This is a genomic window from Citrobacter sp. Cf118 (genome assembly GCF_030334095.1).
GTDB lineage: Bacteria > Pseudomonadota > Gammaproteobacteria > Enterobacterales > Enterobacteriaceae > Citrobacter > Citrobacter freundii.
In genome coordinates this window covers 234695-291927 of sequence record NZ_JAOWES010000083.1, presented here as the reverse complement: position 1 = coordinate 291927, position 57233 = coordinate 234695, and the positions used below count along the sequence as shown (strand labels likewise).

At 52.3% G+C, this 57233-nt stretch carries 57 protein-coding genes and 1 tRNA gene (2 of these 58 running past the window's edge); 18 read left to right on the top strand and 40 right to left on the bottom strand.

Translation table 11 applies throughout. The annotated features are described in order from the left end of the window. Nucleotides 1-467, top strand: the 3' portion of a protein-coding gene (gene yfbR / locus OGX67_RS11865) for a 5'-deoxynucleotidase (protein ID WP_003839353.1). The gene continues 133 nt to the left of window position 1, outside the view; 467 of the gene's 600 nt are visible here — the last part of the coding sequence; its start codon lies off the left edge, out of view; its stop codon occupies nt 465-467. A 101-nt stretch (nt 468-568) separates the two neighbouring features. On the opposite strand, the gene OGX67_RS11860 is transcribed toward yfbR, so the two are convergent. The 4 genes from OGX67_RS11860 to yfbV form a co-directional block, all read right to left on the bottom strand. Further along, a complete protein-coding gene (locus OGX67_RS11860; RefSeq protein WP_003028084.1) occupies nt 569-2401 on the bottom strand; it encodes an SLC13 family permease in 1833 nt (610 codons plus the stop codon). Between the two features lie 77 nt (nt 2402-2478). Continuing rightward, on the bottom strand, nt 2479-3156 hold the full coding sequence (locus OGX67_RS11855) for a sugar phosphatase (protein ID WP_085951580.1): 678 nt from the start codon (nt 3154-3156) through the stop codon (nt 2479-2481). Beyond that, nucleotides 3149-3643: a YfbU family protein gene (locus tag OGX67_RS11850; RefSeq protein WP_003028086.1), complete on the bottom strand. Its 495-nt coding sequence runs from the start codon at nt 3641-3643 to the stop codon at nt 3149-3151. The genes OGX67_RS11855 and OGX67_RS11850 overlap by 8 nt, the downstream gene beginning before the upstream one ends. Before the next feature lie 83 nt (nt 3644-3726). Continuing rightward, complete coding sequence (gene yfbV / locus OGX67_RS11845) at nt 3727-4182, bottom strand: terminus macrodomain insulation protein YfbV (protein ID WP_003028087.1); 456 nt, start codon at nt 4180-4182, stop codon at nt 3727-3729. 339 nt (nt 4183-4521) lie between these two features. Here yfbV and ackA point away from each other — a divergent pair, with 339 nt between their 5' ends. From ackA to yfcC, 3 genes are all read left to right on the top strand, one after another. Further along, complete coding sequence (gene ackA, locus OGX67_RS11840) at nt 4522-5724, top strand: acetate kinase (RefSeq protein WP_003028092.1); 1203 nt, start codon at nt 4522-4524, stop codon at nt 5722-5724. Between the two features lie 76 nt (nt 5725-5800). After that, nucleotides 5801-7945 carry a phosphate acetyltransferase gene (gene pta / locus OGX67_RS11835; RefSeq protein WP_003028094.1) on the top strand — a complete coding sequence of 715 codons (2145 nt, stop codon included), beginning with the start codon at nt 5801-5803 and terminating at the stop codon, nt 7943-7945. Between the two features lie 199 nt (nt 7946-8144). After that, on the top strand, nt 8145-9665 hold the full coding sequence (gene yfcC / locus OGX67_RS11830) for a putative basic amino acid antiporter YfcC (protein ID WP_016150704.1): 1521 nt from the start codon (nt 8145-8147) through the stop codon (nt 9663-9665). Between the two features lie 56 nt (nt 9666-9721). Here the strand turns inward: yfcC and yfcD are convergent, their stop codons facing one another. Genes yfcD through yfcF form a run of 3 tightly spaced genes read right to left on the bottom strand, consistent with a single transcriptional unit; the run spans nt 9722 to nt 11584 of the window. After that, nucleotides 9722-10276: an NUDIX hydrolase YfcD gene (yfcD, locus tag OGX67_RS11825; RefSeq protein WP_200082774.1), complete on the bottom strand. Its 555-nt coding sequence runs from the start codon at nt 10274-10276 to the stop codon at nt 9722-9724. Nucleotides 10277-10332: 56 nt separating this feature from the next. Then, the gene (gene yfcE / locus OGX67_RS11820) at nt 10333-10884 is read right to left on the bottom strand and encodes a phosphodiesterase (RefSeq protein WP_046670104.1); all 552 of its coding nucleotides are present in this window, start codon (nt 10882-10884) and stop codon (nt 10333-10335) included. A 55-nt stretch (nt 10885-10939) separates the two neighbouring features. Next, nucleotides 10940-11584 (bottom strand): glutathione transferase, encoded by a 645-nt coding sequence (yfcF, locus tag OGX67_RS11815; RefSeq protein ID WP_003839339.1) that lies wholly within the window; start codon nt 11582-11584, stop codon nt 10940-10942. A 134-nt stretch (nt 11585-11718) separates the two neighbouring features. On the opposite strand from yfcF, the gene yfcG reads away from it, so the two are divergent. The 4 genes from yfcG to OGX67_RS11795 all read left to right on the top strand — a co-directional run bounded on the left by yfcG (nt 11719) and on the right by OGX67_RS11795 (nt 14272). Further along, nucleotides 11719-12354: a GSH-dependent disulfide bond oxidoreductase gene (gene yfcG, locus OGX67_RS11810; protein WP_003845076.1), complete on the top strand. Its 636-nt coding sequence runs from the start codon at nt 11719-11721 to the stop codon at nt 12352-12354. Nucleotides 12355-12408: 54 nt separating this feature from the next. Further along, nucleotides 12409-12771, top strand: a complete 363-nt coding sequence (folX, locus tag OGX67_RS11805; RefSeq protein ID WP_003028107.1) for a dihydroneopterin triphosphate 2'-epimerase — start codon at nt 12409-12411, stop codon at nt 12769-12771. Nucleotides 12772-12791: 20 nt separating this feature from the next. After that, nucleotides 12792-13685 carry a TIGR01777 family oxidoreductase gene (locus tag OGX67_RS11800; protein ID WP_257651515.1) on the top strand — a complete coding sequence of 298 codons (894 nt, stop codon included), beginning with the start codon at nt 12792-12794 and terminating at the stop codon, nt 13683-13685. Between the two features lie 71 nt (nt 13686-13756). After that, on the top strand, nt 13757-14272 hold the full coding sequence (locus tag OGX67_RS11795) for a GNAT family N-acetyltransferase (RefSeq protein WP_016150708.1): 516 nt from the start codon (nt 13757-13759) through the stop codon (nt 14270-14272). Nucleotides 14273-14305: 33 nt separating this feature from the next. On the opposite strand, the gene hisP is transcribed toward OGX67_RS11795, so the two are convergent. From hisP to pdxB, 15 genes are all read right to left on the bottom strand, one after another. After that, entirely contained in the window at nt 14306-15079 is a 774-nt protein-coding gene (gene hisP, locus OGX67_RS11790; protein ID WP_003028114.1) for a histidine ABC transporter ATP-binding protein HisP, read from the bottom strand. Between the two features lie 13 nt (nt 15080-15092). After that, nucleotides 15093-15800: a histidine ABC transporter permease HisM gene (gene hisM / locus OGX67_RS11785; RefSeq protein ID WP_003028116.1), complete on the bottom strand. Its 708-nt coding sequence runs from the start codon at nt 15798-15800 to the stop codon at nt 15093-15095. Further along, nucleotides 15797-16483, bottom strand: coding sequence for a histidine ABC transporter permease HisQ (locus OGX67_RS11780; protein WP_003028118.1), 687 nt, complete (start codon nt 16481-16483; stop codon nt 15797-15799). The genes hisM and OGX67_RS11780 overlap by 4 nt, the downstream gene beginning before the upstream one ends. 185 nt (nt 16484-16668) lie before the next feature. After that, nucleotides 16669-17451 carry a histidine ABC transporter substrate-binding protein HisJ gene (gene hisJ, locus OGX67_RS11775; RefSeq protein ID WP_003028120.1) on the bottom strand — a complete coding sequence of 261 codons (783 nt, stop codon included), beginning with the start codon at nt 17449-17451 and terminating at the stop codon, nt 16669-16671. Nucleotides 17452-17698: 247 nt separating this feature from the next. Continuing rightward, nucleotides 17699-18481: a lysine/arginine/ornithine ABC transporter substrate-binding protein ArgT gene (gene argT, locus OGX67_RS11770; protein ID WP_257651516.1), complete on the bottom strand. Its 783-nt coding sequence runs from the start codon at nt 18479-18481 to the stop codon at nt 17699-17701. A gap of 287 nt (nt 18482-18768) precedes the next feature. Next, nucleotides 18769-19338 (bottom strand): UbiX family flavin prenyltransferase, encoded by a 570-nt coding sequence (locus OGX67_RS11765; protein ID WP_003028125.1) that lies wholly within the window; start codon nt 19336-19338, stop codon nt 18769-18771. Between the two features lie 96 nt (nt 19339-19434). Then, entirely contained in the window at nt 19435-20952 is a 1518-nt protein-coding gene (purF, locus tag OGX67_RS11760; RefSeq protein ID WP_003028127.1) for an amidophosphoribosyltransferase, read from the bottom strand. A gap of 33 nt (nt 20953-20985) precedes the next feature. After that, nucleotides 20986-21474 (bottom strand): colicin V production protein, encoded by a 489-nt coding sequence (gene cvpA / locus OGX67_RS11755; protein WP_003028129.1) that lies wholly within the window; start codon nt 21472-21474, stop codon nt 20986-20988. Nucleotides 21475-21694: 220 nt separating this feature from the next. Beyond that, the gene (dedD, locus tag OGX67_RS11750) at nt 21695-22357 is read right to left on the bottom strand and encodes a cell division protein DedD (RefSeq protein WP_257651517.1); all 663 of its coding nucleotides are present in this window, start codon (nt 22355-22357) and stop codon (nt 21695-21697) included. Continuing rightward, a complete protein-coding gene (folC, locus tag OGX67_RS11745; protein ID WP_177711644.1) occupies nt 22347-23615 on the bottom strand; it encodes a bifunctional tetrahydrofolate synthase/dihydrofolate synthase in 1269 nt (422 codons plus the stop codon). Before folC ends, dedD begins: the two co-directional genes overlap by 11 nt. Before the next feature lie 192 nt (nt 23616-23807). Then, complete coding sequence (accD, locus tag OGX67_RS11740; RefSeq protein WP_003839317.1) at nt 23808-24722, bottom strand: acetyl-CoA carboxylase, carboxyltransferase subunit beta; 915 nt, start codon at nt 24720-24722, stop codon at nt 23808-23810. Nucleotides 24723-24871: 149 nt separating this feature from the next. After that, nucleotides 24872-25531 carry a DedA family protein gene (locus tag OGX67_RS11735; protein WP_003028140.1) on the bottom strand — a complete coding sequence of 220 codons (660 nt, stop codon included), beginning with the start codon at nt 25529-25531 and terminating at the stop codon, nt 24872-24874. Between the two features lie 24 nt (nt 25532-25555). Then, nucleotides 25556-26368: a tRNA pseudouridine(38-40) synthase TruA gene (truA, locus tag OGX67_RS11730; RefSeq protein WP_032949702.1), complete on the bottom strand. Its 813-nt coding sequence runs from the start codon at nt 26366-26368 to the stop codon at nt 25556-25558. Continuing rightward, complete coding sequence (locus OGX67_RS11725; protein ID WP_003028144.1) at nt 26368-27381, bottom strand: aspartate-semialdehyde dehydrogenase; 1014 nt, start codon at nt 27379-27381, stop codon at nt 26368-26370. The genes truA and OGX67_RS11725 overlap by 1 nt, the downstream gene beginning before the upstream one ends. 68 nt (nt 27382-27449) lie before the next feature. Then, complete coding sequence (gene pdxB, locus OGX67_RS11720; RefSeq protein WP_257651518.1) at nt 27450-28586, bottom strand: 4-phosphoerythronate dehydrogenase PdxB; 1137 nt, start codon at nt 28584-28586, stop codon at nt 27450-27452. 108 nt (nt 28587-28694) lie between these two features. Between pdxB and flk the strand changes: the two genes are divergently transcribed. Further along, entirely contained in the window at nt 28695-29696 is a 1002-nt protein-coding gene (gene flk / locus OGX67_RS11715; RefSeq protein ID WP_257651568.1) for a flagella biosynthesis regulator Flk, read from the top strand. On the opposite strand, the gene OGX67_RS11710 is transcribed toward flk, so the two are convergent. After that, the gene (locus OGX67_RS11710) at nt 29693-30871 is read right to left on the bottom strand and encodes an MFS transporter (RefSeq protein ID WP_257651519.1); all 1179 of its coding nucleotides are present in this window, start codon (nt 30869-30871) and stop codon (nt 29693-29695) included. The genes flk and OGX67_RS11710 overlap by 4 nt on opposite strands. A 179-nt stretch (nt 30872-31050) precedes the next feature. Further along, complete coding sequence (locus OGX67_RS11705; RefSeq protein ID WP_257651520.1) at nt 31051-31425, bottom strand: hypothetical protein; 375 nt, start codon at nt 31423-31425, stop codon at nt 31051-31053. Nucleotides 31426-31596: 171 nt separating this feature from the next. Here OGX67_RS11705 and OGX67_RS11700 point away from each other — a divergent pair, with 171 nt between their 5' ends. The 3 genes from OGX67_RS11700 to OGX67_RS11690 all read left to right on the top strand — a co-directional run bounded on the left by OGX67_RS11700 (nt 31597) and on the right by OGX67_RS11690 (nt 32887). Beyond that, a complete protein-coding gene (locus OGX67_RS11700; protein ID WP_257651521.1) occupies nt 31597-31854 on the top strand; it encodes a helix-turn-helix domain-containing protein in 258 nt (85 codons plus the stop codon). Between the two features lie 146 nt (nt 31855-32000). Then, a complete protein-coding gene (locus tag OGX67_RS11695) occupies nt 32001-32369 on the top strand; it encodes a hypothetical protein (protein ID WP_257651522.1) in 369 nt (122 codons plus the stop codon). Continuing rightward, nucleotides 32369-32887, top strand: a complete 519-nt coding sequence (locus tag OGX67_RS11690) for a YqhG/Tai3 family protein (protein WP_071697015.1) — start codon at nt 32369-32371, stop codon at nt 32885-32887. The genes OGX67_RS11695 and OGX67_RS11690 overlap by 1 nt, the downstream gene beginning before the upstream one ends. Before the next feature lie 49 nt (nt 32888-32936). On the opposite strand, the gene fabB is transcribed toward OGX67_RS11690, so the two are convergent. After that, nucleotides 32937-34151, bottom strand: coding sequence for a beta-ketoacyl-ACP synthase I (gene fabB, locus OGX67_RS11685; protein ID WP_003834815.1), 1215 nt, complete (start codon nt 34149-34151; stop codon nt 32937-32939). Between the two features lie 159 nt (nt 34152-34310). Here fabB and mnmC point away from each other — a divergent pair, with 159 nt between their 5' ends. Next, nucleotides 34311-36311 carry a bifunctional tRNA (5-methylaminomethyl-2-thiouridine)(34)-methyltransferase MnmC2/FAD-dependent 5-carboxymethylaminomethyl-2-thiouridine(34) oxidoreductase MnmC1 gene (gene mnmC, locus OGX67_RS11680; RefSeq protein WP_257651523.1) on the top strand — a complete coding sequence of 667 codons (2001 nt, stop codon included), beginning with the start codon at nt 34311-34313 and terminating at the stop codon, nt 36309-36311. Nucleotides 36312-36425: 114 nt separating this feature from the next. Here the strand turns inward: mnmC and OGX67_RS11675 are convergent, their stop codons facing one another. Genes OGX67_RS11675 through prmB form a run of 6 tightly spaced genes read right to left on the bottom strand, consistent with a single transcriptional unit; the run spans nt 36426 to nt 40976 of the window. Then, the gene (locus OGX67_RS11675) at nt 36426-36701 is read right to left on the bottom strand and encodes a YfcL family protein (RefSeq protein WP_003028163.1); all 276 of its coding nucleotides are present in this window, start codon (nt 36699-36701) and stop codon (nt 36426-36428) included. A 32-nt stretch (nt 36702-36733) separates the two neighbouring features. Further along, nucleotides 36734-37282 carry an elongation factor P hydroxylase gene (locus tag OGX67_RS11670; RefSeq protein WP_003834819.1) on the bottom strand — a complete coding sequence of 183 codons (549 nt, stop codon included), beginning with the start codon at nt 37280-37282 and terminating at the stop codon, nt 36734-36736. Beyond that, nucleotides 37282-38091, bottom strand: coding sequence for a sulfite exporter TauE/SafE family protein (locus OGX67_RS11665; protein WP_003028167.1), 810 nt, complete (start codon nt 38089-38091; stop codon nt 37282-37284). Before OGX67_RS11665 ends, OGX67_RS11670 begins: the two co-directional genes overlap by 1 nt. After that, entirely contained in the window at nt 38091-38915 is an 825-nt protein-coding gene (mepA, locus tag OGX67_RS11660; protein ID WP_003028168.1) for a penicillin-insensitive murein endopeptidase, read from the bottom strand. The genes OGX67_RS11665 and mepA overlap by 1 nt, the downstream gene beginning before the upstream one ends. A gap of 3 nt (nt 38916-38918) precedes the next feature. Further along, on the bottom strand, nt 38919-40004 hold the full coding sequence (gene aroC, locus OGX67_RS11655; protein WP_048217300.1) for a chorismate synthase: 1086 nt from the start codon (nt 40002-40004) through the stop codon (nt 38919-38921). Nucleotides 40005-40043: 39 nt separating this feature from the next. Beyond that, a complete protein-coding gene (prmB, locus tag OGX67_RS11650) occupies nt 40044-40976 on the bottom strand; it encodes a 50S ribosomal protein L3 N(5)-glutamine methyltransferase (protein WP_003028173.1) in 933 nt (310 codons plus the stop codon). 166 nt (nt 40977-41142) lie between these two features. On the opposite strand from prmB, the gene smrB reads away from it, so the two are divergent. Beyond that, a complete protein-coding gene (smrB, locus tag OGX67_RS11645) occupies nt 41143-41694 on the top strand; it encodes an endonuclease SmrB (RefSeq protein ID WP_003839296.1) in 552 nt (183 codons plus the stop codon). An 80-nt stretch (nt 41695-41774) separates the two neighbouring features. Here smrB and sixA read toward each other — a convergent pair whose 3' ends face one another. The 4 genes from sixA to OGX67_RS11625 all read right to left on the bottom strand — a co-directional run bounded on the left by sixA (nt 41775) and on the right by OGX67_RS11625 (nt 46386). Further along, nucleotides 41775-42260, bottom strand: coding sequence for a phosphohistidine phosphatase SixA (sixA, locus tag OGX67_RS11640; protein WP_003028179.1), 486 nt, complete (start codon nt 42258-42260; stop codon nt 41775-41777). Between the two features lie 208 nt (nt 42261-42468). After that, the gene (gene fadJ / locus OGX67_RS11635; protein WP_257651524.1) at nt 42469-44616 is read right to left on the bottom strand and encodes a fatty acid oxidation complex subunit alpha FadJ; all 2148 of its coding nucleotides are present in this window, start codon (nt 44614-44616) and stop codon (nt 42469-42471) included. Continuing rightward, nucleotides 44616-45926, bottom strand: a complete 1311-nt coding sequence (gene fadI, locus OGX67_RS11630) for an acetyl-CoA C-acyltransferase FadI (protein WP_003028183.1) — start codon at nt 45924-45926, stop codon at nt 44616-44618. Before fadI ends, fadJ begins: the two co-directional genes overlap by 1 nt. Before the next feature lie 175 nt (nt 45927-46101). Beyond that, nucleotides 46102-46386 carry a YfcZ/YiiS family protein gene (locus OGX67_RS11625; protein WP_003028186.1) on the bottom strand — a complete coding sequence of 95 codons (285 nt, stop codon included), beginning with the start codon at nt 46384-46386 and terminating at the stop codon, nt 46102-46104. 371 nt (nt 46387-46757) lie between these two features. Here OGX67_RS11625 and fadL point away from each other — a divergent pair, with 371 nt between their 5' ends. Continuing rightward, nucleotides 46758-48089, top strand: a complete 1332-nt coding sequence (gene fadL / locus OGX67_RS11620) for a long-chain fatty acid transporter FadL (RefSeq protein ID WP_032941151.1) — start codon at nt 46758-46760, stop codon at nt 48087-48089. Between the two features lie 59 nt (nt 48090-48148). On the opposite strand, the gene mlaA is transcribed toward fadL, so the two are convergent. Then, a complete protein-coding gene (gene mlaA / locus OGX67_RS11615) occupies nt 48149-48904 on the bottom strand; it encodes a phospholipid-binding lipoprotein MlaA (RefSeq protein WP_003028190.1) in 756 nt (251 codons plus the stop codon). Nucleotides 48905-49192: 288 nt separating this feature from the next. On the opposite strand from mlaA, the gene OGX67_RS11610 reads away from it, so the two are divergent. Further along, the gene (locus tag OGX67_RS11610) at nt 49193-50134 is read left to right on the top strand and encodes a formate/nitrite transporter family protein (RefSeq protein WP_003028193.1); all 942 of its coding nucleotides are present in this window, start codon (nt 49193-49195) and stop codon (nt 50132-50134) included. Nucleotides 50135-50209: 75 nt separating this feature from the next. Continuing rightward, a tRNA-Arg gene (locus OGX67_RS11605) sits at nt 50210-50281 on the top strand. A gap of 51 nt (nt 50282-50332) precedes the next feature. On the opposite strand, the gene OGX67_RS11600 is transcribed toward OGX67_RS11605, so the two are convergent. Both OGX67_RS11600 and OGX67_RS11595 read right to left on the bottom strand, forming a co-directional pair. Beyond that, the gene (locus OGX67_RS11600) at nt 50333-50962 is read right to left on the bottom strand and encodes an ECs1377 family protein (protein ID WP_071696939.1); all 630 of its coding nucleotides are present in this window, start codon (nt 50960-50962) and stop codon (nt 50333-50335) included. A 174-nt stretch (nt 50963-51136) separates the two neighbouring features. Continuing rightward, entirely contained in the window at nt 51137-53035 is a 1899-nt protein-coding gene (locus OGX67_RS11595; RefSeq protein WP_257651525.1) for a methyl-accepting chemotaxis protein, read from the bottom strand. Between the two features lie 361 nt (nt 53036-53396). Here OGX67_RS11595 and OGX67_RS11590 point away from each other — a divergent pair, with 361 nt between their 5' ends. After that, nucleotides 53397-53936 carry a DUF2058 domain-containing protein gene (locus tag OGX67_RS11590; RefSeq protein WP_003839289.1) on the top strand — a complete coding sequence of 180 codons (540 nt, stop codon included), beginning with the start codon at nt 53397-53399 and terminating at the stop codon, nt 53934-53936. Between the two features lie 105 nt (nt 53937-54041). On the opposite strand, the gene pgtA is transcribed toward OGX67_RS11590, so the two are convergent. Both pgtA and pgtB read right to left on the bottom strand, forming a co-directional pair. Then, nucleotides 54042-55289, bottom strand: a complete 1248-nt coding sequence (gene pgtA / locus OGX67_RS11585) for a two-component system response regulator PgtA (protein WP_204583392.1) — start codon at nt 55287-55289, stop codon at nt 54042-54044. Then, on the bottom strand, nt 55279-57233 hold the 3' portion of the coding sequence (gene pgtB, locus OGX67_RS11580) for a two-component system sensor histidine kinase PgtB (RefSeq protein WP_257651569.1). It continues 40 nt past the right edge of the window; 1955 of the gene's 1995 nt are visible here — the last part of the coding sequence; its start codon lies beyond the right edge, outside the window; it ends in the stop codon at nt 55279-55281. The genes pgtA and pgtB overlap by 11 nt, the downstream gene beginning before the upstream one ends.

Below are 57233 nucleotides of genomic sequence, written 5' to 3'. Positions count from 1 at the left end.
CCGCGATCAAAAACCGTAAATTTGGTGGTCAGGTAAATGCTGAGCGTATTGCCCTGCTGGCGATGTATCACGATGCGTCAGAGGTGTTAACCGGCGATCTTCCTACCCCAGTGAAATATTTCAACTCGCAGATTGCTCAGGAATATAAAGCGATAGAGAAAATTGCCCAGCAAAAACTGGTCGATATGGTTCCCGATGAGTTACGCGATATTTTTGCACCGCTCATTGATGAACATGCCTCAAGTGAAGAAGAAAGATCGATTGTTAAACAGGCCGATGCCCTGTGCGCGTATCTGAAGTGCCTGGAAGAACTCTCCGCCGGTAACAACGAATTTCTGCTGGCGAAAACACGTCTGGAAAAAACGCTGGAGTCACGACGCAGCGAAGAGATGGACTACTTTATGGACGTGTTTGTCCCAAGCTTTCACCTTTCATTAGATGAAATCAGCCAGGATTCACCGCTTTAAACGATTTTGCCGGATGGCGTCTAACGCCTTATCCGGCCTTCAGATAACGTGATATCCGTAGGCCTGATAAGCGCAGCGCCATCAGACGTTTACTGCGGCGGTCAAAACGGGAACAGCATCGGGATCATCACCACGCACACTGCCATGACAATCACCGTAAACGGTACGCCAATCTTCACGAAGTCGCTAAAGCTGTAGTTACCCGGCCCGAGCACCAGTGTGTTTACCGGTGAAGACACTGGCGTCATAAAGGCTGCGGAAGCCGCCATCGCAATCACCATCGCAAACGGATACGGCGAAACGCCCATCGACTTTGCCGCCGCCAGCGCAATCGGCGCCATCAGTACCGCCGTCGCGGTGTTAGAGATAAATAACCCAATGGTCGCGCACAGCACGAACAGGCAGCCCAGCATCATATACGGGCCGTACCCACCACCAACGTCCATTAGCCCTTTCACCACCAGATCGACGCCGCCCGTTTTCTGTAACGCCAGCGCAAAAGGCATCATCCCGACAATCAAAATAATGCTTGGCCAGTGAATGGCTTTGTAGGCGCTTTCGGCATCGATGCAGCGGAATTTTCCCATCAGCAAACAAGCGATAATCGCGGCAACCGTATTAGGGATTTCATCGGTAAGCATTAACGCGACCATCAGTACCAGACAGAAAATCGCATGCGGCGCCTGGCTGTGCGCCGGAGAAGCTTCACTGACTTCCACAGGCATATTTAGCACCACAAAATCGCGCCCTTTTTGTCCAAGCAGCGTGATCAGCTTCCAGTTGCCCACCACTAAAATGATATCGCCCATCAACAGCGGCTCATCAACCACCGCCCCGGCCAGCGCCGTACCATCGCGCTTCAGCCCAACGACATTCAGCCCGTAACGCGTACGAAAAGCGATTTCCCGTACCGTTTTGCCGATCAATTCCGACTCAGGGATCAGAGAGATTTCGGCCATGCCCACATCAAGCGCCTGCTCGGAGAAGTATTCTCCACGCAGCACCATCGGTTCCAACAGTTGCTCAGCGCAAAATTCACGCAGGTCGACATCGGCCGCAGACATATCAATCAGCAATACGTCACGAGCACGAAACTCAGAAACCCCGTTTACGTCAACGATCACGCGACGAAAGCGACGCCAGCGCTCCACGCCAATCACGTTTGCCCCGTAGCGCTCACGCAGTTTCAGGTCGTCCAGACGCTGGCCTATCATAGGAGAACCCGGGCGAATCGCCAGGCGACGCGCGCGCCCGGTCAGGCGATATTCTTTAATCAGATCGCGAAAGGTCCGGCGCTTCCAGCCGTCGCCCGGCTGCCCGGAGTCTTCACCCTTCAGCATAAAACGCATCACCAGCATATAAATTATGCCAAGTACCAACACCACCAATCCCAGTGGGGTTACGCTAAAAAAGCTAAAACCATTAAGTCCTTCACGTAACAGTTCACTGTTGACGACCAGGTTTGGCGGCGTTGCCACCAGCGTCATCATGCCGCTTATCAAGCCGGCAAAACTTAGCGGCATCATCAGGCGTGAAGGGGAAATTTCCATGCGCATGGAAACACTTAAGACAACCGGAATAAAGATGGCGACCACACCGGTCGAACTCATGAATGCACCGAGTCCAGCTACGGTTATCATCAGCAACACCAGCATTTTGACTTCACTGCTACCGGCGACCTTCACCAGCCAGGCGCCCATTACTGTCGCCACACCGGTACGCACGAGGCCGTCACCGATAATGAATAAAGCCGCTATCAAAATAACGTTAGGATCGCTGAATCCGGAAAAAGCTTCTGTGATGCTCAATGTTCCACTCAGAACAAAGGCAATAATGACCAGCAAAGCGATCGCGTCCATACGCACTCTGCCAGTTGCAAACAAGACGACGGCAATCGCCAGCAATGAGAGAACCCATATCAATTCACCGTTCACAACATATCCTTGTTAAATGAGAGGGATGGACTGATTCTGCCATAAAAAAGCCCCAACAATCTGGGGCTAAATCATGATCAGGTATTTCTTATAACGACCACATTTCCGTTGGGTTGTTTGGTCACAGAAATATGTTCCAGACTGGTCAGCGAAAAATCAACCTCGTTCAGACGCGGCGTATCCGCTGGCGCGTTGACCGCGATGACATGACACCCAGCTGCCAGTCCTGAAAGCACCCCGGCGGGGGCATCTTCCACCACGGCACATTCCTGCGGCGCCAGGCCCAGAAGCTGAGCGCCTAACAGATACGCGTCTGGCTCTGGTTTCCCTCTTTTTACCCGCTCGGCGGTGACAAACACTTCAGGAGCAGGAAGCCCAGCAACACGATGGCGCGCCCGTGCGACCGGCATAGAACCTGAGGTCACAATCGCCCATGGAATACCCGCTTTATTGAGATGGTTGAGTAAATCAACAGCCCCAGGCAATGCAGTGATCCCGGCGGTTTCCGTCGCTTCGATCTGCTCCAGACGGGTAAACTCCGCGGCGATCTCTGCCTCAGATTTGCCCACCATAAAGTGTCGCAGGGAGGTAATGGCCTGCTTGCCATGAATAAAGCCGAGCACCTCGGCGTGATCGAGGCCAAAACGATCGGCCCAGTTGCACCACGCACGCTCTACTGCGGGTAAGGAATCGACCAGCGTTCCATCCAGATCAAACAGAAAACCTTTGCACTGCACGCTCGCCCCCTCAGGCATTAATGATTTGGTTAATTTCATTCGCGCTCAGGTGATACTGGCGCGGGCAAGAGTGCCAGACGTTCAACATACGCTGATATTTTTCCCACATCGGGGTCTGGGCGTTGAAGCCATGCGTACCCGCATCAAAGTGGGTATAGCGACCTTCCACATTCACCATAAAGCGAACGTATCCGAGGAAACGGGCTTCCGTTGCGGCGTCAAAACCGAGGAAAGTCACGCGGCGCTCATCAATAGCCTGTGCATCCTTAAGATTAGTCCAGGACACATGTAATGCGTGATACATCTCCATAATATCGATAATCGTACGACAGGTTTCTTCCGTCAGTTCACCAAACTCACGATCCAGCTCACGCATCTGCAAGCCGTAACCGCGTTCAATAATCGTCTGCAAACGACGATAACGCTCGGCGTTAGTTGGGTCGAGCATAGTCATCATTTTGTACTGATTCGACAAAATCAGACGTTGAGCGTTGGTCATTTCCATTTGGGACTCCTGTATCACTACTACTGCGATGAAAAAAAAGAAGGCATCTTGTGCCTTCTTTTATATGCGTAATCAGGGGTCAATTACAAATCATCAAGGAAAGTTTTATCCAGTTGTTTGAAGGCGCGCTTAAGCGTGTCAGCCAGCGCCTGGTAATCCGGCTTTCCTTCTACCGGAGAGAGCGCCTGCCCGGCTTCTTGCAATTTACCCCGAACTTCGTAGAACCAGTTGAGTATTGAAGGCGGTAGCGGCGTTACGGAACGTTTACCCAGCCACCACATGCCCTGCATCGGCAGGCTGAGCGCAAACAGCGCAGTCGCCACGGCCGGTCCCAACTGTCCTCCTAGCGCAATTTGCCAGCATAAGGTGAAGACGGCGATAGGCGGCATAAAACGGATTGCGTAACGTGTCATACGGATCACACGGTTCTCTACAAACACGGGCGCGAGGCGCTTTTCCATTGGCCACGTCTTCGCGTAGTGCTGCCCCCGGCGAAACAAGCTAAAAAAATTGACGGAACGATTATCCGGTGTCGACATGGCGGTTACCTCAACTTCACATATAAAAATTAAAAAATTTGTGCAAAACAACAACTACAAGGGACATCGTTCAAAACATTTTGTCTTTGATACCCACATTCAGGTATCCTGTGCCGGCCTGTAAGGCCTTTAGTCCAAAATCATTGAGTCGTCAAATTGACACATAGTATGCCATTGGCTGAAAAATACGCAAAATGACATAGACTCAAAGGTATTTATTCCATCGTGCCCAAAAAGACCATGGCGCATGATGTTAATCATAAACGTCGGTGTCATCATGCGCTACGCTCTATGACTCCCTGACGTTTTTTTAGCCACGTATCATAAATAGGTACTTCCATGTCGAGTAAGTTAGTACTGGTTCTGAACTGCGGTAGCTCCTCACTGAAATTTGCCATCATCGATGCAGTAAACGGTGAAGAATACCTTTCTGGTTTAGCCGAATGTTTCCATCTCCCAGAAGCACGTATCAAATGGAAAATGGATGGCGGTAAACAAGAAGCGGCTTTAGGTGCAGGCGCCGCTCACAGTGAAGCGCTGAATTTTATCGTTAATACTATTCTGGCACAAAAACCAGAACTGTCTGCTCAGCTGACTGCGATTGGTCACCGTGTTGTTCACGGCGGCGAAAAATACACCGGCTCTGTAGTTATCGACGATTCCGTTATTCAGGGTATCAAAGATGCAGCCTCTTTTGCACCGCTGCACAACCCTGCACACCTGATCGGTATCGCTGAAGCGCTGAAATCCTTCCCGAATCTGAAAGACAAAAACGTGGCCGTATTCGACACCGCGTTCCATCAGACTATGCCGGAAGAATCTTACCTCTACGCCCTGCCGTACAGCCTGTACAAAGAACATGGCGTTCGTCGTTACGGCGCGCACGGTACCAGCCACTTCTTCGTTACTCAGGAAGCGGCTAAAGTGCTGAACAAACCTGTTGATGAGCTGAACATCATCACTTGCCACCTGGGCAACGGCGGTTCTGTATCTGCTATCCGTAACGGTAAATGTGTTGATACCTCCATGGGTCTGACCCCACTGGAAGGTCTGGTGATGGGTACGCGTTCCGGTGACATTGACCCGGCGATCATCTTCCACCTGCACGACACCCTGGGCATGAGCGTTGACCAGATCAACAAAATGCTGACCAAAGAGTCCGGCCTGCTGGGTCTGACCGAAGTCACCAGCGACTGCCGCTATGTTGAAGATAACTACGCGACTAAAGAAGACGCTAAACGTGCAATGGACGTTTACTGCCACCGTCTGGCGAAATACATCGGTTCTTACACTGCGCTGATGGATGGTCGTCTGGATGCCGTTGTCTTCACCGGTGGTATCGGTGAAAACGCCGCGATGGTTCGTGAACTGTCTCTGGGCAAACTGGGCGTTCTGGGCTTTGAAGTAGACCACGAACGTAACCTGGCCGCACGTTTCGGCAAATCTGGTTTCATCAACAAAGAAGGTACCCGTCCTGCGGTGGTTATCCCAACCAACGAAGAACTGGTTATCGCGCAAGACGCGAGCCGTCTGACCGCCTGATTTCACACCGCCAGCCTAGCTGGCGGTGCTGTTTTGTAACCCGCCTGAAACGGGCGGTAACGAAAGAGGATAAACCGTGTCCCGTATTATTATGCTGATCCCTACCGGAACCAGCGTCGGTCTGACCAGCGTCAGCCTTGGCGTGATCCGCGCAATGGAACGCAAAGGCGTTCGTCTGAGCGTCTTCAAGCCGATCGCTCAACCGCGTGCCGGTGGCGATGCGCCAGACCAGACTACCAGCATCGTCCGTGCTAACTCTTCTCTGCCAGCCGCTGAGCCGCTGAAGATGAGCCACGTTGAATCTCTGCTGTCCAGCAATCAGAAAGATGTGCTGATGGAAGAGATCATCGCGAACTACCACGCGAACACTAAAGACGCTGAAGTTGTCCTGGTTGAAGGCCTGGTCCCAACCCGTAAACATCAGTTCGCGCAGTCTCTGAACTACGAAATCGCGAAAACGCTGAATGCAGAAATCGTCTTCGTTATGTCTCAGGGCACCGATACCCCGGAACAACTGAACGAGCGTATTGAACTGACTCGCAGCAGCTTCGGTGGCGCGAAAAACACCAACATCACCGGCGTAATCGTTAACAAACTGAACGCACCGGTTGATGAGCAGGGCCGTACTCGCCCGGATCTGTCCGAGATTTTCGATGACTCTTCCAAAGCGAAAGTGATCAAAGTTGATCCGGCTAAACTGCAAGAATCCAGCCCGCTGCCGGTTCTGGGCGCGGTGCCATGGAGCTTCGATCTGATCGCTACCCGTGCAATCGATATGGCGCGTCACCTGAACGCCACCATCGTAAACGAAGGCGATATCAATACCCGTCGCGTGAAGTCTGTGACTTTCTGCGCACGCAGCATTCCGCACATGCTGGAACACTTCCGCGCAGGTTCCCTGCTGGTGACTTCCGCTGACCGTCCGGACGTGCTGGTTGCTGCATGCCTGGCAGCGATGAACGGCGTAGAAATTGGCGCCCTGCTGCTGACCGGTGGCTACGAAATGGACGCGCGCATTACCAAACTGTGCGAACGTGCATTCGAAACCGGCCTGCCGGTATTCATGGTAAACACCAACACCTGGCAGACCTCTCTGAGCCTGCAGAGCTTCAACCTGGAAGTTCCGGTTGACGATCACGAGCGTATCGAAAAAGTTCAGGAATACGTTGCTAACTTCATCAACGCTGACTGGATTGAATCTCTGACCGCAACGTCTGAGCGCAGCCGTCGTCTGTCTCCACCAGCGTTCCGTTATCAGTTGACCGAGCTGGCGCGTAAAGCGGGCAAACGCGTTGTTCTGCCGGAAGGCGACGAACCGCGTACCGTTAAAGCGGCAGCCATCTGTGCTGAACGTGGTATCGCAACCTGCGTACTGCTGGGTAACCCGGATGAGATCACCCGCGTTGCGGCCTCTCAGGGCGTTGAACTTGGCGCTGGCGTAGAAATCGTTGATCCAGATGTGGTTCGCGAAAGCTACGTTGCTCGTCTGGTCGAACTGCGTAAGAACAAAGGCATGACCGAAACCGTTGCCCGCGAACAGCTGGAAGACAACGTCGTTCTCGGTACCCTGATGCTGGAACAGGACGACGTTGACGGTCTGGTTTCCGGTGCCGTTCACACTACTGCGAACACCATTCGTCCACCGCTGCAGCTGATCAAAACTGCACCGGGTAGTTCCCTGGTGTCTTCTGTGTTCTTCATGCTGCTGCCGGATCAGGTTTACGTTTACGGCGACTGCGCGATCAACCCGGATCCAACCGCAGAACAGCTGGCAGAAATCGCTATTCAGTCCGCTGAATCCGCGATTGCCTTCGGTATCGAACCGCGCGTTGCGATGCTCTCCTACTCCACCGGTACCTCTGGTGCAGGTAGCGACGTAGAGAAAGTTCGTGAAGCGACTCGTCTGGCGCAGGAAAAACGTCCTGACCTGATGATCGACGGCCCGCTGCAGTACGACGCCGCCGTTATGGCTGACGTTGCGAAATCCAAAGCACCGAACTCTCCGGTTGCAGGTCGAGCTACCGTGTTCATCTTCCCGGATCTGAACACTGGTAACACCACCTACAAAGCGGTACAGCGTTCTGCCGACCTGATCTCCATCGGGCCGATGCTGCAGGGTATGCGCAAGCCGGTGAACGACCTGTCTCGTGGCGCGCTGGTAGACGATATCGTCTATACCATCGCACTAACCGCGATCCAGTCTTCCCAGCAGCAGCAGTAATCTGCCGAGTGTGCCGGATCTCTTATCCGGCAACTCATCTACTTATCAAACCGGAAATAGCTGATATTTCCGGTTTTTTTATGTCTGTTTCCCCTTTGGCATAATCTGAAATATTTGCCTGAATGCGCTGCATCAATGAATAACTATTCTTCTGTTCGCATACTTACCCTCTTTTGCGTTGCAACAGGGATAGTCTTTCATGTCAGCAGTAACAGAATCACAGCCAGCCAAAAAATGGGCGATGCCCGACACGCTGGTGATTATTTTTTTCGTCGCCATTTTAACCAGTCTGGCGACATGGGTTGTTCCCGTCGGGATGTTCGACAGCCAGGAAGTGCAATATCAGGTTGATGGACAAACCAAAACCCGTAAGGTGGTTGACCCCCATTCCTTTCGTATTCTGACCAATGAAGCTGGTGAAGAGCAGTATCACCCGGTTAAGTTCTTTACCACCGGAGATGAGCGCCCAGGCCTGATGAACTTTCCGTTCGAAGGCTTAACCTCCGGCTCGAAATTCGGCACTGCGGTCGGCATCATTATGTTTATGCTGGTCATTGGCGGCGCATTTGGCATCGTTATGCGTACCGGCACCATTGATAACGGCATCCTGGCGCTCATCCGCCATACGCGGGGCAACGAGGTCCTCTTTATCCCAGTGCTGTTTATTCTCTTCTCCTTAGGCGGCGCGGTGTTTGGCATGGGGGAAGAGGCGGTTGCCTTTGCCATTATCATCGCGCCGCTGATGGTGCGCTTGGGTTACGACAGTATCACCACCGTTCTGGTTACCTATATCGCGACTCAGATTGGTTTCGCCAGCTCATGGATGAACCCATTTTGCGTGGTGGTCGCGCAAGGTATTGCGGGGGTGCCAGTGCTCTCTGGTTCCGGTCTGCGCATCGTGGTCTGGGTGGTCGCTACGCTAATAGGACTAACCTTCACGCTGGCCTATGCGGCACGCATCAAAAAGAATCCGCTTTTGTCCCGGGTACATGAATCCGACCGCTTCTTTCGCGAGCAGCAGGACGAGGTCGTGGAACGACGCTTCACGCTCGGTGACTGGCTGGTACTGATGGTACTGACGGGCGTGATCGTGTGGGTCATTTGGGGCGTTATCGTCCACGCATGGTTCATTCCTGAAATCGCCAGCCAGTTCTTCACCATGGGCCTGGTGATTGGCATTATCGGCGTCGTGTTTCGGCTCAACGGCATGACGGTCAACATCATGGCCTCCTCATTCACTGAGGGAGCACGAATGATGATTGCCCCTGCCCTGCTGGTTGGTTTTGCCAAAGGCATTTTACTGCTGGTCGGTAATGGAGAGGCGGGTGAAGCCAGCGTGTTAAACACTCTGCTGCACAGTATTGCCAATGGCATCAGCGGACTGGATAACGCCATCGCGGCGTGGTTTATGCTGTTGTTCCAGGCGGTGTTTAATTTCTTCGTCACCTCCGGCTCTGGTCAGGCAGCGTTGACCATGCCGCTGTTAGCGCCGCTGGGCGATCTGGTTGGCGTCAACCGTCAGGTTACCGTGCTGGCCTTCCAGTTTGGCGACGGATTCAGCCATATTATCTATCCGACGTCGGCATCTCTGATGGCTACGTTAGGTGTTTGTCGGGTGGATTTTCGTAACTGGCTGAAGGTAGGTGCTACGCTGTTGGGGCTGCTGTTTATTATGTCCAGCGTGGTGGTGATTGGTGCGCAGATAATGGGTTACCATTAAAAAGCGCACGTCCGGCCTACTCGATTTCTCGACGCAGTAGGCCGGATGAACAGAGGTTACTCAGCTTCTTCCTGCTTTTCGGCTTTCGCCCCTTCATTCTTGGCGTTGCGGGTCATCCACAGCGACAGGGCTTTCAGCGAATCCGGTGTAAATTCGTCGCAGCGCGCGGTAATTTCTTCCGGCGTCAGCCAGCAAACTTCACTGACCTCTTCTTCCTGAAGCGCAAACGGTCCGTGGGAAACGCAGCTAAACAACCCGCCCCATACGCGACAGTTCTGGTCTTCAAAGTAAAACTGACCATGCTCGGCAAACGGCACGCCCGCAATCCCCAGTTCCTCTTCTGCTTCACGGCGCGCTGATTCCAGCATCTGCTCGTCAGCCTGAACAACACCGCCTGCGGTGGCATCCAGCATACCGGGCAAAAAATCTTTTGTCTCAGTGCGACGTTGAACCAGAATTTTGCCCATACCATCATGCACAACGATATACGTTGCACGATGGCGTAAGCGTTGCGCCCGCATTTGTTCCCGGCTGGACTGTGCAATGACCTCGTTGTCTTCATTCACAATATCCACCCATTCAGTACTTGCCAAACGACGCTGTTCCACCATCAGGAAACCTTCTTTTTTCTGGCGCTCTTACGGCGCGTTTATGTTTGTGGGGTAAATTACGGATTAATCTCGACCTGTGCAATAACACTTTGATCATTGAGTGCCATTACGCTGAGAACATTATCATCCAGAATCCCGTAACTTGCCGCAAAACCCCCTTTAGGGATGCTTACCGAGCCGGGATTGAAATAATAGATATCCTCGCGCAGCTCAGCAACCGGCAGATGAGTATGCCCATAAACCAGAACATCGCCCGCATTGAGCGCCGGCATATTTTGCGGGCCAAAAAGATGTCCGTGCGTCAAAAAGAGTCGCTGGTTTTCTGTCAGAATTTGCTGCCACGGCGCAGTCATCGGAAAATGCAGGAGCATCTGATCCACTTCGCTGTCGCAATTACCACGCACCGCAATAATTCGCGATGCCTGTTCATTCAGCCGTTCTGCAACCTGCGCAGGTGCATAGCCTTCTGGAAGCGCATTACGCGGCCCGTGGTTTAAAACATCACCCAATATCACCAGCCATTGCGCGCCGCTTGCAGCAAACCGTTCGAGTACGCGTTCCGTGGCTGGCAACGAACCATGAATGTCCGATGCGAACATCAGTTTCATCACTCACTCCTCGCTGAAAAGTACCTTGTAATGATACTGGATTACGGCCCGTTTTTCAGCAGGAACGCTTCGCTGAAAGCGCGATAAAACGCTGTACTGAAGCGCGCTGCCACTGGAAGGTGGCGTATTCCGCAAGCGCTTCCGGAACCTCATCGCCATTCAGGACCAGGCGATTAAGCATTAGCGCTAAATCACAGTCAGCGATACACCATTCGCCAAATAAATTCTGCTTACCGTGGCTCAGTAAACTGCCGGCAGTAGCGAACAATTTTTCCGCACTGGCTTTTCCTGCTTCGCTTAACGGTCCTTTCTTCACGCCAGCAAAAACGACATCCGTTGAGCGTTCTTCACGGATAGGCATTAAATCGCTGCGGATCCACGCCTGAACCTGGCGCGCCCGCGCCCGTTTTTGCACATCGTGCGGATAGATACGCTCCCACTGTGGCGGCGCGAAGCTCTCTTCCAGGAATTCCGTAATCGCTGATGATTCGCTCAGCTCAAAACCATCGATCTCAAGAACCGGTACGCGGCGCGTCAAGGCGTAACCTTGCCATGAAGGTTGCAAATGTTCTCCACTGTTGAGATCAACAGTTTTCAGCGTAAAAGGCAGCCCTTTCTCTTGCAGAGCGACATAAACAGACAGCACGTAAGGGGAGAAAAAATTGGCATCTGACCACAGCGTAATTGCAGGTTTGCTCATAATGTCCTCTGAAGTGTATTAGCTTGCCTTCAAAATATAGAGTCTTTCTCTCGCTGTCACTTGATGAAAACTCAAGCACGCCAACAGGCTCTATACTTGTTATGACCCGGTTCATGACAAAACGGATGCTGAAAATGATCGATCTCTATTACACGCCATCGCCAAACGGTCACAAAATCACGTTGTTTCTTGAAGAGGCGCAGCTGCAATACCGTCTGATTCATGTCGATATCAGCAAAGGTAGCCAGTTTCACCCCGATTTTCTGCAGATCTCGCCGAACAATAAAATCCCGGCCATTATCGATCATGCCCCGGTGGACGGCGGAAGGCCCATCAGCTTGTTTGAGTCCGGAGAAATTTTACTCTATCTGGCGGAAAAGAGCGGTAAGCTGCTCAGCGGTGAATTACGCGAACGCCACACCACGCTGCAGTGGCTGTTCTGGCAGGTCAGCGGTCTGGGTCCTATGCTGGGGCAGAATCATCATTTCAGTCATTACGCTCCGCAAACGATCCCTTACGCCATTGAAAGATACCAGGTTGAAACCCAGCGCCTGTACAACGTGATGAATAAACGTCTGGAATCGTCACCCTGGCTGGGAGGCGATCACTACAGCATTGCCGACATTGCCAGCTGGCCGTGGATCCACGCCCATCAGCGTCAGCGCATCGACCTAGACAACTACCCGGCGGTCAATAACTGGCATGAACGCATTCGTACACGTCCCGCGACTGAACGCGCCATGCAGCACGCACAAAGCGAGAAGCGATGACGCAATTCGGTTCTCGTGTATCATGCAAAGGTTCATACATGGAGGAAACCTGCAATGTCACAACCTGACGCTATTATTCGTATAAAAAACCTTCGTCTGCGCACTTTTATCGGCATCAAAGAAGAGGAGATCCTTAACCGCCAGGATATCGTCATCAACATTGCCATTCACTATCCGGCAGACAAAGCCCGTACCAGCGAAGATATCAACGACGCGCTGAATTATCGCACAATCACCAAGAGCATCATTGCCCACGTGGAGGGTAACCGCTTCTCATTGTTAGAAAAATTAACTCAAGATGTGCTCGATATCGCACGCGAACATCACTGGGTCACTTATGCTGAAGTGGAGATAGATAAACTTCACGCATTGCGTTACGCCGACTCAGTTTCTATGACGCTGAGCTGGCAGCGCTAAAACGTAACCCGGGAGGCGACATGCAGATTCTGATTACCGGCGGTACTGGCCTGATTGGACGTCATCTGATCCCCTGCCTGCTGGAACTGGGGCATCAGATAATTGTAGTGACACGTACCCCTGATAAGGCTCGTCAGATTCTCGACTCTCGGGTCACGTTATGGAAAGGACTGGAAGAGCGGCAACATCTCAATGACATTGATGCCGTGATTAACCTTGCAGGAGAACCTATTGCCGATAAGCGCTGGAGCGCACAACAAAAGGAACGCCTGTGCCAGAGCCGTTGGGGCACTACGCAGAAACTGGTCGATTTAATCAATGCCAGCGAGACGCCGCCCTCAGTGTTAATCTCCGGTTCCGCTACCGGTTACTACGGCGATTTGGGCGAAGTTGTGGTTACGGAAGAAGAGCCACCGCATAACGAATTTACCCATAAGCTATGTGCCCGCTGGGAGCAAATTGCCAGCACTGCGCAAAGCGACAAAACCCGCGTGTGTATGCTGCGTACCGGCGTGGTACTAGCCTCTGCTGGCGGTATTCTGGCGAAAATGGTCCCGCCGTTTCGTCTTGGCTTAGGCGGCCCAATCGGTAACGGACGACAGTATATGGCCTGGATCCATGTTGATGATATGGTCAACGGAATTATCTGGCTGCTGAATAATGATCTACGCGGTCCCTTCAATATGGTTTCGCCATACCCGGTGCACAATGAGCAGTTTGCCCACGCGCTGGGACACGCTCTAAACCGCCCTGCCATTCTGCGCATTCCCGCCACCGCTATGCGGCTGCTGATGGGCGAGTCTTCGGTGCTGGTCCTCGGCGGGCAGCGAGCATTGCCCAAACGCCTGGAAGCGTCCGGTTTTGCATTTCGCTGGTACGATTTAGAAGAAGCGTTGGCGGATGTGATCCGATAATCCCGTAGCTCTATTCACGGTCGCTGTTGTGGTGGTAAGGTTATAGGCCAGATTTCCGCAATGGCGACGTTATGGCGATAATTTCGACTCCCCGACTTACCCTCTCCTTATTTAAATTTTCTGACTGGTCATTTTTCCAGAGATTACGTGAATGCCCGGAAGTCATGCGCTATATGGGTGATATTGCCCCAGCGAAAGACACGCGTCTGTTATTCGCCAGACGTCTGGCTGCACAGCATACTTTTGTCATCCGCGAGCATAACAAATCAACACCTCTCGGTGATATTGGTCTGCAAATCAGCCATTTATATCCACACGAGGCCGACCTCGGCTACGCCATTTTGCCAGAAGCTCAGGGGAAAGGGATTGCCAGCGAAGCCGTGACGGCAGTGTGCCAGTACGCTTTCGAGCGCACGGACGTCACGGCGATAAACGCTTACGCACTCGCGGAGAATAAGGGTTCTGTTCGTATTCTGGAAAAAACGGGGTTTGTGCGTACGCAGGTACTGGAAAAGGCGTATGAGATTGATGGCATCGCCTACGACGACTGGGTGTTTCGGCTGGAGCGCGACGCGCTAAAATTGTAAGCCCGGAAAACGTAACACCTCCGGGCAGGTGATTTACTTCAACGAACCTTTGAGGAACTGCTGCAAACGTGGACTTTGCGGATTACCGAATACCTGCTCCGGGTCGCCCTCTTCCTCAATTTTCCCCTGATGCAGGAAAATCACGTGCGTGGAAACATGACGGGCAAACCCCATTTCGTGAGTCACCACCACCATGGTTTTCCCCTCTTCGGCCAGCTGTTGCATAATGCGCAGCACTTCACCCACCAGCTCAGGATCTAGTGCCGATGTGGGTTCATCAAACAGCAACACTTCCGGCTCCATCGCCAGCGCACGGGCAATGGAAACACGCTGCTGCTGACCACCGGACAGATGCACCGGATATTTGCCCTGCGCGCGCTCATCAATGCCCACTTTAGCCAGATACTTCACCGCACGGTCGCGGGCTTCCTGTTTGCTCAGCCCCAACACCTGGATCGGCGCTTCCATGACGTTTTCCAGCACCGTCATGTGGCTCCACAGATTAAAGTGCTGAAAGACCATCGTCAGACGCGTGCGCAGCAGGCGCAGCTGATTTTTGTCCGCAACCTTGAGCTGACCGTCTTTGTCGCGCACCAGACCAATGTTCTGACCACTGACTACAATCGACCCAGCGCTTGGTTTCTCAAGAAAGTTAATGCAGCGCAGGAAGGTACTTTTACCGGAACCTGACGAGCCAATAATACTGATAACATCACCCGCGTTGGCCTGCAGCGACACCCCTTTCAGCACTTCATGTTCGCCGTAGTGCTTATGTAAATCGATAACGTTTAATTTATTTTCAGACATCGTGTTACTCGAATCATTTAGAGGATACATGCTGCAACCAGCGTTTTTCCGCTTTACGGAACAGACTGATCAGGACATACGAAATAATCAAATACAGTACAGCGGCAATACCGAAGGCGGTAAACGGCTGATACGTTGCCGAGTTGATATCGCGGGCGATTTTCAACAGGTCAGGTACCGTTGCGGTAAACGCCAGCGCCGTGGAGTGCAGCATTAAAATGACTTCATTGCTGTAAGCCGGCAACGCAATACGCAGCGCGGAAGGTAAAATAATGCATCGATACAGTTTGAATGACGAGAAACCGTATGCGCGAGCAGCCTCAATCTCACCGTGAGGCACGGAACGGATAGCCCCGGCAAAAATCTCAGTGGTATAGGCGCAGGTATTCAGCGTCAACGCCAGCACGGTGCAATTCAGCCCGCTGCGGAAAAACGCGTTGAGGAAGTCCGTGCCTTTGACGATCTCCAGCGTATACATCCCGGAATAAAACACCAGTAGCTGAACGTACAGCGGCGTGCCACGAAAAATATAGGTGAACAGCCAGATAGGAAACTGGATAAATTTATTACTGGAAACGCGGCCAATAGCCAAAAAGAGCGCAAGTATTCCGCCCATCACTACTGACGAAATCAAAAGCCACAGGGTGATAGCGACGCCAGTGTAGCGATATCCGTCGGTCCACAGCAGGGACTTCCAGTATTCCTGAATAATCTCGATCACAGGTCAGCCCTCTTTACACCCACGGAATAGCGGCGCTCAAGGTACAGCAGCACACCATTAGAAACAGTGGTAAACACCAGATAGATGACCCCGCACACGACGGCAAAATAGAACGGCTCCCAGGTACTCTTCCCGGCAAGCTGGGTCGCTTTCACCACGTCTTCCAGGCCGAGCAGCGACACCAGTGCCGTAGCCTTAAGAATAACCTGCCAGTTATTACCTATTCCCGGTAAGGCATAACGCATCATCGCCGGGAACATAATGCGACGAAATATTTGTGAGCTGGTAAAGCCAAACGCCGTCGCGGCTTCAATATGGCCTTTTGGTACAGCCATAAACGCACCGCGAAAAGTTTCGGTAAAGTAGGCACCGTAGATAAATCCAAGGGTGATAATGCCCGCAACCATCGGATCGATATCAATCTGGCCGATACCGATGGCATCGGTAATGGTATTCAGCGCGATTTGTAATCCGTAGAAGATGAGCAGCATTAAGACCAGATCGGGCACGCCGCGGATTAGCGTTGTGTACCCTTCGAAAATAAGCCCCATTGCCCGGCTTTGCGACAGCTTTGCTGCTGCGCCGACAAGACCTATCAGAACCGCCAGTACCACCGAGCTGAGTGCCAGCTCCAGCGTAACAATTGCGCCCTGTAAAATAACACCTGAAAAGCCATACAACATGCTGCCTGTCCTGTCGTGTGTGGTGGAGTAGTAAGCCTCTTTTGATATTTTGTCTCGTCACTTTATGCCTGATGGCGCTTCGCTTATCAGGCCTACAAGCTTTCGTCGTAGGCCTGATAAGGCGCAGCCGCCATCAGGCAATAAGTCGATCAAAAATCTACGGGCTTTATCAGCACCTGCGGTAATTAACCGCCGTAAACATCAAAATCGAAGTACTTTTTCGCCAGCTTCTCGTAAGTACCGTCAGCTCGCATTTCGGCAAAGGCTTTGTTCAGCGCTTCGCGCAGCTCGTTATCGTCTTTGCGCAGCCCCATACCGGTACCCACGCCGAACAACTTCTCGTCTTTCACAGACGGACCGCCGAATTTGTAATCTTTACCGACTGGCTGTTTCAGGAAGCCTTCGCTGGCCGCGACTTCATCCTGGAACGCGGCGTCAATACGCCCGGCAGTCAGGTCAGAATAGATATTGTCCTGCCCCTGATAAGAGACAATCTCAATACCTTTTGGCGCCCAGTGTTCGTTGCCGAACGTTTCCTGGGTGGTGCCCTGGAGCACACCAACACGTTTACCTTTCAGCGACTCAATGGTCGGCTGAATAGCTGAATCTTTAGCGACAACCAGACGCGAGTCGGCTGCATAAAGCTTGTCAGTAAAAGCGATTTCCTGCTGACGTTTTTCAGTAATGGAAAGCGAGGACATGATGGCATCGATTTTCTTCGCTTTTAGCGAAGGGATCAGCGCGTCCAGCGGGTTTTCCACGAAAGTACATTGCGTATTGATACGTTTGCACAGCTCTTTAGCCAGATCGATATCAAAACCGACTAATTCACCCTGGGCATTTTTCGATTCGAACGGCGCATAAGTAGGATCGGTACCGATACGAATTTTTTGCGGAATGGCTGCAAATGCTGCGGTAGCACTGGAGAAAGCCAGAACCAGAGAAAGAGACAACACCAGTTTTTTCATAACTATCCTCAACAGACTGTCTTTTATAGGGGATCTTTACAGGACCAGGTGCAGTTATCGTGCCATTAATCAGGCCGACAAGGCAAAGCATTCTACCCTGCCGGCGGTATTTATTTGCATGAAAAGCGCTTAAGTATGCACTCATGCTTATTAAGTCAGCGATAAAAGCACCAAAACAGTGCACTGAATGTATTATGCACCGTAATGGTTACCCGCAATGGTGCAGTCAATTCTCCACGCCGCTGTATTAATCGCCGTAGACATTAAAATTAAAATATTTGCTCGCCATTTTGTCGTAGGTACCGTCTTTACGCAGTTCACCCAGCGCTTTATCAAAAGCGGCTTTCAGCTCGGTGTCATCTTTGCGCAAACCAATCCCGGTTCCGTCGCCAAAGTATTTTTTATCTTTCACCGAAGGACCTGCAAAGTCGTAGTCCTTACCGGCAGGTTGCTTCAGGAAGCCTTCGCTGGCCGCGACTTCATCCTGCAACGCTGCGTCGAGACGACCCGCCGTCAGGTCAGAATAAATAAGATCCTGGTTCGCATAGGCCACCACATCCACGCCTTTGCTACGCCAGTTGTCATTGGCATAGGCTTCCTGAGTAGAGCCTTGCAGCACGCCAACGTGTTTACCCTTGAGGGAGTCCAGAGTCGGTTTAATTGGGGAACCTTTCGCGGCGATCAGCCGTGAGTCTGCTGCGTAAAGTTTGTCTGAGAATGCAATCTCTTGCTGACGCTTCTCGGTGATAGAAAGCGAGGAGATAATGGCATCAATTTTTTTCGCTTTCAGCGACGGGATCAGCGCATCAAAGTCGCTGGCAACCCAGGTACATTTGATCTGCATGCGCTTACACATCTCATTTCCCAGATCGATATCAAAGCCGACAAAGTCGCCTTTGGCATCTTTAGAGGAAAAAGGTGCATACGTTGTATCTGTACCAATACGAACCGTCTGCGGAAGTGCTGCGTAGCTGGCCGCGGTGGCGGAGAGTCCTACCAGCAAAGACAAAGCAAGAAACGTCTTCTTCATACATAACCCTCAAGTGGCGTAATTTTATTATGTTTTACGTTGTGTTGTGTGTTTGCAGACTTTTTCATGCAGGTCTTATGCCATTTTCGCGTCGATGAGGATATTCGACGTTAAATATGTTAATAAAACGTTGCAATAATGTCCTGATTTTGAAGATAGCAGGTCTGACGGTCGAACCGCAGCGTTTCGTTGAGTTTTAACGAATTAAATGTTGAGGATATGATCGCGGTTACAAAATTGCCCTGAAACAGGGCAACGGATGATTCTTTGCACGCTGATGGAACGGCTTAGGCCCCTTGCCAGCGGGTGAACAGGTCCTGCGGAAGGGTAATATCAAACTGGTCAAGCACGCGATTAACCGTTTGATTAATCACATCATCGAGCGTTTGTGGACGATGATAGAACGCCGGGACAGGTGGCATAATCACCGCCCCAATTTCTGCCGCCTGGGTCATGAGGCGCAGATGCCCCAGATGCAGCGGCGTTTCGCGTACACACAGCACCAGCGGACGACGTTCTTTCAACACCACATCTGCCGCACGGGTAAGCAACCCATCGGTGTAACTGTGGACAATGCCGGAAAGGGTTTTGATTGAACACGGCAGGATAACCATGCCGGCGGTCTGAAAAGAACCAGAGGAGATACTGGCGGCGATATCGCGCGTATCATGATTCACATTTGCCAGCGCCTGCACGTCGCGCACAGAGAGGTCCGTTTCCAGTGCCAGCGTCTGCCGGGCAGCGGCACTCATCACCAGATGGGTTTCCACATCGGTAACGTCACGCAAAACCTGCAGCAGGCGCACGCCGTAAATTGCCCCGCTTGCGCCAGAAATACCAATGATGAGTCGTTTCATGTGTAATCGCCCTTACTTGCTCAGGGCCGACTTTGCAGGAAATTACGGTGAGTTGCAAGCAAGGGTGCAGGTTGCGCCCTTGCTTGCGAGCAAACATTAACCTTCGTTGTGCATTTCAAGGTTTTCCGCTTCGTTCTGACGCAATACCGCTTTAGCATCATCATTACGCAGGGAGTCGAGGAAATCGAGATATTGCTGGTCGACGTCTTTGGTGACGTACACACCGTTAAACACTGAACATTCAAACTGCTGAATATCCGGATTCTCAGCACGGACAGCTTCAATCAGATCGTTCAGATCCTGGAAGATCAGACCATCTGCGCCGATTATCTGGCGAATCTCGTCCACTTCACGACCATGCGCAATCAGCTCCGTTGCCGTAGGCATATCGATGCCATAAACGTTCGGGAAGCGAATTTCCGGGGCGGCAGAGGCCAGATACACCTTCTTCGCTCCGGCTTCACGCGCCATCTCGATAATTTGTTCTGAAGTGGTGCCGCGCACGATGGAATCATCCACCAGCAGCACGTTTTTATCACGGAATTCCGCACGGTTAGCGTTCAGCTTACGGCGTACTGATTTACGGCGCAGCTGCTGGCCCGGCATGATAAAGGTACGTCCCACATAGCGGTTTTTCACAAACCCCTGACGGTACGGCTTACCGAGAATACGGGCAATTTCCAGCGCGATATCGCAGGAGGTTTCCGGGATTGGGATGACTACGTCGATGTCCAGATCTTCCCACTCACGGGCAATTTTTTCGCCAAGCTTAGTCCCCATATTCACACGGGCGCTGTAGACAGAAATCTTGTCGATAAAGGAGTCAGGACGAGCGAAGTAAACGTATTCAAACAGACACGGATTGCTCACCGGGTTATCAGCACACTGACGGGTAAACAGCTGGCCTTTTTCGGTGATATACACCGCTTCGCCAGGGGCTACGTCGCGCAGGAATTCAAAGCCCAACGTGTCCAGCGCTACGCTCTCAGACGCCACCATGTACTCGGTACGGCCATCGCCAATATCGCGTTTGCCCATTACCAGCGGACGGATACCGTTAGGGTCGCGGAAGGCAACCATACCGTGACCGATAATCATCGCCACGCAGGCATAGGCGCCGCGAATCTGGCGGTTGGTTGCCGCAATGGCAGCAAAAATATTGTCGGCCTCCAGCGGGTAATGGCGGAAGTTATCCAGCTCGCTGGCGAAAATATTCAGCAGAATTTCAGAATCTGAAGTGGTATTGATGTGGCGGCGCTTTTCTTCAAACAGCTTTTTACGCAACTCATGCGCGTTGGTCAGGTTGCCATTGTGGGCAAGAGTGATGCCATACGGTGAGTTGACGTAAAAAGGTTGAGCTTCGGAGGCGCTGGAGCTGCCAGCCGTTGGGTAACGCACATGACCGATGCCCATATTGCCCTGCAAACGCTGCATATGGCGCGCTTCAAAAATATCGCTCACCATTCCGTTTGCTTTACGCAAGCGGAAGCAGTTGTTGGCATCAATGGTGATGATGCCCGCAGCATCCTGACCACGATGCTGGAGCACCGTTAACGCGTCATAAATCGACTGGTTTACCGGCATAACACCGGCGATACCGACAATACCGCACATACGTCTTTTCCTCGTTCAGCAACGACCCAAAGTTTATACTTTGGGCAAGAAACTTGACGAGCTTTGCAGATAGTCAAAGAACCATCTGATGATGAAACTGAACTGCGGAATCAGCTGCGACTTACCCCAGTCTTCACTTTTCGACAGACCGGTAAAGGTATCGAGAAAGAACAGTATGGCGGCAACGATCAACGCTCCACGCAAAGCACCGAAGCAGATCCCCAACACCCTGTCGGTACCCGACAGTCCTGTTTTCTCTACCAGTTGGCCTATCACAAAGTTAACGATAGCGCCGACGATAAGTGTCGCGATGAACAGTATCGCGATAGCAATCCCATTTCGAACCAGTTCGTCTTCAAAGCCCGTAAACCAGACAGACAGGTAAGTGTAGTAATGGCTGGCGACAAAGAAAGCACAACCCCAAGTCACCAACGATAATGCTTCACGAACAAAGCCACGGATCAGGCTAACCAGACAGGAAAAACCAATCACCGCGATAATGGCGTAATCAATCCAGACCATATGTGTCCCACGATTTTACGCCCTGTCGTCCTGTTCGGGGCGCATTCTAACAGAAAAAGAAAACGTTTGCGTAGGGATTTCCTTTCCACGCGTAAATAAAAATGGCGCTGAAAAAATCTTCAACGCCATACCGTTTTATGCCTCTTCGGGCACTGCCGGATAGCGGTGAAAACACCGTATCCGGCCTGAATAAGAGCTGCGCCGTAAACAGCGCAATCCCTTAATTAGGGGTGTACCCCATCACGACGCCACTCAGACCAGAGATCTTCTGCAGCTCGCCCAGCGAGTTCTTTAGCTTATCTTTGGAGGCGTCCGGCCCTACGAGAATGCGGGTTATTTTACCCTGCACCGGCGTTGACGGGGAAGTATATACCCGGAAGCCCGCGCCACGAAGTTTACCCACGATCTCATTGACCTTATCCGCATTTTTCAGCGCACCAAGCTGTACAACGTACCCTTTACCAGTCGGCGCTGGCGGTTCCTCAACAGCCGGTTTCGGCGCTGGGGCCGGCGCAGTCGTCGGAGCGACGGCAACAGGCTGCGGTTTCGGTTTAGGTTTCGGTGGTTCCACAGGCACGGGGACAGGATCTAATTCCGCGCTGTTTGCCGTCGTCAAACGTGATGGATCCAACGATGGCGCGGCAGCATCACCCGCACGCACCTCTTCTGCCGCCCCTTCCGGCGGCTGAGTCGGCAGCGCCTGCGTTGCTGCAGGCATCATGTCTGGTTCATCGCGATCACCGGGTTTAGGCACCAGTGGGATCGCTGCAAATTCATCCTGATAATGCTTTTTCTGCCCGTCAAGCAGCCCGGGAAGCACAATTACCCCGAGCGCGACTAGCACAATTGTGCCGACTAATCGATTCTGAAACTTACTCGCCACCGCTTCTCCCCACGTCTATTACTTCCATGACATGTGCGACAGTGTGAAAGGATCCACACACCAACACGGTATCTTCTGGCTTCGCCTCAGCAAGTGCTGCAGACCATGCCTGCGCCACGCTGTCATAAGCGTTGCCTTTGCCCAGGTGCTCCAGCAGTTGTTCTGCCGTTGCGCCACGCGGCCCTTCCAGGGGCGCACAGTACCAGACGTCAACCACGCTTTTTAACCAGGCTAACGTACCGGCAATATCTTTATCATGTAGCATACCGATAACCGCAAGTACACGCCCGCTTTTCACTAACTTTTTCAGACGTCCGGTCAGATACTCTGCCGCATGCGGATTATGGGCAACATCGAAAATCACTCGCGGCGACTCGCTCACAATCTGGAAGCGCCCCGGTAAAATCGCGCGTTCGATGCCGTCACGAATCGCCTGCTCGCTAACGTTCAGCCCGCTTGCGCGCAGCGCGGCCAGTGCGGTAGCAGCATTAGGTTGTGGCACCTGCGGCAACGGCAAATGCGCCAACGTTCCATGAGCATCCGTAAACGACCAGTCGTTCTCAGTGACCGCATAGCGCCAGTCCACGCCGCAGCGTTGCAAAATCGCCCTGCACTCTTGCGCGACATCCGCGATGGTGTAAGGCATTTCAGGTTCGCCGACGATAGCCGGTTTCTCTGCACGGAAAATGCCCGCCTTCTCACGACCAATACTTTCGCGATCCGGGCCCAGCCAGTCAGTATGGTCAAGCGCAATACTGGTGACTACAGCGACATCGGCATCGACGATATTGGTGGCGTCAAGGCGGCCGCCTAATCCCACTTCCAGAATAACGACATCCAGTTGGGCCTGTTTAAACAGCCAGAGTGCCGATAACGTACCGTATTCAAAGTAAGTCAGGGAAATATCACCACGAGCGTCTTCAATCTCAGCAAACGAGGCGGTATGGGCTGATTCCGGCAGTTCACTCCCCTGCACGCGTACGCGTTCCGTGTAACGCACCAGATGAGGCGAACTGTACACCCCAACTTTATAGCCTGCCGCAGTCAGCACAGATTCCAGCGTACGACAGGTCGTGCCTTTTCCGTTGGTTCCTGCCACCGTAAACACAAATGGCGCGGGTTTCAATACACCCAGTTTGCGCGCTACCTGGCTTACGCGTTCAAGGCCAAGATCGATGGTTTTACTGTGCAGGTTTTCCAGATAAGAAAGCCACGACGCCAGGGGCGACGCGGCTTGAGGAATACGTTTATTGTCCATGATGCCTGTAATTTTATTACGTAGATTAAAGCAAAAGGCAGCGCCAGTTGACCCTGCCCTTTTTTACTCGTCGTCTTTCAAGCTGCAGGTGTGTTGGCTGCTCTCGCTCACCCGAATCACTTGCCCGTGCAAGCTCATCAGGGTTCACTCTCTTGCCGTCTTCCTGCAACTCGAAATCCATAGAGTAAGTTATCAGGCTTCTGATTCCTGATCGGGTACCGGAGATACCACCTCGCCTTCACGCGGCTCATCCGGATTCGGCGCAGGAAGATTCATCAGCTTCGCCAGGATGCTTGCCAGTTTCAGGCGCATTTCCGGACGGCGGACGATCATATCGATAGCGCCTTTTTCAATCAGGAACTCGCTGCGCTGGAATCCCGGCGGCAGTTTCTCACGTACGGTTTGCTCGATAACACGCGGACCCGCGAAGCCAATCAGTGCTTTCGGCTCTGCAATGTTGAGATCGCCCAGCATCGCGAAGCTTGCGGAAACACCACCCATTGTTGGGTCGGTCAGCACAGAAATATACGGTAAACCGCGTTCCTGCATTTTCGCCAGCGCAGCAGAGGTTTTTGCCATCTGCATCAGAGACATCAGCGCTTCCTGCATACGCGCCCCGCCAGAAGCGGAGAAGCAGATCAGCGGACAGTTGTCTTCCAGTGCCTGCTCAACGGCACGGACAAAACGCGCACCGACCACAGAGCCCATGGAGCCGCCCATAAACGCGAACTCGAATGCCGCAGCAACGACCGGCATACCATGCAGCGTGCCTTTCATCACCACCAGCGCATCTTTCTCGCCGGTTTCTTTCTGCGCAGAAGCCAGTCTGTCTTTGTATTTTTTAGAGTCACGAAACTTCAGCACGTCTTTCGGCTCAAGCTCGCTACCCAGTTCCACAAGAGAACCTTCATCTAACAGGCTATGCAGGCGATTGCGCGCCGACATGCGCATATGATGGTCACACTTCGGACAGACCTCAAGATTACGTTCCAGCTCAGCACGGTATAAAACCTGACCGCAGCTATCACACTTGGTCCACACCCCTTCAGGAATGCTTGCCTTGCGGGTGGGAGTAATGTTGCTTTTAATTCGTTCAATCCAGCTCATTGGTGACCTTTCTGCCTGAACCCTAGTCAGCTTTGTTATAAGGGGCGCATAATGCCATTTTTGCCCCTAACAGACCATGAATGTTGCACATTAAAACATAACAGCCCGAAACTTTGGATAAAAAAGTGGTCGAACCGCTGAGTTACTTTCTATTTTGCAGCCCGTGACGCAGCACGCTTATGGCGAATTACTTCAATCACCCCCGGCAATACGGAAAGGACGATAATCGCCACAATCAGTAATTTCAGGTTTTCCTGGACGATCGGCAAATCGCCGAACAGGTAGCCTGCGTAGGTGAACAACAATACCCACAGCAATGCACCTACGACGTTATACATCGCAAAGTGACGGTAGGACATATGTCCCATACCGGCAACAAACGGCGCAAATGTGCGCACAATAGGCACGAAACGCGCCAGGATAATCGTCTTACCGCCATGACGCTCGTAGAACGCATGGGTTTTATCCAGGTAGCTGCGGCGGAAAATTTTGGAGTTCGGGTTACTGAAAAGTTTTTCCCCGAACAATCGGCCAATCGTGTAGTTCACTGCATCGCCCACAATCGCCGCCACAATCATCAGTGCCACCATCAGATGAACATTGAGATCATTGGTCGGCAGCGCAGAAAGCGCACCAGCAACAAACAGCAGCGAGTCCCCTGGCAGGAATGGTGTCACCACCAGCCCGGTTTCGCAGAACAGGATCAGAAACAGAATCGCGTATACCCAGATACCGTATTCCGCGACCAGCTCCGCCAGGTGCACATCAATGTGCAGGATAAAATCAATAAGAAAGTAAATCAGGTCCATAGTTATGCCTTTATACGACTCAAATTAGTCCGCCAGAAATAGCGGGCCCATAGGCGGTTTTGGCAGGTCGAACCGGTCCGGGTAATCTACTGCAACCAGATACAGTCCTTCCGCTTTCGCCGTTGCCGCTGCCAGCGTTCTGTCCTTTGCCGCTAACAGTTCTGCTATCCAGCTCTCCGGCTGGTTGTTGGCGCCAACTTCCATCAGGCTGCCGACAATATTCCTGACCATATGATGTACAAAGGCATTCGCTTTAATATCCACCACCACATATGCACCGAAACGTTCGACGTTAATGTGCATCACGTTACGCCACGGTGTGCGCGACTGACACTGCACCGCCCGGAACGAGGTAAAATCATTTTCGCCAATCAGACACTGGGCTGCACGATGCATACGCTCAGCGTCCAGCGGCTCATAGTAATGGGTTACCCCTTTACCTAAAATTGCAGGACGCAACCGATGATTGTAGATGATGTAGCGATAACGGCGAGCCGTAGCGCTAAATCGGGCATGAAAATCATCAGGTACAGCTTTCACCCAGCGCACGGCGATGTCACCAGGTAAATTCGCATTTACCCCCAGTGTCCAGGCCGCATCTTTACGCTGGGCAGTGGTTTCAAAATGCACGACCTGCCCAGTGCCATGAACGCCCGCATCCGTGCGACCTGCACAAAAAACATTAATGCGTTCATTCGCCACCTGAGAAAGCGCTTTTTCCAGTTTTTCCTGAACGCTACGCACTTCGTTCTGGCGCTGCCAGCCATAATATTTGCTGCCGTCATACTCAATGCCCAGCGCAATTTTATGGGTTGACGGCTGTTGCTGGTCAGACATTAGTACAGGTACTCCTGCACCAGTTTTTCCGCAATTTTCACCGCCATTAACGCGCCGCCAAAGCGTACGTTGTCTGCCACAGACCAGAACTGAACTTGCTCCGGCATACCGTAATCGTTATGCACGCAGCCAATAGAAAGGTGCGGAGTACCTGACGCGTCGCCAACCTGGGTCGGGAAGTCGGTCTCTTCCGACAACACCACGTCTTCACCGCGCGAAAACGCGTCGCGTGCTTCTTCCGCCGCCAACGGGCGCAGAGCCTCAAAATTCACCATCTGCGCGTGGCCATAAAATACCGGGGACTGCACGATGCTGGCTGAAATAAGCAGACCGTCATCCTGCATAATTTTGCGCACTTCATCAACAATACGACGCTCTTCACGCACGCTGCCTTCGCGATCGGGCAGCAGCGGCAGCATATTGAACGCCAGCTGACGACCAAAGAAATCATCTTCGTCAATCGGGATGCCGTTAAGCAATTTCGCGCTTTGTCCGGCCAGTGCGTCTACGGCTTTTTTGCCGTGAGCGGAAGCCGAAATAATATTGGTCACCGTAATCCGTGACAGCCCGCCGTCATCAATCAATGGTTTCAGCGCAGACAGCAACTGGCTTGTCAGGCTGTTTGGTACCGCAATCACATTGCGGTTACGGTAATCCGCCAGCACGAACGGGTTAACGTCCGGAACCACCAGCGGAACGTCTGGTTCAAGCGCGAACAGACCGCTGCTGTCAATCACCAGGCAACCCGCATTCGTTGCTTCTTCTACCCATGCGGCGGTGGCTTCAGTGCCCGCAACAAAAAATGCCAACTGTGCCTGCGTCCAGTCAAAGTCTGCAACGTCCTGCACTATGACCGATTTACCGTTAAAACGCAGATGCTCACCGGCGCTTTCATTACGCGCCAGCGCATAAATTTCACCGACCGGGAACTGGCGTTCAGCCAGCGTATCGAGCAGGGCTTCGCCTACGGCGCCCGTTGCGCCCAGAATGGCAATATTCCAGCCTTCAGACATGGTGATTTACTCCAAGAAATACGTAAGCGTCCCTGTCGCATTATTCGACAGGGAGCATTAAGAAGACATTAATGTGCCGGATGATGAACAGCGTTAAAACCCAGCTTACACAATAAGGCAGCAGCCGTTGCGTCGTCACACATCACATATAGAGACGACCACTCACGACGCTCAAGGTAATTTTTACGCAGTTTATCAAACTCACCCGGAATTCCAGCGACTTTACGCAGCGGCGCATCATCGCGGCGCACATCATACACTAAATGCGCCAGCCTTTTCAGCGTTGGCTGATCTAACGAGCCATGCAGGGTGATACGACCAAATTCCGGCGCGGGTAACAGGGTACTGAGCGCAACGTGCTGCTCGTGACCAATAAACTTACTATAGGCCTCAAAGACCTGCGTGGTGCCACGCGCTTTTCCTTCGAGGGTATACCCGGCAATGTGCGGCGTGCCGATATCGGCTTTCTCCAGCAACGCCACATTGAGATCCGGCTCTCCTTCCCAGACATCCAGCACAACGCTCAGCGACTGACCGGCATTCAACCGGTTCAGCAATGCTGTATTGTCGATGACCGACCCACGGCAGGCGTTGATCAGAATAGTGCCCGGCTTCAGTCGGCTAATCAGCGCATCATCCGCCATGTGCAGCGTTTTGTAGGGTCCGTCTTTAAACAGTGGCGTATGGAAAGTCAGCACATCGGCTTGCTCTACCAGTTCGTCCAGCGAGCGGAAATCGCCCTCGTCACCGCGATCGGCTCGCGGTGGATCGCACAGCAGCGTGCGGATCCCCAGCGCTTCCAGACGCGCCTGCAAACGCCCACCCACGTTGCCCACACCCACAATGCCTACGGTGCGATCGCGTAACGCAAACCCATCACGCTCCGCCAGCATCAGCAACGCTGAAAAAACATATTCTACGACCGCTATCGCGTTACAACCGGGCGCGGCGGAAAAACCGATCCCAGCCTGCGCAAGCCAGGCGTCATCCACATGGTCTGTACCAGCGGTTGCCGTACCGACAAATTTAACCGGTTTTCCGCCAAGCAGTGATTCATTTACTTTCGTCACCGAGCGCACCATTAAAGCATCCGCATCATCCAGTTCAGCAACGGGAATCGGACGACCGGGAACCGCTTTGACCTCCCCCAAACGACTGAACAGTTCGCGGGCATAGGGCATATTTTCATCAACGAGGATTTTCACGTCTTTCGCACCTGTTTGAGAACGAGAGTTAACCGGGCAAGTGTGCCATAATCTCGCCGCCAGGCATACTGCGAGACCTGGTCAGCACAGATTTAAGGAACAGAGATGATGCAGCCCATTTCAGGTACGCCCGCACGCCCTCCCGGCGAAGGCCAAAATGCCCCTTCCGCTGCGGGTGAACAACCGTTATCCACGCAACAACGTACTGTGTTGGAACGACTAATTACCCGTTTGATTTCACTCACCCAGCAGCAAAGTGCTGAGGTGTGGGCCGGAATGAAGCACGATCTGGGCGTCAAAAGTGATACGCCGCTGCAGTCACGTCACTTTCCAGCCGCTGAGCAAAACCTGAACCAACGGCTGGGGGTTGCTCAGCAAAATCATGTTAATCGTCAGGTGCTTTCGCAGCTCACTGAATTACTGAGCCAGGGAAATAATCGCCAGGCGGTGAGTGATTTTATCCGTCAGCAGTATGGGCAAACGGCACTCAGTCAGCTCACGCCTGAGCAGTTGAAGAACGTACTCACACTGCTGCAGCAAGGGCAGCTGTCGATACCACAGCCGCAGCAGCGCCCGGCAACCGATCGCCCGTTGCTCCCCGCAGAGCACAATACGCTGAACCAGTTAGTTACCAAACTGGCGGCGGCCACGGGAGAATCCGGGAAGATGATCTGGCAGTCGATGCTGGAGTTGTCTGGCGTAAAAAGCGGTGAGCTGATCCCTGCCAAACAGTTTACGCACCTGGTCACCTGGCTGCAGGCGCGCCAGACGCTCAGCCTGCAAAGCGCCCCGACGCTACAAACGCTCCAGGCTGCGCTGAAGCTGCCATTAGAGCCGAATGAGCTGACAGCAATAAAAGAGTACGCGCAGCAGACGTATCAGATCCAACCACAATCGATTCTGACCACGGTGCAGGTGCAGGACTTGCTCAATCAAATTTTCCTGCGTCGCGTGGAACGAGAACGCGAGCTCAGCGATCCGCGTCATCTGCAGCCCATTTACAGCCCGTTCGCGCCGATGATTGAAACGGTTAAATCTCTGTCGGCACGACCGGGACTGTTGTTTGTTGCATTGATGATTACGTTAGCCACTTTCTGGCTGGTCGCTTAACCTTTACGCAGCGTAAGCAACGTTATAATAATCCCCACCACGGCGGATATCGCCCCGGCAAGGAACACTGAGGGATAACCGTACGCGGTGGCCAGCACCCCGGCGACCGGCCCGCTTATGCCGTAGGAGATATCCTGAAATGCGGCGTACCCACCCAGCGCCGTACCGCGAACCTGCGCGGGTACTCGCTTCACCACCTCGACGCCCAAGGCCGGGAAGATAAGCGAACACCCGGCCCCGGTTAATGCCGCTCCAAGCAGTGCAACCCAGGCTATTGGGGCCTGCCACAGCAGAATCAGTCCTGCGGTTTCCACCAGCAAAGAGACAACGGCAACCTTCACGCCACCGAACCGGTCCGGCATCCAGCCAAACAGAATACGCATCAGCACAAACGCCCCGCCAAACGCGGTCAGGGTGAACCCCGCCATCGTCCAGCCGTTGCTGACAAAATAGAGTGAAATAAATGTACCGATCACCGCAAAGCCAACGCCCTGCAGCGCCAGGCCCAGGCCCGGTTTCCAGATAAGCCCTACCACGCTCCATAACGAAGGACGTTCTCCTGCATGTGCAGGCACTTTACGCACGGTGCCGTTGAATACCCATGCCAGCAGCGGTAATACCATCGTGGTTCCCGCCAGCACCGCGAAGCCAAAGTGGCTGTGGATCAGAAGTCCCAACGGTGCACCGGCGGCCAGCGCGCCGTAAATCGCCATTCCGTTCCATGACATCACCTTACCGGAGCGTGTTGGGCCGACCAGCCCCAGCCCCCAGGTCAACGTTCCGGTGAGCAGTTGGCTTTCGCCAAAACCGAGGATCAAACGACCGACGATTAGCAACGCAAATTTTACGGGAACAGAAACGGGCAATAGCGCGGCTAACAGCCACGCCGCACCCGCCAGCCCACAGGCAAACATCCCCTGTAACGCCGAGCGTTTGGCACCATATTGATCGGCTAACCGCCCGGCGTAGCCGCGTGTTAATACCGTCGCCAGAAACTGTACGCCGACGGCGATGCCGACCATGGTATTGCCATAGCCCAGTTCCTGGTGCACAAACAGAGGAATGACGGGCAAAGGTAAACCGACCGTCATATAGGTCAGGAAAACCGCAAAAGCGATGCGAAACAGCGAAAAGTTCGCCGAAGGTGTTTTTTCTTGTTGGGTTACAGCTGTCATGCGTTACTCCAAAATGCAGAGTAAGGCGAGGAATGCCCACGCCCCCTCTACCTGACTATCAGGATTAAGGTGCGTTGGATAACGTTAAACGCTTACGCATTATCAAGAGGATAATGTTGAAGCTGGAGTCTGCCTGCGAGAGCCCCTGGCTGTCAACTGTGAAAGCACAGGTGCGCGCATCAAAACGGTGACTTCTCTGCGAACAAAAAGGGAAATACCGCATCAATGCCTTTCGCTCTGAACTTCCCGGTTACCTGCTCACGTTGATGCGGCGTCAGGAGTCGGAACATCATATCCCAAATCTCTTTAGGTTCGGCTTCCTGCGCGATATTGTGGTCTGGTGCTACTGTGTTCTCATTTTCATTCAGATACGAGCGTACATACAGCGGAAACACTGAAATATGAAATTCCTCGGCCTTAGACTTCGCGCGCTTACGTTTGACACCCGCTTTTCCTTCACTGTAGGTATTTAAGCGCAAGCGTACAGCGGGTGCGCTTCTCGGAAACCCTGGCAATTCAAGACACTCCTTCACCGTGAACCACTCTTTTACCATCAGTTTCTTTCCTTTCTGCTGATGAAATAAAAATATTTTTTCTTTTCCGCGAAATTTCAAATTAATTCTGGCAATATTCCTACGATAAAAAGAAAGTAACGTTCTTTTGTCTTTCTAATTTATAACCTGAAAAATATCGGTGCCGATAACACATCTTCTTAGGATTACAGAATGGAACACAAAAGCCAAGACTGGCATCGTGCAGATATTAAAAGTGCACTGGAAAAAAGAGGTATTACGCTCAGAGAGCTTTCGCGTTCAGCGGGGTTATCTCCCGACTCTTTGCGCAATGTATTTACCCGCAGTTGGCCTCGGGCAGAGCTGATCATCGCGCAGGCACTTGAAACTACGCCGGACGTAATTTGGCCATCACGCTACCTCTCTAAATCAGAGAAAAAAACCAAAAAAATAACCATCAATTATAAATAAATTAATAAAAATTCATTCAACCAATTAATTTATATTAAAGGCTAACGCATTAAAGCTATTAATAACATTATCGGTCATTTTTATCAGTTCGAATCCTGTTAAAGAAATACACGTTGTTATTACATAACCTATTAACAGGAGCATCGATGAGTTGGAATAAAGCAACAGCAGTTAATCACGCTAAATCACACGCGGGGTCACATTCTCAAGGACGCTGTGCGGAATATACCCGCAAAGCTATTCAGGCAGGAGGCATCACTCTTGGGCATACTTATCATGCCAAAGATTATGGCCCCATGCTAAGAAGTGCCGGTTTCAGCCCCATCGGCACATTTGAACAGCCCCGGGCAGGAGATGTCATCATCATTCAGCCTTATGAGGGAGGAAACCCAAGCGGGCATATGGCGATATTTGACGGTCAGGCGTGGTACTCCGATTTTAGACAACGTGATATGTGGGCCGGACCTGGCTATCGGGCGGCAAAACCGTCATTTACTATTTACAGGAAACCATAATGAAATCGCTCTCGCTGGTTGCTCTGGTTTTGTTACTTTGCGGCTGCTCTGCGGCGCGCCACGACAGCTCCCGGGATGTAAAACTATTCTATCTCGCATGGATGTCCTCTTACACACAAGAGCGGGATACATCCGCACTCATGCAACGCTATGTGGCGAAAGACGTTATCAATCGTCTGGCTCTGATTGACAGCCTTTACGAGCAGGAAATACTGAATTCGGACTACTTTATGTACGTACAGGATTACGACCCAAAATGGATCCCACTGTTACGGGTCAAATCAGCGCTATCCTTTCTCGGTGGCGAAAAGATGGAAGTACAATTAGGTGGGCCGACAGGAGAGGCGCCTATGCAGTTGGAAGTGTATACGCGTTGGGAGGACGGTCACTGGAAAATTTACCGAGTGCGGGATCTGGGTAATCAATTTGAACAGCCAATTTACAGCGCCGGCGATATCGCACACGCCAAAGAATGGTCTCTGGAAATCGCACCGGAGTACGAAAAGTTGAATAAATAAAAAAGGGAGCCATCAGGCTCCCCTCTTGCATAATCTTTCAGTCTTACGCTTACAACTTACGCATAACCAGCGTAGCGTTGGTGCCGCCAAAACCGAAGCTGTTAGACATAACAGTCGTCAGCGCCTGCTCGGTCGGTTTGGTCACGATGTTCAGACCTGCCGCCTGCTCGTCCAGCTCTTCAATGTTGATGCTTGGCGCGATAAAGCCGTGTTCCAGCATCAGCAGAGAGTAGATAGCTTCCTGTACACCAGCCGCGCCCAGTGAGTGACCGGTCATGGCTTTGGTTGCGGAGATTGCCGGGCTGTTGTCGCCAAACACTTCACGAATCGCACCCAGCTCTTTCACGTCGCCTACCGGAGTAGAAGTACCGTGGGAGTTCAGGTAGTCGATCGGCGTGTCTACGCCGTGCATCGCCATCTGCATGCAACGTACTGCGCCTTCGCCAGACGGAGCAACCATGTCTGCGCCATCGGACGTTGCGCCGTAACCGACGATTTCCGCATAGATGTGCGCGCCACGTGCCAGAGCGTGTTCCAGCTCTTCGACCACGACCATACCACCGCCGCCAGCAATAACGAAACCGTCACGGTGTGCGTCATAGGTACGGGAAGCTTTGGATGGATCGTCGTTATATTTGGTAGACAGCGCGCCCATGGCGTCGAATTCACACGCCATTTCCCAGCACAGCTCTTCGCCGCCGCCAGCGAAAACGATGTCTTGTTTGCCCAGCTGAATTTGTTCTACTGCGTTGCCGATACAGTGCGCAGATGTCGCACAGGCAGAGCTGATAGAGTAGTTTACGCCGTGGATTTTGAACGGCGTTGCGAGGCAGGCAGAAACGCCGGACGCCATCGCTTTGGTGACCACATACGGGCCAACCGCTTTCAGGCCACGCGGGCTACGCATTGCGTCAGCACCAAACACCTGAAAACGCGGGGAGCCGCCGCCGGAACCTGCAATCAGGCCAACGCGCGGGTTGTTCTGGTAATCTTCTGCTGCAAGGCCGGCATCAGCCACAGCCTGTTCCATAGAAAGGAATGCATAGATGGATGCGTCGCTCATGAAGCGCACTACTTTGCGGTCAATGAGGCCAGTGGTATCCAGTTTTACGTTGCCCCATACGTGGCTACGCATGCCGGAGTCCTTCAGCTCCTGAGAGAAAGTGATCCCTGAACGTCCTTCACGCAGAGATGCCAGGACTTCCTGCTGGTTATTACCGATGCTGGAAACGATGCCCAAGCCAGTAATCACTGCACGTTTCATTCAATACCTCTGTAAGTCGCACTATTTTAAAGTTTCGAGTGGCACAATAGCGTACACTTGTACGCCGAACAAGTCCGATCAGCCATTTAATGTGGAAATTTGCGCAGCCAGGCACTCATCGCTAAGATCGGGGCACAGCCTGCCAGACGAGTAACTTACGTGAAACAATACGCTATACAACCTGCCAACCTTGAATTCAACGCTGAGGGTACACCTGTTTCCCGAGATTTTGACGATGTCTATTTTTCTAATGATAACGGGCTGGAAGAGACACGTTACGTCTTTCTCGGCGGGAATCATCTCGCCCAGCGATTCCCTGCGCATTCACGTCCCCTCTTCGTGGTGGCAGAAAGCGGGTTTGGCACCGGACTTAACTTCCTGACACTCTGGCAGGCATTTGCCGAATTCCGCGATACCTACCCTGACGCTACCCTGGAAAGATTACATTTCATCAGTTTTGAAAAATTTCCGCTGACGCGTGAAGATCTGACCTTAGCCCATCAGCACTGGCCAGAACTTGCTCCGTGGGCCACGGCGCTACAAGAGCAATGGCCGCTGCCGTTAGCGGGATGCCATCGCCTGCTCCTTGATGAAGGACGCGTCACTCTGGATCTGTGGTTTGGTGATATTAATGAACTGACCAGCAAGCTCGATGACTCCCTGAATCAAAAAGTGGATGCCTGGTTTCTGGACGGTTTCGCGCCGGCAAAAAATCCGGATATGTGGACGCCAACGCTGTTTAACGCAATGGCCCGTCTGGCTCGCCCCGGCGGCACGCTGGCGACCTTCACCTCAGCAGGCTTTGTGCGTCGGGGATTGCAGGAAGCCGGATTTACGATGCAAAAATGCAAAGGCTTTGGTCGCAAACGAGAAATGCTTTGTGGCGTAATGGATAAGACGCTGGCGCTCCCCTCCTCGGCACCCTGGTTTGCACGTACCGGAACAGATAAACGCGAAGCCGCCATTATTGGCGGGGGGATTGCCAGCGCATTGCTGTCGTTGGCGTTACTGCGCCGCGGCTGGCAGGTCACGCTCTATTGCGCCGACGACAACCCAGCCGGGGGTGCATCCGGCAATCGCCAGGGCGCTCTTTATCCGCTACTGAGCAAGCATGACGCGGCCATTAATCTCTTTTTCCCCTCCGCGTTTACCTTCGCCCGCCGGCTGTATGACGCCCTCCCCGTTGAGTTCGCGCATGACTGGTGCGGCGTGACGCAACTGGCGTGGGATGAGAAAAGCCAGCAAAAAATCGACCAAATGTTGTCCCTTGAGTTGCCCAATGCGCTCGCCGTCGGGGTTGACGCAGAGCAGGTTTTACAAACGACAGGCGTAAAAACCGGATGCGGCGGGATTCAGTACCCCGCCGGAGGATGGCTATGTCCGGCACAGCTAACCGCCGCCGTATTCGACTATGCCGCAACGCTGGGATTACGCACCCGGTATCAACATACGCTGGCCTCACTGTCTCGACAGACAGAAAACTGGAAATTGGCATTTGTCAGTGGAGCAACCGCCACTCACGCTGCGGTAGTTCTGGCTAACGGGCATCGCATTAACAGCGTTGAACAGACGCAGTCGCTACCGGTGTACTCCGTAGGCGGTCAGGTGAGTCACATTCCTACTACGCCTTCGCTTTCAGCGCTGCGTCAGGTGCTGTGCTATGACGGCTACCTCACGCCGCACAACCCGCAAAATCAGCAGCACTGCATTGGCGCCAGTTATCATCGCGGAAGTGAAGAAACGGTGTATCGTGCTGACGATCAGCAGCAAAACCGTCAGCGCTTAATAGATTGTTTCCCGAATGCCGCGTGGGCAAAAGAAGTAGACGTTAGTGGCAATGCCGCACGTTGTGGAGTGCGCTGCGCCACGCGCGATCACATGCCGATGGTCGGCAACGTCGCGGATTATGACGCCACGCTCAGCCAGTATGCCACTCTTGCCGAAGACAGAGAGCACGCCGTAAACGCCCCGGTTTATTCCAATTTATTTATGTTGGGAGCGCTGGGCTCGCGCGGGCTGTGTACTGCCCCGCTGTGTGCAGAAATTCTGGCATCGCAAATGAGCGATGAACCTATCCCTATGGATGCCAGCACGCTGGCTGCGCTGAATCCGAATCGTCTGTGGGTAAGGAAGTTATTGAAGGGTAAAGCGGTGAAATAAGATACCATCTCATCATTGCCTGATGGCGCTACGCTTATCAGGCCAACAATCCCCGTCCACGTAGGCCGGATAAGACGCCTTCGCGTCGCCATCCGGCACAATCCACTGCAATTATTATTGCGTTGCCTTTTGAAATAAAGTGTCCCACATCTCTTTCACTAACGCCTGGTCACGCGGCGAGAGTTCGCCTGCGCTGATGGCTTTTTCCAGGCTGCTGGTCACATTGGCGTACAATGCCTCAGCGGAATGGTCCTCGCCAGCATCCAACTCAGCCACAGCCAGCGTCAGGTGTCCACGCAAATAGCCACTGGCAAACAACTCATCATCGCTGGCGTGCTCTACCATATCGTCGATTAATGCCAGAATGCGTGATTCAAACTCCGCGATCATCTTCTTTCCTCATTGTAAACGTGGCAGCAGCTTCAGTTGAGCGCTTCGGGCCACGGGAATTGTTCCGCCGTAAGTTCAGGCGTGTGATAATAATTCTGTAACGCGTTAATAAAACGCGCCGGACGTTCAGGGATCCCCTTTTCCAGGTACTCCATTACCTGAGCATGAACACGGCGCTGGAATACCACGCGGTCTGGTTCAAAGTCCCCTTCGAGGTTGTCGCAACTGACGTTAAACGGGTACCCCGCCGCCATGCAAAACAACCAGTCAAACGCCTGCGGCTTCACTTCCACATCTTCAAACTGGCATTGTGTCTTCGCGTCGCGTCCGTCCGGGCAGTACCAGTAACCAAAATCGACCAGCTCACGACGGGCTTTACCGGCGATGCACCAGTGTGAAATTTCGTGTAACGCACTGGCGTAATAACCATGCGCAAAAACGATACGGTGATACGGTAATTCCGCATCCGCAGGAAGATAGATCGGTTCGTCGTCGCCTTTAATCAGACGGGTATTAAATTCATCGGCAAAGCAGCCGTTAAAAATCTCAATTAACTGTTCGTAGTGATGCGTATTATTCATTAGTTCATCCCCAGCCAGTGGAGAATCTCCTGTCCATGATTATCATAAAGTAGCTTGGCGCTCATCACGGCGGAGACAATAACGATCATTGGCCGAATGAGTTTTTGTCCTTTGCTGAGCACCAGTCGAGAGCCCATCCGTGCGCCAATAAACTGGCCAATGAGCATCACAAAACCTGTCGCCCAAATCACTTTGCCGCCGAGGGCAAACAACAACAACCCACCGATATTCGATGTGGCATTTAATACTTTGGCGTGGGCCGTCGATTTCGCCAGGTTGTATCCGCACAGCATGACAAAGGCCAGCGCGTAGAACGACCCTGCCGCCGGACCAAAAAAGCCATCGTAAAAACCGACGCAGCCTCCCGCCACCAGCGCGAAAGGTAAACCGTGCAATCGACGCTGTCGGTCCTCTTCCCCCACTTTCGGCATCAACAGAAAGTAAAGGCCAATACATATAACCAGAACCGGCAGGATCTGGCGCAGAACATCTGACTGCACGTGCTGAACCAATAGCGCCCCGCTCATTGATCCGACAAACGTCATGAAGATATTGAGCTTCTGATCCGCCAGATTAACCACGCCACGACGAATAAAATAGAGGGAGGAAGAGATAGATCCCCCGCAGGCCTGCAACTTATTGGTCGCCAGCGCTTGCGCAGGTGGCATCCCGGCCGCCATCAATGCCGGGATGGTGAGTAGACCACCGCCTCCGGCCAGAGAATCAATAAAACCTGCCAGCATCGCCACAAAAAACAGCACACCTAGCAGCAGTGGCGACACCATAAACAGAGAGGCAAAATGATCCATTAGAGTACATGCTCGTCCAGTAGCGCCTGGCAGGAAGGCGGCAACGGCGGCGGTGTCTTCTTCTCAGGCTTGGTGGTTCCAGGTTTTGGAGGTTCGAACCAGCTTTGCAGCTCTGCGCCACAGCCGTCACCCGGTGGCGGTAACGGTTGATCTTCGCACTCAAGGCTGTCGGCAGGGCAACGTAACCGCACGTGCATATGCGCACGATGCTGGAACCATGGCCGCACTTTACGCAACCAGTCCCTGTCGGTCCCTGCATCCAGACAAAGTTGTTGCTTAATCGCCGGATTCACGAAAATACGCGTTACTTCATTATCTTTTGCAGCCAGCCTTACCAGGCTAAAAATCTCCGGTTTCCACAGTGATGGCACAACACGTTTGCCGTCCTGTGAGACCAGATCTAACGCCTGCGGCCGCAGCAGTTGCGACTGGGTCCAGCGCGTTTTCGGCAGTTGCAGGAAAATATCCACATCCAGTCCCGTCTGGTGGCTGGCGTGACCGCCATTGAATCGCCCACCGGCCGGCATACCCATATCACCGATTAACACCGTGCCCAGCCCCTGACTATTAGCTTGATTACTCAGACGCTGGATAAACCTCACCAGATCCGGATGGCCAAAGTAACGACGCTGATCGGTGCGCATCACCTGATAATGTTCTGACTGTACAGGCAGCGTATCTGCGCCAACAATACAGCCATTGGAAAACGCGCCGATAGACTGCGCGCTGCCCGCAACCGGATGGGTAATTTTCTGCCAGGGCGTCGCCGCCAGACAGGCGGTACTGGCAAACAGAGCCAGCGCCGCAAGTGCCGTTTTTTTCATCTCTTACCAGCGTGGAATATCGGTCTTCACGTCCGCATTTTGCGCCCGCTGACGCAGCAGGTGATCCATCAATACGATCGCCAGCATCGCCTCGGCGATCGGTACGGCGCGGATCCCAACGCACGGATCGTGACGACCTTTAGTGATCATTTCGACTTCGTCACCAAAGCGGTTAATGGTGCGCCCTGGAACGGTAATACTGGACGTCGGTTTCAGTGCCATATGAGCAATGATTTGTTGCCCGCTGCTGATCCCACCCAGAATGCCGCCCGCATGGTTACTCTGGAAACCTTCTTTGGTGATTTCATCTCGGTTCTGGCTGCCACGCAGCGCAACAACGTCAAATCCGTCGCCAATCTCAACGCCCTTAACGGCGTTAATGCTCATCAGCGCATGGGCGATGTCGGCATCCAGGCGGTCGAATACAGGTTCGCCAAGACCCGCAGGCACACCGCTTGCAACAACGGTCACCTTCGCCCCGATGGAGTCGCCCTCTTTCTTCAGCCCGCGCATCAGTTCGTCCAGCGCTTCGAGTTTATCCGGGTCCGGACAAAAGAACGGGTTAAGTTCCACCTGGGACCAGTCTTTTATCTCCAGCGGAATATCACCCATCTGCGTCAGGCAACCGCGAATCTCAACGCCGAACTTTTCCGCCAGATATTTTTTGGCAATAGCTCCGGCCGCCACGCGCATCGCTGTTTCACGTGCGGACGAACGTCCGCCACCACGGTAGTCGCGCAGGCCATATTTCTGCTCATAGGTATAGTCGGCGTGTCCTGGACGAAAAACGTCCTTAATCGCGCCGTAATCCTGTGAACGCTGATCGGTATTTTCGATCAGCAGGCCAATGCTGGTGCCAGTGGTAACGCCCTCGAACACCCCGGAGAGGATTTTCACCTGATCCGGCTCACGACGCTGCGTAGTGTAGCGCGATGTGCCTGGACGCCGTCTGTCGAGATCGTGCTGCAGGTCAGCTTCTGTCAGAGAAATGCCCGGCGGAACACCATCGACAATACAACCGAGCGCCAGCCCGTGTGATTCGCCGAAAGTGGTTACGCGAAAGAGTTGCCCAATTGTGTTTCCTGCCATCACGGCTCCGTTATGAGTGTTGTGTATTTGCGCGTGTAATTAGTCTTTATAAATGCTGAAGTGCTCACGAGCAGCAACTAACTGCTCTTTGGTCAGCATGAATACGCCGTCACCGCCGTTGTCGAACTCCAGCCAAGTGAACGGTACATCCGGATATTGCTCTATCAGATGTACCATGCTGTTTCCGACTTCACAAATCAGAATACCGTTATCTGACAGGTAGTCTGGGGCGTTCCCCAGAATGCGGCGGGTAAGTTTCAGCCCATCACTGCCGGACGCCAGACCCAGCTCAGGTTCGTGACGATATTCGTTTGGCAGATCGGACATATCTTCCGCATCGACATACGGCGGGTTGGTCACAATCAGGTCATACTGGACTTTCAGCAGATCGCGGAACAGATCGGAACGGATCGGCGTGACGTGATGGATCAGGCCGTGTTCTTCAATATTGTGTTCGGTCACCGCCAGCGCGTCAGTGGAGATATCCACCGCATCAACTTCGGCTTCCGGGAAGGCATACGCGCAGGCAATGGCAATACAACCGCTGCCGGTACACATATCGAGGATATGCTGCGGCTGCTCATTAATAAGGCCCGCAAAGCGGTTATTAATAAGCTCGCCAATCGGTGAACGCGGAACCAGCACGCGTTCATCAACATAAAACTCATGCCCGCAGAACCAGGCTTTGTTGGTCAGATAAGCAACCGGAATGCGCTCGTTGACGCGGCGAATCACGCGTTCAACAATACGATGACGCTCGCTGGAGGTCAGACGCGCTGTACGCATGTCTTCCGGAATATCCAACGGCAAATAAAGTGACGGCAGCACTAGTTGTACGGCCTCGTCCCATGGGTTATCCGTGCCATGGCCATACCAGATGTTCGCCGCGCTAAAACGGCTGACCGCCCAACGCAACATGTCCTGAATGGTATGCAGTTCACTCACTGCTTCATCGACGAAAATTTTATCCACGTATTCCTCCAGGGCATGCTCGTATTAATTTCGGCGGCTAGTTTGCCACGAAGACGGCGATAAATCAGCATTCACACAGGCCCTGAGCGCGAAAATTGCGTTTTAAGCGATCGGATGCCCGCCGAGTCGGGTTAAACTAATGGAAAATAAAAGTTGAGACTCTCGAATGAAAAAGAAAACATCGCTCAGCGAGGAGGATCAGACGCTGTTTCGCCAGCTGATGACCGGCACGCGTAAAATTAAACAGGACACCATTGTTCACCGACCTCCACGTAAAAAAATTGCCGAGGTTCCGGTTAAAAGACTGCTACAGGAGCAAGCTGATGCCAGCCACTATTTCTCGGATGAGTTTCAGCCGCTGCTGAATACGGACGGTCCGGTAAGATACCTGCGTGCCGACGTCAGCCATTTCGAACTGAAGAAAATGCGCCGTGGCGATTACTCTCCGGAGCTGTTTCTCGATCTGCATGGGCTGACCCAGCAGCAGGCCAAACAAGAGTTAGGCGCGCTGATTGCCGCCTGTCGTCGTGAGCATGTATTTTGCGCCTGCGTGATGCATGGCCACGGAAAACATATTCTGAAACAGCAAACGCCGCTTTGGCTGGCCCAGCATCCGCACGTGATGGCTTTTCATCAGGCACCGAAAGAGTACGGTGGCGACGCCGCGCTGCTGGTGCTAATTGAAGTAGAAGAGTGGCTACCGCCCGAACTTCCGTGATGCAGAAAAACAGAAAGAGCCGCGTTTGCGGCTCTTTGCATTTTCGGATGACGGCTGCGCCTTATCCGATACCAACCTTTTTAAATCGCTTTTGCCATTTTCAGGTTACACGGGCTCATCTGCCAGTTAAAAGTACCCTTCCCGCTCTCATCAAGCGTTACGCTGGCAATCGCTGATGTGGTAAACATCGGCGGTGTTTCACCTGGGCAAAGCTCAGACACCAGATACCCCACTAAAGGCAAGTGAGAGATAACCAGTGCCGTGGCGATACCTTCATTGGCCAGAGCCTGTAAATAGGCACTGACCAGACCGACATCGCCGCAAGGAGTCAACTCCGGCAAAACATCCACACCGGTTGGCAGGTTCATACATTCCCCCACCACATCCAGCGTTTGTTCGGCTCGTAGGAACGGGCTCACCAGAACACGTTCGATATCCACTTTTTGACCTTTCAGCCAGTTCGCCATCAGGCGAGATTCGTCACAACCACAGGAGGTTAAGGGACGAACCGAATCACTGGCGGCATCGAGGGCCGCGTCGCCGTGACGCATGATAAAAACTTGCATATTGCACCGCTTTTGTTAACCAGAATCACCAATACCTTTATTCACAGCCCCTATTGGCTGTGATAACGATATGGTGGCCGGCATTGTGCCTTATCCATTCACCGAATGAAACGCTGTTTTTTACCTCAACGGCGTAAGTATAGTCAATCTCTGTTTACATTTTGAGCGCGAGCCATACATTCAGTGCGGATTCATCCTACCTTTGACCTCATGAATTCAGGTCAGTTTCCCCAATATTCCAGAATCTTTCACTGTGTGCCGCCATCTGCAATAACTGTTCACACGGCGCAAACCGCGAGCCGTATTGCGTGGTCAGCCGTTGCAGAGTCGCAACCACTTCTCCCGCGCCGAGTGAATCTATATACCGGAACGGGCCGCCGAGGAATGGCGGAAAACCAATACCAAATACAGCGCCGATGTCGCCATCACGTGCGCTACGGACTATCTTCTCGTCGAAACAACGAGCTGCTTCATTGAGCATTAACATGACGCACCGCTCTGCTACCTGCGCAGCGGTAAGTCGGCCCTGACCCTGAACGCCAATAAGCGTATAAATTGCAGGGTCGACCTGTTTTTTGCTTTTACGCCCTTTCACACCATAAAGATAGAAACCCCGACCATTTTTTCTACCTTTGCGATCGTCATTCAAAATTGAAGCAACAACATTTGCAGGCGCGCTAAAACGTTCTCCATATGCAGCCTCAAGCACTGGTATAATTTTAGTGCCCGTATCAATTCCGACCTCATCCAAAAGTTGGATTGGCCCAACAGGAAAACCAAACTTAACCAGCGCGGCGTCTATGGTTTCGACCCGCTCGCCCTCAGTCAACATACGAATCGCTTCGTTAATGTAAGGCGCTAAAATGCGGTTAACGTAAAAGCCAGCCTTATCTCTGACCACTATCGGCGTTTTGCCCTGTTTTTTCGCTAACTTAACGGTAGTTGCAATCGTCTGCTCGGAGGTCGTGGCATGTGGGATCACTTCGACCAACGGCATTTTTTCCACCGGACTAAAAAAGTGTAAACCAATCACTTGTTCAGGCCTGGTAGCATTCGCAGCAATATCGCTAATGGGCAAAGATGAGGTGTTAGAAGCAAAAACGGTATGAGGTGCGCAATTTTGCTCAACTTCTGCCACCATCCGTTGTTTTAGCGACAGATCTTCAAACACGGCTTCAATAATCAAATCGCGATGCGCAAAGCCACGGTAGTCGATCGATCCCGAAATCAGCGCCAGTTGTTTATCGCGTTCGCTGGCTTTGATATGACGGCGGCGAACCTTCGTTTCAAGCTGATCCCAGCTATACTTCAGCGCATGGTTGATTCCCTTAGCGTTTATATCTTTGATTCGCACAGGCAAGCCGCCTTTACAGGCCGTCACATAAGCAATACCGCCCCCCATCAGACCGCCGCCCAAAATGCCAACGCTGTCCAGCGGACCGGGCTTCGCATCGCTTCCCGGATCCTTTTTCACGTCGGTGTTGGCAAAAAAGATGTGCCGTAGCGCCTGAGACTGGGATGTCATCGCCAGCTCACCAAACGCGCGGGCCTCTGCGTCGTAACCACTACTGCTGCCTTGCGCTAGCCCGGTTTCGATGACCTCAAGGATACGTTCTGTTGCAGGGTAGTTACCTTGCGTTTTTTGCGCCGTCTTTTTACTGGCCATGCGGAACAACAGCGCCCGCCCCAGCGGCCCCGCCAATACTCGCTCTCTCACGGGCAGTGTTCGTTGCGCAGAACTGTCCTTTTTAGCCAGTTCAACGGCCGCTTCCAGCAAAATGGAATGCGGTACAACTTCATCCACTAAACCAACTTTCAGCGCCTGTTTTGCGCGTAATTGTTTTCCGGTGAGGATCATATCCAGTGCGGCACTGACGCCAATCAGGCGCGGCAGCCGCTGCGTACCACCGGAGCCGGGCAACAAGCCAAGTTGTACTTCAGGTAAACCCAGTACGGTTTTAGCATCATCGGTACAAATACGGTTGTGGCACGCCAGCGCCATCTCCAGGCCACCGCCGAGGCATGCACCATGAATCGCGGCGATAACCGGGATCGGTAAAGCATTAATTTCAGCCATCATCTGCTGCCCCTGACGGGCCAGCGTTTCGGCTTCCTGCGCGCTGCGACAGCTACCAATCATGTTGATATCCGCCCCGGCAATGAAGTTATCGGGTTTAGCCGAAATAAACACCACACCACGCAATGCTTTGTTATCGCGGATTTGTTTCAGAATGGCCCGCACCTGAGAAGCAAACTCTGCTTTCAGGGTGTTCATTTTCTCTCCGGGCACATCAATGGTGACAACAGCAACGTTATCCAGACGTACGTTTAGTGTAAAAGCCGATGTCATTTCCATTATTCCGCCTCCAGAACCATTGCCGCACCCAGACCACCAGCTGCACAGGCTGTCACTAAACCAAAACCGCCGCCACGACGACGCAGCTCATGGAGGGTTTGAGTGATCATGCGCGCACCGGTGGCAGCAAAGGGGTGTCCATAGGCAATCGATCCGCCCAGCACGTTAAATTTACTGTCATCAACCTCGCCAGTGGCATGCCCCCTGCCCAGCACGTCGCGGGCAAAACGTTCGCTACCCAACAGCTGAAGATTCGCCAGCGTTTGCGCGGCAAAGGCTTCATGCATATCGATCAGGGTTAAATCTGCCATCGTCAGACCGGCTCTCTCCAGGGCAAGCGGTGTTGACCACGCCGGTCCCAGCAGCATGTCCTGCCAGACATCGATGGCGGTAAAAGCAAAACTACGCAAGTACCCCAGCGGCACCAGCCCCAACTCTTTCGCACGCGACTCTGTCATCATGATCACGGCGGCTGCGCCGTCCGTTAGCGGGGTACTGTTTGCCGCGGTGACGGTGCCGTGCTTGCGGTCAAACGCCGGACGTAGTTTGGCGTAATCGGCCAGCGTAGAGTTACCGCGAATGTTGTTATCTTCTGAAAAAGGATCTTTAAACGGTGGCGCGTAGGTAGTCATTACCTCATCTGCCAGCTTTCCTTCAGCCCATGCCTGAGCGGCACGCTGATGAGAGCGGTGCGCCAGAGCATCCTGCTGCTCTCGGGTAATACCATAGGTTTTGGCCATTTGCTCAGCCGTATCCCCCATACGCAAACCGGTAGAATACTCGGCGACGGCTGGCGGCACAGGCATCAGGTCACGTAAGCGCAATCGGGAAAAGAGTTTAAGACGTTGACCGGTTGTCCGGGCCTTATTGACATCCACCAGCACCCGCGCCAGCTTTTTACTAACGCCAATAGGCAAGACTGACGAGGAGTCCGCACCACCCGCAATTCCAGCACGAATAGACCCCGCCATCAGGCTTTCCGCGACATTCGCCACCGCCTGGAAACTGGTCGCGCAGGCCCTGCTCACGCTGTATGCATCGGTATGTACATTCATGCCGGTTCCCAGCACAATTTCACGAGCAATATTTGGTGCTTCAGGCATTTGCACCACCTGACCAAAAACCAGTTGCTCGATCACATCGGCAGGAATTTCGCTGCGCGCCAGCAGCTCACCGACGACCATTTTACCTAAATCAACGGCGGGAATGCCATGAAACGCGGTAGCCTGACGAGCAAATGGCGTACGCAATCCACTTACAATGGCAATACGGTCGCCCTGGCGGGTAACCAGCGGTAAAGCCTGACTCATAACACTCCCCTGTAAAAAATAAAATAAGTGGTCTGACCTGATCATAGTCTTAACCAATTTTTTACATTTAGCCAAGCGGGGAGAAAAGAAAGTGGGAGCTAAGACACAGTGAATAATCACTGACAGTTACGAAAAAGCCCTTGCTATCAGATAGCAAGGGCTTTTGCAGAGGGGATTAACGCAGGCCCAGCTGGAAAATCAGCGTTTCAGCTTCACAGGCAAAAACAAAGTCGATATCCAGACGCACACCTTCTGACACTTCAGTAAAGGTCGAAGTGATTTGGCAAGGCTCAGATTCCACGCCACGTGCCTTTTCAGTCAGAGCGGCCAGTGTTTCTTCTGCCTCTGCGCGATTCGCGAACACACGGCTGTAGGACGCGGTGCAATCGGAGTTGTCCATGATGGTGCCAACATCCATACAGCAGCAAACCGGGGTTTCATCAGCACTGCATTTACTCATTGTAGATTTCCTCTGTATTCGCACCTGAGGTGCCAGATAAACGATAGGGATATTTTACGCTCCCATTATTCGCCTCTCCAGTCGTTAATTGTACGAAATGCGATAAGTGACCGAAATCACACTTAAAAATGATCTAAAACAAAAATCGCCCAAACAGGTGAGTGCGCACCTCCGCAATTTTGCCAGCTGGATCGCGTTTCTCTGATCAAATTTGAAAATATTTATAAACATACTTGCAACATTCCAGCTGGTCCGACCTATACTCACGCCACTGGTCTGATTTCTAAGTCGTACCTCAGACCCTACACTTCGCGCTCCTGTTACGGTATGTAACATTGTTTGTATAAAAATAAATCTATGAGGTTATGGTCATGAGCCAGAAAACCCTGTTTACAAAGTCTGCTCTCGCAGTCGCAGTGGCAATTATCTCCACACAGGCCTGGTCTGCAGGCTTTCAGTTAAACGAATTTTCTTCCTCTGGCCTTGGCCGGGCATATTCGGGTGAAGGCGCAATTGCAGATGATGCAGGAAACGCCAGTCGTAACCCGGCACTGATTATGATGTTCGATCGCCCTACTTTTTCTGCGGGTGCAATTTTCGTTGACCCGGATGTAGATATTTCCGGTCGCTCGCGTATTGGCAATGACGCCAGCCAGGATAATATCGCCCCAACAGCCTGGATACCGAACGTGCATTTTGTTGCTCCGATTAACGATCAGTTTGGTTGGGGGGCCTCAGTCACCTCTAACTACGGCCTGGCTACGGAGTTTAACAATAATTACACAGCAGGCTCGATGGGCGGAAAAACCGATTTGGAAACGCTCAATCTAAACCTGAGCGGTGCTTATCGCCTGAACAATCATTTTAGCTTCGGTCTCGGTTTAAACGCCATCTATGCCAAAGCGAAGCTTGAACGCTATGCAGGCGATTTACCACAGCAGATCGTTGCAGGCTCCGGGGGTAGAATTCCTCCATCACTGGCTGCGCAATATCCGGCAGATACACAGATTGCGCGCTTGAAAGGTGACGAATGGGGCTTCGGTTGGAATGCTGGTCTTCTTTATGAAGTAGACAAAGATAACCGCTACGGTTTCACCTACCGTTCTGAAGTAAAAATTGACTTCAACGGTGATTACCGCAGCAATCTGCCATCAATGGATCGTATTCCTGCGCAGTTGCGTCCAGTGTTCGCCAGCCTGCCAGCAGGAACCAACGGCAGTACGATCGATGGTTCACTTGATCTGAACCTGCCGGAAATGTGGGAGTTTTCAGGTTATAACCGCGTTGCACCACAGTGGGCGGTTCACTACAGCATGGCTTATACCAGCTGGAGTCAGTTCCAGGAGCTGAAAGCAAAAGGCAACAACGGCCAAACCTTGTTCTATAAAGAAGAAGGCTTCAAAGACTCCTATCGCATCGCGCTCGGTACTACTTATTACTATGATGATACCTGGACGTTCCGTACCGGTATCGCCTTTGATGATAGCCCGGTTCCGGCAAACCGTCGTTCCATCTCTATTCCGGATCAGGACCGCTTCTGGCTGAGCGCGGGCACAACCTACGCCTTTAATAAGGATGCCTCGTTGGATGTTGGCATCTCTTATATGCACGGTCAGAAAGTGAAGTTCGAAGAAGGCCCATACTCCTTTGAATCTGAAGGGAAAGCTTGGTTGTACGGTATGAACTTGAACTACGCATTCTGATTTTCTTCATACGTAAAAAAGGTGAGCTTTTTAGCTCACCTTTTTATTTGCCCAATTCCTTACTCAGAATCGATCTCTTTTAAATCGTCCTGAATGTCTTTCGCGTTCGGGTTTTCTTCTGGTTTGAGTTTCCCACCGTTCGCAATAAAGTCATGACGCTGGAAGTAAGCTTCACGCACCATAATGTAAGGATCGGAAGACTGACGCAGCAGACCGTCAGAATCGAGCAATTGCGCGCGAGTTTCAATCCCTTCAACCGTCCATTTGCCTATCGACAACGGCCAGGTCAGCCAGGACAGTACCGGATACAGGGTATCGACCATATCGCCGCCGTCATCACGCAGTGTGAAACTACCGTAGAACGGAAGCTGCATATACGGCCCGTAACCCACGTCATAGTGGCCTAACGTACTGCCAAAGCGGTGTGGTTCAACGCGCTGCAACTTCGGATTAGCCATACCTGCCACATCGATAAAGCCGCCCATACCTAACAGGGTATTCAGGAAAAAACGGGTAAAGTGCACCATCCCCTGATAAGGATCGCCTTGCAGGAAATAGTTGACCATGACGGCCGGTTCTTCAAGGTTCCCCGTAAAGTTGCTTAAACCATTACGCGCCGGCTGCGGAACATAATCACGCCAGGCCACTGCTACCGGTCGAACAACATAGGGATCCAACACGTTAAAGTTGAAGTTGTACATGGTACGGTTGAACCCTTCAAATGGGTCCGAACGCCCCTGCTGCTCAGTACCGGAGCTCGCACACCCCACCAAAAGTGTGGTTCCCAGCGCAAGCGCCGACAGGCGAAGCTTCATAAGTATCTCCCTGTGTTTTATGGCTATCGCTGATTGCCATCCATGACGGAACGATGACGTATCCGCCTGTTTAGATGTGAGCGATTGTAACAGCACGTCAAATGATGTCTATATACCCTGTCTTACTGATTTGATCATAGCCTGGTAATACGCACTCCGCGGCGGTTCTATTCTAACTAACCCGATAAAAACAAACGTTACCATTTTTGCTATCTCAGACTTTCTCCCGCTGATTTTCAGACAAAAGCCGCTACGCTTTAGCAATACGTGCTTATTCAGGATTCGACCATGAATGACATCAAGAAAGATAAGATTGATCGACACAGCGACGAACTCGAAGTGGAAAGCGATGAAAAACTAACAGGGAAAAAGATAGAGCTTGATGAGGACAGACTCCCCTCCCGCGCCATGGCGATCCATGAACATATTCGCCAGGATGGGGAGAAAGAGATGGAGCGCGACGCAATGGCCCTGCTGTGGTCAGCCATCGCAGCCGGACTGTCGATGGGCGCCTCGCTACTGGCTAAAGGGATTTTTCACGTACAGCTGGAAGGTGTGCCAGGGGGGTTTTTACTCGAGAACCTCGGTTATACCTTCGGCTTTATTATTGTCATTATGGCCCGCCAACAACTCTTTACCGAAAATACCGTCACCGCCGTACTGCCGGTGATGCAAAACCCTACCCTCGGCAATTTTAGCCTGTTGATGCGCCTGTGGAGCGTGGTACTGCTGGGTAATATTATTGGCACCGGGGTTGCAGCATGGGCGTTTGAACATATGCCGATTTTTGATGAAGAGACCCGCGATGCTTTCGTCAAAATTGGCATGGATGTGATGAAAAACACTCCTGTGGAGATGTTTTCCAACGCCATCATTTCTGGCTGGTTAATTGCCACGATGGTGTGGATGTTCCCCGCTGCCGGGGCGGCAAAAATTGTGGTCATTATTCTGATGACCTGGCTGATTGCGTTAGGCGATACCACGCATATCGTCGTTGGCTCCGTGGAAATTCTCTATCTGGTCTTTAATGGCACGCTGCACTGGAGTGATTTTTTCTGGCCCTTTGCGCTACCAACGCTCGCCGGGAATATCTGTGGCGGAACGTTTATTTTCGCGCTGATGAGCCATGCGCAGATCCGCAATGATATGAGCAACAAACGCAAGGAAGAAGCCCGGTTACAAGCAAAGCGTGATGAGCAAACGCAGAAAAACCAGAAAAAACAGGCCTGAATGGTGACTGTTTGAGCAGTCGGGCGGCCTGAGACTTACCGTTGTGAGTAAAAAACGCTATACTCGTGCCGCTTCGTCCCCTTAGTTAAATGGATATAACGAGCCCCTCCTAAGGGCTAGTTGCAGGTTCGATTCCTGCAGGGGACACTCTGATATTAATGCATCCTTTTTAAATCCAATCAATTACCAGCCAGTTCATCACTGGGCCAGGCGGTAGAACGGCACATTCCTCACTGTTGCAGTAAGATTGTCGGACACCATTGTCTGCTCTGTAGCTATCCGCATCCCTGCTTTTCTCAGCCTCAACACATCAGCGGCAATACGCTGGCTGCCAAACCAGAAAAGCCCGTCCAGCGCAGTGACATCAAGGCCCGATTCAAGTGCCAGCTTCAGACGTTCGCGTGGTGCTTTTACTGTTTTAGCAATCTGCTGATATGGCGCTTCGCTTGAACCTGCAGGGCTAATGCGCCGGATTCGATGCGACAGGCGGTACTGAAATTCATCCGGTATCCCACCGAGACTCGCTTTCAGGCTGTAAACACAACCAAAGCGTTTGCCGTTAAAGATGACGTTTTTCTGACTAAGCTGCAGCTCTTCACGCACGCTGGCAATCAGTTGCGGGGTACGGAGTAATAACAGGCGGAAAGGCAACTCAAAACTGGTCACGTAATCCACATTCAATAAAGCAATACGCAGACGCTCTTGCGGTCCCGCCTTCAATTCGCGACATTCAGTAATAACATCAGCCCACTGGCCGGTAAGGCGGGAACTCTCAGTCGCCTCAGTAAAGCTGTATTTTTCAGTCTCATAATCAATACGTTCAGTCACACGGAATTCCCTTCTGGCCACATCTCGGTATCGGTTGTTCACTTTACCAGCGACAAGATTGCTATGTCAGGAATCTTTTCTTAACCCGCCCAATATTTGCTTCATACCATCACACTAAGATGACGACAACTGACCGATCCGGCGCGTTTACCGGATCGGTACAGCGGCGTCATGTCAGACAACAAAACGATTGACCAGCCCCTTCATGGTGACCGACAGATTGTCCAGCCGCTGGCTGTCGCTCGCGGCCTGAGAAACCAGCGCCGCATTTTGCTGCGTAACCTGCTCCATCGGTCGCAGAGCTTGGTTTATCTGGGTTACCCCTTGCGACTGTTCCGTCGCCACACGCGCGATATCCGCAATATATTGCTTCATACTGGTGGTATTGTCCGCTGCCGCTTCCAGCGCGGTAGCAGACGCCGTGACCCGCTCAACGCCCTCACTAATTTTAACCATATTCTGCGCAACCAGCTCGCGGATCTGGTTAGCTTCTTTGGCGCAACGCTGTGAAAGATTCCGCACTTCACTGGCCACAACCGCAAACCCCCTGCCCATCTCTCCTGCCCGCGCAGCTTCCACTGCCGCATTCAGCGCCAGTAAGTTAGTCTGAAACGAGATATCATCAATTGAGGTCACAATATTCGATATTTTCTCACTGGAAGCGCGAATATCCCCCATACTCTGGTTCGCCGCAGAGGCAACGTTACTGGCCTGTCGGACCTCTTTTTCCAGCCTGATTGTCAGATGCTCCGCTTCGCGGGCATTATCCGCTGTTTGCGTAATCGCAGTTGATAGCTGCTCCATACTGGCCACGGCTTGTACTATTGATGCAGCCTGTTCATCTGTACGTTGAGCCAAATCCTGATTTCCCACCGTAATACTGCTGCTGGCATCGGACAAAACCACGGCACCTTGTTTAATCTCCTGTACGATATGCTGAATACTTTCCAGCATCGTGTTATAGGCACGATTAAGTGAGGAAAGCTCATCTTTACCCGGCGTCGCCAGACGTTGAGTCAGATCGCCATTCATCCCTGCAATCTTGCGCAGCGTGTCGCTGAATTGGCGATGCATATTGATTGCGATGGCTCCAGCGAAGGTCAATGATGCCAGTAGCGCTAACAAGCTGACGACCATATATATTTGCCAGTTTTTTCGTGCATCCTGCGCGAGTTTTTCTGCATTCGCCAACAGAAGATTCGCCGTCACATTTTCTATCTGCCGCATCACTTCAATACGCTGGGTTTGTACTTTGAACCAGGTCGTAGGATCGACACCAAATTCACCGTTCTCGACATGATTAAACGCGGTTTCACGAAATGAGAGGGCTTTTGACGCTTCTGCAGATTGTAAGCGATTTTTCAACATGGCCGCCTGTTCCGGCGAGCTCAGGCGCAACGATTGTGCCAGCCAGACGTTCTGTTTACTGACGACATCACTGAGCTGATGTAACTGTCCGTCGGCGAAATGACCGGAGGAAAAGATATTTGATAACAGTGCCCGTTCAATACCCGCTTGTTCTTTCAAATTCAGCAGATTGTAGTAGGCGGCGAATGCGTTTGCCATTTCGCCAGAATCCGTCAACTGCCCCAACTTGCCGACAAAACTCAGCACATCAGCAATGACGTTGGTGTAAAACTTAACCACATCTGCGGCCGGAAGCCCCAACTGCGTGACATTTTCCCGGATGGTGGCGAGCGAAAGAATGTTTTTCTTAAACGCAGCGACAGAGGTAGCAACATCCCCTTCCGGCAATGCAGTATCGGACAACGAGCGCACGAATACCTCGATCTCGCGATCGGTCAAAGCCCGCTGTGCGTTTAACTCATCTTTAAACGTAGTCCCTGCAGCCCCCAGAAATCCGACACTCATTCCCCGTTCTTTTTGCAGTTCATGCACCACATTTCCGGCACTGCGTGCGAGCGCTGTCAGTTGGGCAATATTCTCCATCTGCCGTTCTGTCTCAATGCGCGTCAATATTCCTGAACCTGCAAACCAACACAACGCCAGTAATAGTGGTTGTAGCGCGATTATTAACTTCATTTTCATCGGCATTCGATAAACCCACCACATGCCACTTCCCTCCATTGTCCATATTTTCATTATGGTTATCGGCGTAAAGAAGCGGCTCTTTAAATTTGAGCAATGGGCAACTGTTTGTTTTTTAGATTAAATATTTACCAGAATAACTCTATTTAATTACTTCAATCAGAATAAAACGCTGTCTAATGTGAATCTGCAAACCTATGTTCCATCTTATTAACTTATTCGGCATATTATTTTTTATTAAAAAAATCAGGTAATCATCAACTGATTCAGCAAGGGAGAAAGACTCAGGACAGTGATAACAACCGTGACTGCGGCCATCATTCTGGCGTCCCGCCGAACGTTAAGGTTATAATCCTTACAACGATTTTTTGGATTAGAAGCGACAATGACAAAACTTACCCTACAAGAACAGATGCTTAAAGCGGGTCTGGTCAGCAGCAAAAAAATGGCGAAAGTGCAGAGAACGGCGAAAAAATCGCGCGTTCAGGCTCGTGAAGCCAGAGAAGCGGTTGAAGAGAATAAAAAAGCGCAGATCGAGCGTGATAAGCAACTCAGCGAACAACAGAAGCAGGCCACGTTGTCTAAAGAGTATAAAGCGCAGATCAAGCAACTAATTGAAATGAATAAAATCACCATTACCCGTGGCGATATTGGTTACAACTTTACTGACAATAATCTGATCAAAAAAGTCTATGTTGATAAGGTGACTCAGTCTCAGTTGATCAAGGGCCGTCTGGCTATTGCCCGTCTGACGGCTGAAAGTGGTAGCGAGAGCGAATACGCCATCATTCCGGCAGTCGTCGCCGACAAGATTGCCCAGCGCGATGCAAGCTATATCGTGCTTAATTGCGAACTGAGCCAGGAAGCTAAGGATGAAGACGATCCGTATGCTGATTTTGTCATTCCTGATGATCTGATGTGGTAAGCAAAACCCCTCAATAATCACCCGGAATTTCGTCACATATTTCGGTGAACGCTCACGCCGCCACCGAAATACTGTCAACGTCTCTTCATCCCCACATTCCGCCTGCTAAAACTTATAGTGTTCTTTGCTCAGCCCGTATTTTCTCATGCGTAAATAGAGTTTTTTACGCGGGATTTGTAAATACTCCGCGACTTCATTAATACGCCCCTGATGGATATTTAGCGCTTCAGTAATGATCTGCCGCTCGTACTCGTCGACCCGACGATCGAGCGGTGTCGGTTGAGGCAAATGCAGTTGCGGATTCGCGGTTTCAGCCAGTGGCAATAGCCCAACGGCAAAAAGCTCGGCGGCATTGGCCAGTTCCCGAACATTGCTTAACCACACGCGACGCCGCATACCTTTTAGTAATTCCCCGTCAACCTCAGGCACAGGATGGTTCAGACGCAGACAGGCTTTCTGCAGATAATGGCGAAACAGCGGTTCAATATCATCCGGGCGCTGAGACAACGGCTGGCAACCAATTTGCGTCATCGCAAAACAGTAATAGAGTTCGGCCACAATCTGGTTGGTTGCCGCCAGTTCCACCAACGAAGTGGCGCCAATGCCAATTAAGCGAAACGGACGTCGCTCCTGGCTTTGCAAATGCACCAGCTGGTGTTGCTGTTCACGCGTCAGGCACTCAATATGGCTCAGAACCAGCGTTCCCCCTTGCGCCTGGGCAATAAGGTCATTGAGTTGTTCCGAGTTCCCGGGCGTCAGTTCACCGCGAATAAACGCGCCTTCAGCGCTGCGCCCAAGTTGATGTAAATAACGGGCCCCGGTCATACGCCCGGTTCCCGGCTCGCCATAAAACCAGACGGCAATATCCGTTTCCGCCAGTTGCCGTAAACGCTGGCGATACTGATTAACCCAGTCACTGTAGCCGACCAGTTCAACTTGTAGCTTTTGCTGGCAATAGTGACGACGTGCAATAACAGATTTTCTCTGACGCAACGCATCCTCTACCAACACCAGCAGTTTGCCAGGATCAACCGGTTTTTGCAGAAAGTTCCACGCCCCTTTCTTCACCGCGTCCACCGCCATCGGAACATCTCCATGCCCGGTGATCAACAGGATCGGAAGCTGATTGTCATCCTGATGAAACAACGTCATCAGGTCGATTCCATTACAGCCAGGCATACACACATCGCTCAGGACAATCCCTGGCCAGTCGGCCTGCAACCAATTTCGGGCATCAAAAGGGTTACTGCATGCGAATACATGATATCCCTCCTGTTCAAGCAACAGAGTGTAAGCGTCGAGAACATCGGCATCATCATCAATAAGCAGAACAGAATATTCATCACTCAACATCGTTTACATCCGTCAGATTAAATTGCAGAACGACGCAGGCATTGCGCCCCGGGGTTGACGCCAGGCGCAGTTCGCCGTTCATTTGCATCATTAACGATACACAAATCGATAAGCCAATACCGAGGCCAACATCCTTACTGGTGGTAAACGGTTTTAACAGTGATGGTAATAATGCCCCAGGCCAACCGGGGCCGTTATCGCTGATAAATACGCACAACCGGCTGCCTTCGGCCTGCCAGTGAACATCTATTTTCGCCGCTACCGGACAGGCATCCAGCGCATTTGCCAGGACGTTTACCAGCACCTGCTGAATACGCACTTCATCACCAGCCACCCACACGCTCCGGTCTGGGAGCGTCAGCGTACCCTGCTGTGGCATATGCCGCATGGACAACAGTTCCCAGGCAGCATTGAACGTTTGTCGGAGATCGACCGGATGCAGAGGCGTACCTGGCTCGGCCCGGCGCGCAAACTGACGCAGCAAACGGATAATGGCATCAATGCGAGTAATCAGTCCCTCCGCTTTGGTTAATGTGCTTCTGGCCTGAGCGGATTGCCCCTGTTCAATTGCCCTGCCCGCCGTAAACAGATACATCGACAGCGCATTCAGCGGTTGATTAATCTCGTGCGCCAGCGTGGTCATAGTCTGGCCGACCACCGCCAGTTTTGCGGTTTGGATCAGCTCATCCTGCGTTGCGCGAAGATCGGATTCAATCTCTTTGCGCTCAGTCACTTCCTGCTCCAGCTGATTTTTTTGCGCGCTCAACTGGCCCAGAGTATGGCGCAGCAAGCCTGCGATACGCCCCAGTTCATCGCGTCCATATACCGGGATAGTGGCATCCGTTCTGCCAAGACCAATTTGCACCACGGCCTGGTTGAGCGCAGTAAAACGTTTCACCAGACGCGAACGAATGAAGTAGTGATTAAGCCCCCAGGCGAGAAGTAGCGCCAGCAGCGTCGCCAGCAGGATAAGTCCACCGCTGACACGAACAATTTGTTCCAGCCGTTGGTTAAACGTCTGCATTTGCTGATGGCTACTCCCCAGTTGCGCTTCAAGCAGTGTTCGAAAGCGCCCAAGTGTGGCCTCTCTGGCATGGCTGGCATCAACGAGCGCTTTTTGCGCGGCGACATAATCGCGCATGGTATCGGGCATTTTATTTTTCATCATCCCGATTTCCAGCAGCTCATCGATAGTTTGTCGCAGGGTGATAGTGCTGGGCCAGTCATCAAGGGTACGGATATTTTCATCCGCCGTTTTCTTCAAATTTTCCAGGTAGCGGATGTGATTCTCCACCAGCATTCCGTCGTCGCTACCCGATTTCAGTTCATTAAGCCTGTCGCGTAAATCATCAACGATCTGGTCTTCAATTCTTGCCAGGGTGTAAACCTGCTGCTGCTCGTTTTGCACCTCTCGGGCACGTTTGAGATACAGCGCCGCATCACCATTTTTGGCCTCGATTTGATCCAGCAACGTCCCCTGCTGCCAGGTAAAATCCTGCACCAGTGAATTCAGCTCAGTAGTAAAATCATCATGTAGCCAATCAATGCGCGCGGAAAGTTCGCTCACTTTTTCACGTACAAGGAACATGTTGTAGAGCACCCGGTCCAGTTCTGCCATCAGCGCCCGGCTGTCTTGCAAAATCACCGCCAGCTGCTGCTGTTCTGCTGGTTGCAACCCCCTGCTCAGCACTTCGATTTTATCCAGATGCGAGATTATCTGATTGCGCAGTTGCAGCCTTACCGTCGTATTGGGAGCCAGCAGGAATTCATTAAGCTGGTCCACAACCAGGTTGAGATTCCCTTCAATCAAAAAAGCGGAATGCACGCGCGGGAAGTAATCATCAAGCGAATAGCGTATCTGCGAGCTCTGCTCATGCCAGGAGTACAAACTGACGCAGCTTACGCTCAACGTCAGTAATGCGCCCGTCAGAAAGGCTCCTCGCA

Excerpts from the sequence above, each read along its gene's own strand:
- OGX67_RS11855 (WP_085951580.1), bottom strand. The coding sequence starts at position 3,156 with ATGCCTGAGGGGGCGAGCGTGCAGTGCAAAGGTTTTCTGTTTGATCTG.
- OGX67_RS11850 (WP_003028086.1), bottom strand. The coding sequence starts at position 3,643 with ATGGAAATGACCAACGCTCAACGTCTGATTTTGTCGAATCAGTACAAA.
- yfbV (WP_003028087.1), bottom strand. The coding sequence starts at position 4,182 with ATGTCGACACCGGATAATCGTTCCGTCAATTTTTTTAGCTTGTTTCGC.
- ackA (WP_003028092.1), top strand. The coding sequence starts at position 4,522 with ATGTCGAGTAAGTTAGTACTGGTTCTGAACTGCGGTAGCTCCTCACTG.
- yfcC (WP_016150704.1), top strand. The coding sequence starts at position 8,145 with ATGTCAGCAGTAACAGAATCACAGCCAGCCAAAAAATGGGCGATGCCC.
- yfcD (WP_200082774.1), bottom strand. The coding sequence starts at position 10,276 with ATGGTGGAACAGCGTCGTTTGGCAAGTACTGAATGGGTGGATATTGTG.
- yfcE (WP_046670104.1), bottom strand. The coding sequence starts at position 10,884 with ATGAAACTGATGTTCGCATCGGACATTCATGGTTCGTTGCCAGCCACG.
- yfcF (WP_003839339.1), bottom strand. The coding sequence starts at position 11,584 with ATGAGCAAACCTGCAATTACGCTGTGGTCAGATGCCAATTTTTTCTCC.
- yfcG (WP_003845076.1), top strand. The coding sequence starts at position 11,719 with ATGATCGATCTCTATTACACGCCATCGCCAAACGGTCACAAAATCACG.
- folX (WP_003028107.1), top strand. The coding sequence starts at position 12,409 with ATGTCACAACCTGACGCTATTATTCGTATAAAAAACCTTCGTCTGCGC.
- OGX67_RS11800 (WP_257651515.1), top strand. The coding sequence starts at position 12,792 with ATGCAGATTCTGATTACCGGCGGTACTGGCCTGATTGGACGTCATCTG.
- OGX67_RS11795 (WP_016150708.1), top strand. The coding sequence starts at position 13,757 with ATGGCGATAATTTCGACTCCCCGACTTACCCTCTCCTTATTTAAATTT.
- hisP (WP_003028114.1), bottom strand. The coding sequence starts at position 15,079 with ATGTCTGAAAATAAATTAAACGTTATCGATTTACATAAGCACTACGGC.
- OGX67_RS11780 (WP_003028118.1), bottom strand. The coding sequence starts at position 16,483 with ATGTTGTATGGCTTTTCAGGTGTTATTTTACAGGGCGCAATTGTTACG.
- hisJ (WP_003028120.1), bottom strand. The coding sequence starts at position 17,451 with ATGAAAAAACTGGTGTTGTCTCTTTCTCTGGTTCTGGCTTTCTCCAGT.
- argT (WP_257651516.1), bottom strand. The coding sequence starts at position 18,481 with ATGAAGAAGACGTTTCTTGCTTTGTCTTTGCTGGTAGGACTCTCCGCC.
- OGX67_RS11765 (WP_003028125.1), bottom strand. The coding sequence starts at position 19,338 with ATGAAACGACTCATCATTGGTATTTCTGGCGCAAGCGGGGCAATTTAC.
- purF (WP_003028127.1), bottom strand. The coding sequence starts at position 20,952 with ATGTGCGGTATTGTCGGTATCGCCGGTGTTATGCCGGTAAACCAGTCG.
- cvpA (WP_003028129.1), bottom strand. The coding sequence starts at position 21,474 with ATGGTCTGGATTGATTACGCCATTATCGCGGTGATTGGTTTTTCCTGT.
- folC (WP_177711644.1), bottom strand. The coding sequence starts at position 23,615 with ATGGACAATAAACGTATTCCTCAAGCCGCGTCGCCCCTGGCGTCGTGG.
- accD (WP_003839317.1), bottom strand. The coding sequence starts at position 24,722 with ATGAGCTGGATTGAACGAATTAAAAGCAACATTACTCCCACCCGCAAG.
- OGX67_RS11735 (WP_003028140.1), bottom strand. The coding sequence starts at position 25,531 with ATGGACCTGATTTACTTTCTTATTGATTTTATCCTGCACATTGATGTG.
- truA (WP_032949702.1), bottom strand. The coding sequence starts at position 26,368 with ATGTCTGACCAGCAACAGCCGTCAACCCATAAAATTGCGCTGGGCATT.
- OGX67_RS11725 (WP_003028144.1), bottom strand. The coding sequence starts at position 27,381 with ATGTCTGAAGGCTGGAATATTGCCATTCTGGGCGCAACGGGCGCCGTA.
- flk (WP_257651568.1), top strand. The coding sequence starts at position 28,695 with ATGCAGCCCATTTCAGGTACGCCCGCACGCCCTCCCGGCGAAGGCCAA.
- OGX67_RS11710 (WP_257651519.1), bottom strand. The coding sequence starts at position 30,871 with ATGACAGCTGTAACCCAACAAGAAAAAACACCTTCGGCGAACTTTTCG.
- OGX67_RS11705 (WP_257651520.1), bottom strand. The coding sequence starts at position 31,425 with ATGGTAAAAGAGTGGTTCACGGTGAAGGAGTGTCTTGAATTGCCAGGG.
- OGX67_RS11700 (WP_257651521.1), top strand. The coding sequence starts at position 31,597 with ATGGAACACAAAAGCCAAGACTGGCATCGTGCAGATATTAAAAGTGCA.
- OGX67_RS11695 (WP_257651522.1), top strand. The coding sequence starts at position 32,001 with ATGAGTTGGAATAAAGCAACAGCAGTTAATCACGCTAAATCACACGCG.
- OGX67_RS11690 (WP_071697015.1), top strand. The coding sequence starts at position 32,369 with ATGAAATCGCTCTCGCTGGTTGCTCTGGTTTTGTTACTTTGCGGCTGC.
- fabB (WP_003834815.1), bottom strand. The coding sequence starts at position 34,151 with ATGAAACGTGCAGTGATTACTGGCTTGGGCATCGTTTCCAGCATCGGT.
- OGX67_RS11675 (WP_003028163.1), bottom strand. The coding sequence starts at position 36,701 with ATGATCGCGGAGTTTGAATCACGCATTCTGGCATTAATCGACGATATG.
- OGX67_RS11670 (WP_003834819.1), bottom strand. The coding sequence starts at position 37,282 with ATGAATAATACGCATCACTACGAACAGTTAATTGAGATTTTTAACGGC.
- OGX67_RS11665 (WP_003028167.1), bottom strand. The coding sequence starts at position 38,091 with ATGGATCATTTTGCCTCTCTGTTTATGGTGTCGCCACTGCTGCTAGGT.
- mepA (WP_003028168.1), bottom strand. The coding sequence starts at position 38,915 with ATGAAAAAAACGGCACTTGCGGCGCTGGCTCTGTTTGCCAGTACCGCC.
- aroC (WP_048217300.1), bottom strand. The coding sequence starts at position 40,004 with ATGGCAGGAAACACAATTGGGCAACTCTTTCGCGTAACCACTTTCGGC.
- smrB (WP_003839296.1), top strand. The coding sequence starts at position 41,143 with ATGAAAAAGAAAACATCGCTCAGCGAGGAGGATCAGACGCTGTTTCGC.
- sixA (WP_003028179.1), bottom strand. The coding sequence starts at position 42,260 with ATGCAAGTTTTTATCATGCGTCACGGCGACGCGGCCCTCGATGCCGCC.
- fadJ (WP_257651524.1), bottom strand. The coding sequence starts at position 44,616 with ATGGAAATGACATCGGCTTTTACACTAAACGTACGTCTGGATAACGTT.
- fadI (WP_003028183.1), bottom strand. The coding sequence starts at position 45,926 with ATGAGTCAGGCTTTACCGCTGGTTACCCGCCAGGGCGACCGTATTGCC.
- OGX67_RS11625 (WP_003028186.1), bottom strand. The coding sequence starts at position 46,386 with ATGAGTAAATGCAGTGCTGATGAAACCCCGGTTTGCTGCTGTATGGAT.
- fadL (WP_032941151.1), top strand. The coding sequence starts at position 46,758 with ATGAGCCAGAAAACCCTGTTTACAAAGTCTGCTCTCGCAGTCGCAGTG.
- mlaA (WP_003028190.1), bottom strand. The coding sequence starts at position 48,904 with ATGAAGCTTCGCCTGTCGGCGCTTGCGCTGGGAACCACACTTTTGGTG.
- OGX67_RS11610 (WP_003028193.1), top strand. The coding sequence starts at position 49,193 with ATGAATGACATCAAGAAAGATAAGATTGATCGACACAGCGACGAACTC.
- OGX67_RS11595 (WP_257651525.1), bottom strand. The coding sequence starts at position 53,035 with ATGTGGTGGGTTTATCGAATGCCGATGAAAATGAAGTTAATAATCGCG.
- OGX67_RS11590 (WP_003839289.1), top strand. The coding sequence starts at position 53,397 with ATGACAAAACTTACCCTACAAGAACAGATGCTTAAAGCGGGTCTGGTC.
- pgtA (WP_204583392.1), bottom strand. The coding sequence starts at position 55,289 with ATGTTGAGTGATGAATATTCTGTTCTGCTTATTGATGATGATGCCGAT.